The organism is Streptomyces sp. NPDC058619, assembly GCF_042717785.1.
In the GTDB taxonomy this organism is placed as follows: Bacteria; Actinomycetota; Actinomycetes; order Streptomycetales; family Streptomycetaceae; genus Streptomyces.
In genome coordinates this window covers 1-55668 of the sequence record NZ_JBHXQN010000036.1, presented here as the reverse complement: position 1 = coordinate 55668, position 55668 = coordinate 1, and the positions used below count along the sequence as shown (strand labels likewise).

The 55668-nt window shown below is 73.8% G+C and carries 53 protein-coding genes and 1 tRNA gene (1 of these 54 only partly in view); 30 read left to right on the top strand and 24 right to left on the bottom strand.

The features are described from left to right. The 9 genes from ACFWTC_RS27735 to ACFWTC_RS27695 form a co-directional block, all read left to right on the top strand. A protein-coding gene (locus ACFWTC_RS27735; RefSeq protein ID WP_383929289.1) for a right-handed parallel beta-helix repeat-containing protein crosses the window boundary here: on the top strand, positions 1–657 show its end. It extends 1770 nt beyond the left edge of the window; only the last 657 of its 2427 coding nucleotides appear in the window; its start codon lies off the left edge, out of view; the stop codon is at positions 655–657. A 205-nt stretch (positions 658–862) separates the two neighbouring features. Further along, positions 863–1696, top strand: a complete 834-nt coding sequence (locus ACFWTC_RS27730; RefSeq protein WP_384028880.1) for a hypothetical protein — start codon at positions 863–865, stop codon at positions 1694–1696. Continuing rightward, on the top strand, positions 1693–1905 hold the full coding sequence (locus ACFWTC_RS27725) for a hypothetical protein (RefSeq protein WP_383929292.1): 213 nt from the start codon (positions 1693–1695) through the stop codon (positions 1903–1905). Before ACFWTC_RS27730 ends, ACFWTC_RS27725 begins: the two co-directional genes overlap by 4 nt. Positions 1906–1967: 62 nt before the next feature. Next, the gene (locus ACFWTC_RS27720) at positions 1968–3275 is read left to right on the top strand and encodes a hypothetical protein (RefSeq protein WP_384028878.1); all 1308 of its coding nucleotides are present in this window, start codon (positions 1968–1970) and stop codon (positions 3273–3275) included. 35 nt (positions 3276–3310) lie between these two features. After that, the gene (locus ACFWTC_RS27715; RefSeq protein WP_383929314.1) at positions 3311–3931 is read left to right on the top strand and encodes a TetR/AcrR family transcriptional regulator; all 621 of its coding nucleotides are present in this window, start codon (positions 3311–3313) and stop codon (positions 3929–3931) included. Between the two features lie 290 nt (positions 3932–4221). Continuing rightward, positions 4222–6423 carry a molybdopterin oxidoreductase family protein gene (locus tag ACFWTC_RS27710; protein WP_383929295.1) on the top strand — a complete coding sequence of 734 codons (2202 nt, stop codon included), beginning with the start codon at positions 4222–4224 and terminating at the stop codon, positions 6421–6423. A gap of 73 nt (positions 6424–6496) precedes the next feature. Continuing rightward, positions 6497–8050, top strand: coding sequence for a CitMHS family transporter (locus ACFWTC_RS27705; RefSeq protein ID WP_384028872.1), 1554 nt, complete (start codon positions 6497–6499; stop codon positions 8048–8050). 100 nt (positions 8051–8150) lie between these two features. Then, on the top strand, positions 8151–9563 hold the full coding sequence (locus tag ACFWTC_RS27700; protein ID WP_383929300.1) for an aldehyde dehydrogenase family protein: 1413 nt from the start codon (positions 8151–8153) through the stop codon (positions 9561–9563). Positions 9564–9580: 17 nt separating this feature from the next. Next, the gene (locus ACFWTC_RS27695) at positions 9581–10660 is read left to right on the top strand and encodes a Zn-dependent alcohol dehydrogenase (RefSeq protein WP_383929303.1); all 1080 of its coding nucleotides are present in this window, start codon (positions 9581–9583) and stop codon (positions 10658–10660) included. Positions 10661–10799: 139 nt separating this feature from the next. Here ACFWTC_RS27695 and ACFWTC_RS27690 read toward each other — a convergent pair whose 3' ends face one another. Further along, positions 10800–11471, bottom strand: coding sequence for a TetR/AcrR family transcriptional regulator (locus ACFWTC_RS27690; protein WP_383927448.1), 672 nt, complete (start codon positions 11469–11471; stop codon positions 10800–10802). Positions 11472–11550: 79 nt separating this feature from the next. Between ACFWTC_RS27690 and ACFWTC_RS27685 the strand changes: the two genes are divergently transcribed. The 3 genes from ACFWTC_RS27685 to ACFWTC_RS27675 all read left to right on the top strand — a co-directional run bounded on the left by ACFWTC_RS27685 (position 11551) and on the right by ACFWTC_RS27675 (position 13844). Further along, positions 11551–12702, top strand: coding sequence for an acyl-CoA dehydrogenase family protein (locus ACFWTC_RS27685; protein ID WP_384028870.1), 1152 nt, complete (start codon positions 11551–11553; stop codon positions 12700–12702). A gap of 85 nt (positions 12703–12787) precedes the next feature. Next, positions 12788–13075: a YiaA/YiaB family inner membrane protein gene (locus ACFWTC_RS27680; RefSeq protein ID WP_383927443.1), complete on the top strand. Its 288-nt coding sequence runs from the start codon at positions 12788–12790 to the stop codon at positions 13073–13075. Between the two features lie 130 nt (positions 13076–13205). Then, positions 13206–13844: a TetR/AcrR family transcriptional regulator gene (locus tag ACFWTC_RS27675; RefSeq protein ID WP_383927441.1), complete on the top strand. Its 639-nt coding sequence runs from the start codon at positions 13206–13208 to the stop codon at positions 13842–13844. Here ACFWTC_RS27675 and ACFWTC_RS27670 read toward each other — a convergent pair. Next, positions 13835–14296, bottom strand: coding sequence for a MaoC family dehydratase (locus ACFWTC_RS27670; RefSeq protein ID WP_383927438.1), 462 nt, complete (start codon positions 14294–14296; stop codon positions 13835–13837). The genes ACFWTC_RS27675 and ACFWTC_RS27670 overlap by 10 nt on opposite strands. Before the next feature lie 115 nt (positions 14297–14411). Between ACFWTC_RS27670 and soxR the strand changes: the two genes are divergently transcribed. Further along, a complete protein-coding gene (gene soxR, locus ACFWTC_RS27665) occupies positions 14412–14855 on the top strand; it encodes a redox-sensitive transcriptional activator SoxR (RefSeq protein WP_383927435.1) in 444 nt (147 codons plus the stop codon). Positions 14856–14951: 96 nt separating this feature from the next. Here the strand turns inward: soxR and ACFWTC_RS27660 are convergent, their stop codons facing one another. The 4 genes from ACFWTC_RS27660 to ACFWTC_RS27645 all read right to left on the bottom strand — a co-directional run bounded on the left by ACFWTC_RS27660 (position 14952) and on the right by ACFWTC_RS27645 (position 19194). Further along, complete coding sequence (locus tag ACFWTC_RS27660) at positions 14952–15689, bottom strand: 3-keto-5-aminohexanoate cleavage protein (RefSeq protein WP_383927433.1); 738 nt, start codon at positions 15687–15689, stop codon at positions 14952–14954. Next, positions 15686–16366 (bottom strand): hypothetical protein, encoded by a 681-nt coding sequence (locus tag ACFWTC_RS27655; RefSeq protein WP_383927430.1) that lies wholly within the window; start codon positions 16364–16366, stop codon positions 15686–15688. The genes ACFWTC_RS27660 and ACFWTC_RS27655 overlap by 4 nt, the downstream gene beginning before the upstream one ends. 95 nt (positions 16367–16461) lie before the next feature. After that, on the bottom strand, positions 16462–17802 hold the full coding sequence (locus tag ACFWTC_RS27650; RefSeq protein WP_384028868.1) for a serine-threonine protein kinase: 1341 nt from the start codon (positions 17800–17802) through the stop codon (positions 16462–16464). Between the two features lie 87 nt (positions 17803–17889). Next, the gene (locus ACFWTC_RS27645) at positions 17890–19194 is read right to left on the bottom strand and encodes an exo-beta-N-acetylmuramidase NamZ domain-containing protein (protein ID WP_383927425.1); all 1305 of its coding nucleotides are present in this window, start codon (positions 19192–19194) and stop codon (positions 17890–17892) included. 139 nt (positions 19195–19333) lie between these two features. On the opposite strand from ACFWTC_RS27645, the gene ACFWTC_RS27640 reads away from it, so the two are divergent. From ACFWTC_RS27640 to ACFWTC_RS27630, 3 genes are read left to right on the top strand one after another with little or no spacing between them, the layout of a single operon-like run. Continuing rightward, positions 19334–20107, top strand: a complete 774-nt coding sequence (locus tag ACFWTC_RS27640) for an SDR family oxidoreductase (RefSeq protein ID WP_383927422.1) — start codon at positions 19334–19336, stop codon at positions 20105–20107. After that, the gene (locus tag ACFWTC_RS27635) at positions 20104–21894 is read left to right on the top strand and encodes an AMP-binding protein (protein ID WP_384028866.1); all 1791 of its coding nucleotides are present in this window, start codon (positions 20104–20106) and stop codon (positions 21892–21894) included. Before ACFWTC_RS27640 ends, ACFWTC_RS27635 begins: the two co-directional genes overlap by 4 nt. Before the next feature lie 56 nt (positions 21895–21950). Then, entirely contained in the window at positions 21951–22556 is a 606-nt protein-coding gene (locus ACFWTC_RS27630; RefSeq protein WP_383927416.1) for a TetR/AcrR family transcriptional regulator, read from the top strand. Positions 22557–22742: 186 nt separating this feature from the next. Here ACFWTC_RS27630 and ACFWTC_RS27625 read toward each other — a convergent pair whose 3' ends face one another. The 7 genes from ACFWTC_RS27625 to ACFWTC_RS27595 form a co-directional block, all read right to left on the bottom strand. Next, positions 22743–23957, bottom strand: coding sequence for an acyl-CoA dehydrogenase family protein (locus ACFWTC_RS27625; RefSeq protein WP_383927414.1), 1215 nt, complete (start codon positions 23955–23957; stop codon positions 22743–22745). A 12-nt stretch (positions 23958–23969) separates the two neighbouring features. Further along, positions 23970–25010 carry a phosphotransferase family protein gene (locus tag ACFWTC_RS27620; protein WP_383927411.1) on the bottom strand — a complete coding sequence of 347 codons (1041 nt, stop codon included), beginning with the start codon at positions 25008–25010 and terminating at the stop codon, positions 23970–23972. 228 nt (positions 25011–25238) lie between these two features. Continuing rightward, on the bottom strand, positions 25239–26150 hold the full coding sequence (locus ACFWTC_RS27615) for an MBL fold metallo-hydrolase (RefSeq protein ID WP_383927408.1): 912 nt from the start codon (positions 26148–26150) through the stop codon (positions 25239–25241). Between the two features lie 208 nt (positions 26151–26358). Further along, complete coding sequence (locus ACFWTC_RS27610) at positions 26359–26655, bottom strand: hypothetical protein (RefSeq protein ID WP_383927405.1); 297 nt, start codon at positions 26653–26655, stop codon at positions 26359–26361. Between the two features lie 82 nt (positions 26656–26737). After that, complete coding sequence (locus ACFWTC_RS27605) at positions 26738–27073, bottom strand: DUF202 domain-containing protein (protein WP_383927402.1); 336 nt, start codon at positions 27071–27073, stop codon at positions 26738–26740. Further along, positions 27070–27468, bottom strand: a complete 399-nt coding sequence (locus ACFWTC_RS27600; protein ID WP_267722598.1) for a YidH family protein — start codon at positions 27466–27468, stop codon at positions 27070–27072. The genes ACFWTC_RS27605 and ACFWTC_RS27600 overlap by 4 nt, the downstream gene beginning before the upstream one ends. Positions 27469–27477: 9 nt before the next feature. Next, positions 27478–28044, bottom strand: a complete 567-nt coding sequence (locus tag ACFWTC_RS27595) for an NUDIX domain-containing protein (protein ID WP_383927400.1) — start codon at positions 28042–28044, stop codon at positions 27478–27480. A gap of 74 nt (positions 28045–28118) precedes the next feature. On the opposite strand from ACFWTC_RS27595, the gene ACFWTC_RS27590 reads away from it, so the two are divergent. Next, positions 28119–29774 carry an FAD-binding dehydrogenase gene (locus ACFWTC_RS27590; protein ID WP_383927397.1) on the top strand — a complete coding sequence of 552 codons (1656 nt, stop codon included), beginning with the start codon at positions 28119–28121 and terminating at the stop codon, positions 29772–29774. Between the two features lie 64 nt (positions 29775–29838). Here the strand turns inward: ACFWTC_RS27590 and ACFWTC_RS27585 are convergent, their stop codons facing one another. Then, positions 29839–30264 (bottom strand): ASCH domain-containing protein, encoded by a 426-nt coding sequence (locus tag ACFWTC_RS27585; protein ID WP_384074764.1) that lies wholly within the window; start codon positions 30262–30264, stop codon positions 29839–29841. A gap of 263 nt (positions 30265–30527) precedes the next feature. Here ACFWTC_RS27585 and ACFWTC_RS27580 point away from each other — a divergent pair, with 263 nt between their 5' ends. The 3 genes from ACFWTC_RS27580 to ACFWTC_RS27570 all read left to right on the top strand — a co-directional run bounded on the left by ACFWTC_RS27580 (position 30528) and on the right by ACFWTC_RS27570 (position 34742). Next, positions 30528–31475, top strand: a complete 948-nt coding sequence (locus tag ACFWTC_RS27580; RefSeq protein ID WP_383927391.1) for a hypothetical protein — start codon at positions 30528–30530, stop codon at positions 31473–31475. A gap of 39 nt (positions 31476–31514) precedes the next feature. After that, a complete protein-coding gene (locus ACFWTC_RS27575) occupies positions 31515–33059 on the top strand; it encodes an APC family permease (RefSeq protein WP_383927388.1) in 1545 nt (514 codons plus the stop codon). 228 nt (positions 33060–33287) lie between these two features. Continuing rightward, positions 33288–34742: an amino acid permease gene (locus tag ACFWTC_RS27570; RefSeq protein ID WP_383927453.1), complete on the top strand. Its 1455-nt coding sequence runs from the start codon at positions 33288–33290 to the stop codon at positions 34740–34742. Between the two features lie 103 nt (positions 34743–34845). Here the strand turns inward: ACFWTC_RS27570 and ACFWTC_RS27565 are convergent. After that, positions 34846–34930: transfer RNA gene (locus tag ACFWTC_RS27565), tRNA-Leu, on the bottom strand. Positions 34931–35098: 168 nt separating this feature from the next. On the opposite strand from ACFWTC_RS27565, the gene ACFWTC_RS27560 reads away from it, so the two are divergent. The 3 genes from ACFWTC_RS27560 to ACFWTC_RS27550 all read left to right on the top strand — a co-directional run bounded on the left by ACFWTC_RS27560 (position 35099) and on the right by ACFWTC_RS27550 (position 37723). Beyond that, positions 35099–36424 carry a M20/M25/M40 family metallo-hydrolase gene (locus tag ACFWTC_RS27560; RefSeq protein ID WP_383927385.1) on the top strand — a complete coding sequence of 442 codons (1326 nt, stop codon included), beginning with the start codon at positions 35099–35101 and terminating at the stop codon, positions 36422–36424. Positions 36425–36553: 129 nt separating this feature from the next. Beyond that, a complete protein-coding gene (chpH, locus tag ACFWTC_RS27555; protein WP_351278814.1) occupies positions 36554–36787 on the top strand; it encodes a chaplin ChpH in 234 nt (77 codons plus the stop codon). A 159-nt stretch (positions 36788–36946) separates the two neighbouring features. Further along, the gene (locus ACFWTC_RS27550) at positions 36947–37723 is read left to right on the top strand and encodes a chaplin family protein (RefSeq protein WP_384028864.1); all 777 of its coding nucleotides are present in this window, start codon (positions 36947–36949) and stop codon (positions 37721–37723) included. Positions 37724–37771: 48 nt separating this feature from the next. Here ACFWTC_RS27550 and ACFWTC_RS27545 read toward each other — a convergent pair whose 3' ends face one another. Continuing rightward, the gene (locus ACFWTC_RS27545; RefSeq protein ID WP_031146791.1) at positions 37772–37960 is read right to left on the bottom strand and encodes a DUF5703 family protein; all 189 of its coding nucleotides are present in this window, start codon (positions 37958–37960) and stop codon (positions 37772–37774) included. 47 nt (positions 37961–38007) lie between these two features. On the opposite strand from ACFWTC_RS27545, the gene ACFWTC_RS27540 reads away from it, so the two are divergent. Further along, on the top strand, positions 38008–38685 hold the full coding sequence (locus ACFWTC_RS27540; protein ID WP_384028862.1) for a hypothetical protein: 678 nt from the start codon (positions 38008–38010) through the stop codon (positions 38683–38685). 59 nt (positions 38686–38744) lie between these two features. Here ACFWTC_RS27540 and ACFWTC_RS27535 read toward each other — a convergent pair whose 3' ends face one another. Both ACFWTC_RS27535 and ACFWTC_RS27530 read right to left on the bottom strand, forming a co-directional pair. Next, positions 38745–41000: a helix-hairpin-helix domain-containing protein gene (locus ACFWTC_RS27535; RefSeq protein ID WP_383927375.1), complete on the bottom strand. Its 2256-nt coding sequence runs from the start codon at positions 40998–41000 to the stop codon at positions 38745–38747. After that, on the bottom strand, positions 40997–41980 hold the full coding sequence (locus ACFWTC_RS27530) for an aldo/keto reductase (protein WP_383927372.1): 984 nt from the start codon (positions 41978–41980) through the stop codon (positions 40997–40999). Before ACFWTC_RS27530 ends, ACFWTC_RS27535 begins: the two co-directional genes overlap by 4 nt. Positions 41981–42085: 105 nt before the next feature. Between ACFWTC_RS27530 and ACFWTC_RS27525 the strand changes: the two genes are divergently transcribed. Further along, positions 42086–43135, top strand: a complete 1050-nt coding sequence (locus ACFWTC_RS27525; protein WP_267722614.1) for an LLM class F420-dependent oxidoreductase — start codon at positions 42086–42088, stop codon at positions 43133–43135. A gap of 234 nt (positions 43136–43369) precedes the next feature. Next, entirely contained in the window at positions 43370–44158 is a 789-nt protein-coding gene (locus ACFWTC_RS27520) for a ferritin-like domain-containing protein (RefSeq protein ID WP_383927369.1), read from the top strand. Positions 44159–44236: 78 nt separating this feature from the next. Here ACFWTC_RS27520 and ACFWTC_RS27515 read toward each other — a convergent pair whose 3' ends face one another. Then, positions 44237–45220 (bottom strand): magnesium and cobalt transport protein CorA, encoded by a 984-nt coding sequence (locus tag ACFWTC_RS27515; protein ID WP_384028860.1) that lies wholly within the window; start codon positions 45218–45220, stop codon positions 44237–44239. A 62-nt stretch (positions 45221–45282) separates the two neighbouring features. On the opposite strand from ACFWTC_RS27515, the gene ACFWTC_RS27510 reads away from it, so the two are divergent. The 4 genes from ACFWTC_RS27510 to mshC all read left to right on the top strand — a co-directional run bounded on the left by ACFWTC_RS27510 (position 45283) and on the right by mshC (position 48858). After that, positions 45283–46011: a histidine phosphatase family protein gene (locus ACFWTC_RS27510; RefSeq protein ID WP_383927366.1), complete on the top strand. Its 729-nt coding sequence runs from the start codon at positions 45283–45285 to the stop codon at positions 46009–46011. A 77-nt stretch (positions 46012–46088) separates the two neighbouring features. Beyond that, positions 46089–46679, top strand: coding sequence for a DUF3090 domain-containing protein (locus tag ACFWTC_RS27505; RefSeq protein ID WP_383927363.1), 591 nt, complete (start codon positions 46089–46091; stop codon positions 46677–46679). After that, the gene (locus ACFWTC_RS27500) at positions 46643–47518 is read left to right on the top strand and encodes an SCO1664 family protein (protein WP_384028858.1); all 876 of its coding nucleotides are present in this window, start codon (positions 46643–46645) and stop codon (positions 47516–47518) included. The genes ACFWTC_RS27505 and ACFWTC_RS27500 overlap by 37 nt, the downstream gene beginning before the upstream one ends. A gap of 110 nt (positions 47519–47628) precedes the next feature. Next, positions 47629–48858 (top strand): cysteine--1-D-myo-inosityl 2-amino-2-deoxy-alpha-D-glucopyranoside ligase, encoded by a 1230-nt coding sequence (mshC, locus tag ACFWTC_RS27495; RefSeq protein WP_383927358.1) that lies wholly within the window; start codon positions 47629–47631, stop codon positions 48856–48858. A gap of 141 nt (positions 48859–48999) precedes the next feature. Here the strand turns inward: mshC and ACFWTC_RS27490 are convergent, their stop codons facing one another. The 5 genes from ACFWTC_RS27490 to ACFWTC_RS27470 form a co-directional block, all read right to left on the bottom strand. Further along, on the bottom strand, positions 49000–49989 hold the full coding sequence (locus ACFWTC_RS27490) for a PAC2 family protein (protein WP_383927355.1): 990 nt from the start codon (positions 49987–49989) through the stop codon (positions 49000–49002). Positions 49990–50116: 127 nt separating this feature from the next. Further along, the gene (locus ACFWTC_RS27485; protein WP_383927352.1) at positions 50117–51724 is read right to left on the bottom strand and encodes an FAD-dependent oxidoreductase; all 1608 of its coding nucleotides are present in this window, start codon (positions 51722–51724) and stop codon (positions 50117–50119) included. A 44-nt stretch (positions 51725–51768) separates the two neighbouring features. Then, entirely contained in the window at positions 51769–53310 is a 1542-nt protein-coding gene (gene glpK, locus ACFWTC_RS27480; protein WP_383927349.1) for a glycerol kinase GlpK, read from the bottom strand. A 75-nt stretch (positions 53311–53385) separates the two neighbouring features. Next, on the bottom strand, positions 53386–54168 hold the full coding sequence (locus ACFWTC_RS27475) for an MIP/aquaporin family protein (RefSeq protein WP_383927346.1): 783 nt from the start codon (positions 54166–54168) through the stop codon (positions 53386–53388). Between the two features lie 326 nt (positions 54169–54494). Next, the gene (locus ACFWTC_RS27470) at positions 54495–55262 is read right to left on the bottom strand and encodes an IclR family transcriptional regulator (protein WP_383927344.1); all 768 of its coding nucleotides are present in this window, start codon (positions 55260–55262) and stop codon (positions 54495–54497) included. Positions 55263–55668 lie beyond the last annotated feature (406 nt).

The following is a 55668-nucleotide window of genomic DNA, read 5'->3' as shown; positions in this document are numbered from 1 at the left end:
GTCCCGGCGCTCGCGCTGCTCCTCCTCGGGCTGTGGTGGACGGGCGCGGGCCTGGCGCTGCGCGCCGACCGTCCCTGGCTGGCCCGGCTGACCCTGCTGCTGGCCGGGCTCACGCTGCTCGACGCCTTCGACAAGGCGGTCCTGATGATCCCCTGGACCCCCCTGAGCCCCGCCTGGGCACGGGCCCTGGTGGCCCTGGTGTGGCTGCTCTGGGCCGCCGTGGCCTCGGCCCGCCCCGCCCCCCGACCCACGGCCGGGGGGCCGGGGGGCGCCGGGGCGGTGGGCGCCCCGGTGGGTGGCCCGGCCGCCGCTGGGGCGGGAGCCACCGGGTCGGGCGACCGGGCCGCCGGCGCTGGAACGGGAGCCGTTGGGGCGGGAGCCCCGGCCGCCGCGTCGGTCGGCCCCAGCCTCGGTCCGGCCGACGGCCGCACCTCTGCCCTGACCGGCCCCGACCCGGCGGCCAACCGTGCCCCCGCTTCGTCCGGCCCGGAGGCGGCGGGCGGCCGTATCTCGGCCTCAGACGGCACCGGCCCGGCCCCGGCCGGTGGCCGCGCCTCCGCCCCGGACGGCGCCGGTCGCGAGCCGGCGGGTCCCGCCCAGGGCACCCCGGACGCCGATCCCGGGTCCGGCCGGCCGGGAACGGAGGGCACCCGGTGACCCGCACCGTGTCCGAGACCGCCCGGGGCGCGCGCCGTTCCGCCCCGGGGCGCTGCCGCGCGGCCCGGGTCACCGCCGGGGGTGGGCGGTGAGCGCGGCGGGGGCGGCGGGTGGCCTGCCCGCCGGCGCCGATCCGTACGACGCAGGCCGTACGCCGTCCCCGGTACGCGGCCGGGCACGGCGCCGAGCCGCCCGTACCGCGGCCCTGATCGCCCTCGTCCTGCTCCTCGGCGGCGGAGCGGCAGTGGGCTGCGGCGGGCGGGCCACCACCCACCACAAGCCCGGTACCAGCCACGAGGAGGCCTCCGGCAGCGCGGGCACCCTGCTCGCCGCCGACGACGGCGCCGGCCACCGGCTCCGCGAGGTCCCGGCCGAGGGCGCGCCGAAGGTCCGCCTCACCGCCCGCCCGGACTCCGAGGACGGCTGGAACCTTCAACTGGCGGTGGACAATTTCGCCTTCACCCCCGACAGCACCGGCGGCGCCGCGCTCCGGGGCGCGGGCCACGCCCACCTGGAGCTCGACGGCCGCAAACTGGCCCGGCTGTACGGCCCCTGGTTCCACCTGCCCGCCGAGCAGGTCCGCGAGGGCACGCACACCCTGACCGTCCGGCTGTACGCCGACGACCACACCGCCTGGGCGGTGTCCGGCAAGCCGGTCGAGGCGACCGTCCCGCTCACCGGCGGCGGCCAGCCCGGCGGCCACAGCCACGGCGCCACCCCGCCGGCGTCGGCACCCGCACCGACCCCCGCGCCGGGCCTGTCCGCGGAACCGGCCGCGGACCGCACCGTCACCATCACCGTCCGCGACGGCAAGGTCAGCCCGGCACCCGCGCGCACCGAGCTCAAGCGAGGCGAGCGCGTCGCCCTGCGCGTCACCAGCGACCGCGCGGACACCCTGCACGTCCACGGCTACGACAAGGAACTCGCCCTGCCCGCGGGCCAAGAGGCCGCCCTGGTCCTGACCGTCGACCGCACCGGCCTCTTCGAGGTCGAGACCCACGCGTCCGGCCTCGTCCTGACCCAGCTCCTCGTCCGATGACCCCGCACCCGGATCCGCACTCGCACCCGTACCCGTACCCGAAGTCGTACTCGCACCAGCACCCGCACCAGCACCCGTACCAGCGCCCGCACCAGCCCCGGAAGCCGGCCCCGCCCCGGCCCTCGGCGCTGGCCGACGCCTACGCCGTGGCTGCCGCCGCGGCCGCAGCGCCGCCCCGTTCCACCCGGGCCAGGGCGGAACGGCGGTGACCTCCCTCGGGCCGGGAGCCGGTCCCGGTGCCGCGGGCGGCGGTGGCGGCGCCGGCCAGGGCGTGGTCCTTCACCCGGCCGATCCCGATCCGCTCACCGCGCTCGCGCACGGGATCGGGTCCCAGCACGACCTGCCGATCTCTCCCTTCTACGCTTTCGCCGGTGCCTTCACCGCCCTGTTCGTCTCCTTCCTCGCACTCGGCCTGCTCTGGTCCACCTCCCGCTTCCGGGGCGACCGCTCCGGAAGCGCCCTGCCCGCCGCTCTCCAGCGGGCGGCCGACGCGCCGGCCACCCGTACCGTCCTGCGCGGACTCGGGCTCGCCGCCGCGGCGGCCGTCCTGCTACACCTCCTTCTCGGCCCCGACGACCCCGCCCGCAACCCCGCTCCCGGCGCCGTCTACGTCCTCTTCTGGGTCGGACTCGTCCCCGCCTCCCTCCTCCTCGGCCCCGTCTGGCGCCTGCTCAACCCGCTCCGCACCCTGCACCGCCTGTTGGCCCGCGCCTGCCGCCGCCCCGACCCCGACCGCCCCCTCCCCGCCCGGCTGGGGCAATGGCCCGCCGCCGCAGGCCTGTTCGGGTTCACCTGGCTCGAGCTCGCCGCTCCCGATCCCGCATCCACCACCACCCTCCTGATCGCCCTCACCGCCTACGCCGCCGCCCACCTGCTGCTCGCCGCCCGCTACGGCGAGCACTGGTTCGACGACGGAGACGCCTTCGAGGTGTATTCCGCGCTTCTCGCCCGTCTCTCCCCCCTCGGCCGTCGCGGCGACGGCCGCCTCGTGCTCCGCAACCCCTTCCACGGACTCGACGCGACGCCCGAGCGGCCCGGACTCGTCGCCACCGTCTGCGTCCTGCTCGGATCCACCGCCTACGACGGCTTCTCCGACCACCCCTCGTGGATCAACGTCCTGCAGACCTCCCCCCTCGGCCGCACCCCCACGGCCACCCTCGGACTTCTCGGTTCCGTCGCCCTCGTCGCCACCCTGTACTGCCTATGCGCCGCCGGCACCCGCCTGGTCAGCGGACCGCACCCCGGGCCGCTCACCGCCTTCGCGCACTCACTCGTACCGATCGCCCTCGGCTATCTGATCGCCCACTACTTCTCCCTCCTGGTAGTCGAAGGACCACGCACAGTGAGCATGGCACTCGGCACTGACAACGCCCCGGAACCCGTGCCCCCCTTGAATCCCGGCGGCCTCGCCGCCCTCCAGGTGATCACCGTCGTCACCGGTCACGTCCTCGGCGTGATCGCGGCGCACGACCGGTCCGTGCGACTCTTTCCTCCCGCGAAAGCGGTGGCCGGCCAACTGCCGCTGCTCGCGCTGATGATCACTTACACGATCGGGGGGCTGAGTCTCCTGCTGAACTGAGGGCCCGCCGAACAGATGAAGCCAGGAGCGGCATGATGGATCCCGTGCCCCCCGCCCCCTCCCTGCGCCGCACCCCCGTCCAGCAGCGCAGCGCCGACCGGCTCGCCCGGATCCTGGACGCGTGCGCCGAACTGCTGGACGAGACCGGCTACGAGAACCTCAGTACCCGCGCGGTCGCCCTGCGCGCCGGCGTCCCGATCGGCTCCGTCTACCGCTTCTTCGGCAACAAGCGGGCCCTGGCCATCGCCCTCGCCCACCGCAACCTGGACCGGTACGCCGACGGCATCATCCACCGGCTCGCGGGCCTCCCGTCCACGCACTGGCAACCGGTGGTGGACGCGGTGCTCGACGAGTACCTGGCCATGAAGCGCAGTGTGCCCGGCTTCGCGCTCGTGGACTTCGGCGTGCCCGCCCCACCCGCCGACGGGCCGGCGGCCGACCCCAACCACCTGGTCGCCGTCCGCCTGACCGAGCTGCTCAGCGCGCACCTGGGCCTCACCCCCGACGCCACTCTGGAGCGGGCGGTCCTCGTCGCCGTCGAGGCCACGGACGCGCTGATCCAGCTGGCCTTCCGCGTCGACCCCGCCGGGGACCCCGGCATCGTGGCCGAGACCCGCGCCATGATGCACGCCTACCTGGCGCGCGTCCTGGGCTGACCCGCCGCGCGGGCTCCCCGGTCCGCCGTGCGCCGCCCGCGGCCGTCGCCCCGCCTCGCGGCGTCCTGCGCCCGGATCCGCCCCCCGGATCCACCCCTGCGCCCGGATCCGCCCCTTGCGCCCGGTCCCGCCCGCCGTCGGATCCACCTGTCCGTCCATGCCGTTACGGACGCACCCCGGGCAGCCCCCTCCCCACCGTGCCTACCGGTCGGTATGCTCGGAGCGTCCGCGTGACCGCGCCCACCGTGCGCGGCCGCGACCGTGCCGCAGCCTGCCGCCCTGGAGGGCCCATGCCCCGCACCGCCCTGCGCATCTGCCCCCTCTGTGAAGCCACCTGCGGCCTCACCCTCACCCTCGACGGCGCCACCGTCACCGGCGCCCGCGGCGACCGCGAGGACGTCTTCAGCCGCGGCTTCATCTGCCCGAAGGGCGCCGCCTTCGGGCAGCTCGACGCGGACCCGGACCGGCTGCGCGGCCCCCTCGTCCGCCGCGACGGCCGGCTCCGGGAGGTTACGTGGGAGGAGGCGTACGACGCGATCGCCGCCGCCGTTCCCGCCCTGGTGGGGGAGTACGGCGCCCAGTCGGCCGGGGTCGTCCTCGGCAACCCCAACGTCCACACCATGGCGGGCGCCCTCTACCCGCCGCTCCTCCTCAAGGCCCTGGGCACCCGCAACCTGTTCACCGCCAGCACCCTCGACCAGATGCCCAAGCACGTCTCCAGCGGGCTGCTCTTCGGCGACCCGTTCGCCATTCCGGTGCCCGACCTCGACCACACGGACTTCCTGCTGGTCCTGGGCGCCAACCCGGTCGAGTCCAACGGCTCCCTGTGCACCGCGCCCGACTTCCCCGGACGCCTCAAGGCCCTGCGCGCCCGCGGCGGCACCCTGGTCGTCGTCGACCCGCGCCGTACCCGCACCGCCCGGCTGGCCGACCGCCACCTCGCCCCCCGCCCCGGCAGCGACGCCCTGTTGCTCGCGGCCCTCGCGCACACCCTCCTCGCCGAGAAGCTCGCCGCGCCCGGCGCCGCGCTGGAGGACATCACCGAGGGGCTCGGGCAACTCGCCGCCGCGCTCGGGAGTTTCACTCCTGAGGCCGTCGCACCCGCCTGCGACCTCCCGGCCGCCGAGATCCGCACCCTCGCCCGCGAACTCGCCGCCGCGCCCACGGCCGCCGTCTACGGGCGCATCGGCAGCTCCACCGTCGAGTACGGCACGCTGGCCAGCTGGCTCGTCGACGTCCTGAACATCCTCACCGGCAACCTCGACCGGCCGGGCGGCGCCCTCTTCCCGCTCTCCGCCACGGCCGGCGCGCCCCGCCCGGCCGGCCCCGGCAAGGGGTTCGCCCTCGGCCGCTGGACGAGCCGGGTCAGCGGCCACCCCGAGGCCAAGGGCGAACTCCCCCTCGCCGCCCTCGCGGAGGAGATCGAGACCCCGGGCGACGGGCGCATCAGGGTGCTGCTCGCCATCGCCGCCAACCCCGTCCTGTCCGCACCCGACGGCAACCGGCTCGACCGGGCACTGGCCGGGCTCGACTTCATGGTCTCCGTCGACCCGTACCTGAACGAGACCTCGCGCCACGCCCACGTCGTACTGCCCCCGCCGCCGCCCGCACAGAGCGCGCACTTCGACTTCGCCTTCAACGGGTTCGCCGTACGCAACCAGGCGCGCTACTCGCCCGCCGCCGCCGAGCTGGAGGAGGGGCGGCTCGACGAGTGCGAGATCCACGCACGGCTGGTCCTCGCCGTCTCGGGGCTGCACGGCGCCCCGCCCGAGGCCGTCGACGAGCGCGTCATCGCCGACGCCCTCGCGCGGGCCGTCGCCGACCCGCGCTCGCCGCTGCACGGCCGCGACCCCGACGAGCAGGCCCGGCTGCTGTCCGGCCGGACCGGCCCCGAGCGGCGGCTCGACCTGATGCTGCGCCTCGGCCCGTACGGACTCACCCTCGACGACCTCCGCCAGAGCCCGCACGGCATCGACCTGGGACCGCTGCGGCCCCGGCTCCCGGGCCTGCTGAAGACGCGCAGCGGCAGGATCGAGCTGCTGCCGGACCCGATCGCGGCCGAGCTGCCCAGGCTCCGCGCGGCGCTCGCCGACCGCCCCGCCTCCCTGGTGCTCGTGGGCCGCCGCCACCTGCGGTCCAACAACAGCTGGTTGCACAACGTCCCGGCCCTCACCGGAGGTTCCAACCGCTGCACCCTGCACGTCCACCCGCAGGACGCCGACCGGCTCGGACTCACCGACGGGGCGCGGGCCCGGATCACCGCCGACGGCGGCAGCCTGGAGGTGCCCGTCGAGGTCACCGACAGCGTCCGCACCGGCGTCGTGAGCCTCCCGCACGGCTGGGGTCACGACCGCGCCGGAACCCGGCTCTCGGTGGCCGCCGAGGAGCCCGGCGTCAACGTCAACCAGCTCCTCGACGGCAGCCGACTCGACCCGCTGTCCGGCACGGCCGTGCTCAACGGCTTCCCGGTCGAGCTGGCACCCCTGCCCTGAGCTGGGGTTTTGCTCGTATTGCTCACACGTAGACGTCTTGTTGGCGCAAGGAGGCGGCACCTACGTTCCCAGCATGCTGACCTTCCTCGGCTTCGCCATGATCGCGACCTTCCTGGTCCTGATCATGATGAAGAAAATGTCGCCCATCGCGGCGCTCGTCCTCATCCCCGCGCTCTTCTGCGTGTTCGCCGGACAGGGCGCGCAGCTCGGCGACTACGTGATCGACGGCGTCGGCAAGCTAGCGCCGACCGCCGCCATGCTGATGTTCGCCATCGTCTACTTCGGCGTGATGATCGACGTCGGCCTCTTCGACCCGATCGTGCGGGGCATCCTGCGCTTCTGCAAGGCGGACCCCATGCGGGTCGTGGTCGGCACCGCCGTCCTCGCCGCGATCGTCTCGCTGGACGGCGACGGCTCCACCACCTTCATGATCACCGTGTCGGCGATGTACCCCCTGTACAAGCGGCTGGGGATGAGCCTCGTCGTCATGACCGGCGTCGCGGCCACCGCCAACGGCGTCATGAACACCCTGCCCTGGGGCGGCCCCACGGCCCGCGCCGCCACCGCCCTCAAGCTCGACGCCGGCGACGTCTTCGTGCCGATGATCCCGGCCCTCGCGGCCGGGCTGCTCTTCGTGTTCGTCCTCGCCTACGTCCTCGGGCTGAAGGAACGCCGCCGGGTCGGCACGCTGACGCTGCCCGGCGGACGGGAGCCGGTGGACGCCGAGGCGGACCGCCTCGTACCGGCCGGCGCGACGGCGGGCCCGGTCACCGCGGCGCGCGCGGCGAAGCCGTCCGGCCCGGCGGAGTCCACGGGGTCCGCAGGAGCGGCAGGGGCCGCCACCTCCGCCGGAAAGGCCCCGGCCACCACCTCCGCCGTCCCGTCCGGGACCACCCCCTCGGCCGGGACCGCCGACTCGGACGCCGCCGCCGCCACCGCCGCCGCCCCTGCCCCCGACCTCGCCCCGACCGCCCCCGCCGACGGGTTCCAGGGCCTCGACCCGGACCGCCTCACCCTGCGCCCCCGCCTGTACTGGTTCAACGCCGGCCTCACCGTCGCCCTGCTCACCTCGATGATCATGGAGCTGCTGCCCATCCCCGTGCTGTTCCTGCTCGGCGCCGCGCTCGCCCTCACCGTCAACTTCCCGCACATGCCCGACCAGAAGGCCCGCATCGCCGCCCACGCCGACAACGTCCTGAACGTCGCCGGCATGGTCTTCGCCGCCGCCGTCTTCACCGGCGTCCTCACCGGCACCGGCATGGTCAAGGGGATGGCCGACTGGCTCGTCGGCGCCATCCCCGAGGGCATGGGCCCGCACATGGCCCTGGTCACCGGCCTGCTGAGCCTGCCGCTCACCTACTTCATGTCCAACGACGGCTTCTACTTCGGCGTCCTGCCCGTCCTGGCCGAGGCCGGCGCCGCCCACGGGGTCTCCCCGCTCGAGATCGCCCGCGCCTCCCTCGTCGGCCAGGCCCTGCACATGTCCAGCCCGCTGGTTCCGGCCGTGTACGTCCTCGTCGGGATGGCCAAGGTCGAGTTCGGCGACCACACCCGCTTCACCGTCAAATGGGCCGCTTTGACCTCCCTGGTCGTCCTCGCGGCAGGGATGCTTTTCGGCATCATCTGATCCCGGCCACCCCTGGCGCACCGAAAACTACCGGCGCTAGTTTGTAGGCTGTCCGCGAGGTCAGGTCCACGTGCTCGTGCGTGTTTCGGGAGGAAAAGCCATGAAGGCCCACGACGGGATGTACATCGGCGGGGAATGGCGGCCCGCCGCCGGACGCGAGCGGATCGAGGTCGTCAACCCCGCGGACGAGCAGGTCATCGCCGGGGTCCCGGCCGGGAGCGCCGAGGACGTGGACGCGGCCGTACGCGCGGCCCGCGCCGCCTTCCCGGCCTGGGCGGCCACCCCGCCTGCCGAGCGGGCCGCCCTCATCGGCGCCCTCCGCGACGTGCTGGCCGCGCGGAAGAAGGAGATCGCGGAGACCATCACCGCCGAGCTCGGTTCCCCGAGCGGATTCTCGGAGGCGGTGCACGTCGGCTCCCCGATCGCCGTGGCCTCCTCGTACGCGGAGCTCGCCGCCTCGTACGCCTTCGAGGAGCGGATCGGGACCTCCACCGTCCTGCTGGAGCCGATCGGCGTGGTCGGGGCCATCACGCCCTGGAACTACCCGCTGCACCAGGTCGTTGCCAAGGTGGCGCCCGCTCTCGCCGCCGGCTGCACCCTCGTCCTCAAGCCGGCCGAGGACACCCCGCTGACCGCACAGCTCTTCGCCGAGGCCGTGCACGAGGCGGGCATCCCGGCCGGAGTCTTCAACCTCGTGACCGGAACCGGTCCGGTCGCCGGTCAGGCCCTGGCCGCGCACGAGGGCGTCGACCTCGTCTCCTTCACCGGCTCGACCGCCGTCGGCCGGAAGATCGGCGCCACGGCCGGCGCCGCCGTCAAGCGGGTCGCCCTCGAACTGGGCGGAAAATCGGCCAATGTCATCCTGCCCGGGGCCGACCTGGCCAAGGCCGTCGCGACGGGCGTCGGCCACGTCATGAACAACACCGGCCAGAGCTGCAACGCGCTCACCCGCATGCTCGTCCACCGGGACCAGTACGAGGAGGCCGTCACCCTCGCGGCCGCCGCCGTCGCCAAGTACCCCACCGGCGACCCCCGCGACCCGGGCACCCGCCTGGGCCCCGTCGTCAACGCCAAGCAGCGCGACCGCGTCCGCGGATACATCGCCCAGGGCATCGAGGAGGGCGCCCGCCTCGTCGCCGGCGGCCCCGACGCGCCCCGGGAGCGCGGGTACTTCGTCGCCCCGACCGTGTTCGCCGACGTCACGCCCGACATGACCATCGCCCAGGAGGAGATCTTCGGCCCCGTCCTCTCGATCCTCGCCTACGAGGACGAGGAGGAGGCCCTGGCCATCGCCAACGGCACCGTCTACGGCCTGGGCGGCGCCGTCTGGGCCGCGGACGAGGCCACGGCCGTGGCCTTCGCCCGCCGCATGGACACCGGCCAGGTGGACATCAACGGCGGCCGCTTCAACGTGCTCGCGCCCTTCGGCGGCTACAAGCAGTCGGGCGTGGGCCGTGAGCTGGGCCCGCACGGCCTGGCCGAGTACCTCCAGACCAAGTCCCTGCAGTTCTGAACACGGAGACGACGACCATGGTCCGCGCCGCCATCCTGCCCGCCGTCGGAGCCCCGCTGGAGATACGGGAGATCGTGCTGCCCGACCCCGGCCCGGGCCAGGTCCGGGTACGGCTCACCGCCGCCGGGGTCTGCCACTCCGACCTCTCCCTCACCAACGGCACCATGCGGGTCCCCGTCCCCGCCGTTCTCGGACACGAGGGCGCGGGCACGGTCCTCGCGGTCGGGGAGGGCGTCACCCACGTCGCCCCCGGCGACGGTGTGGTGCTCAACTGGGCCCCGTCCTGCGGGGAGTGCCACCACTGCACCATCGGCGAGGTCTGGCTCTGCGCCAAGGCCCTCTCCGGGGTCGGCGCCGTCCACGCGCACGACGAGCACGGCACCGAGCTGCACCCGGGGCTGAACGTCGCCGCGTTCGCCGAGGAGACCGTCGTCGCGGCGAACTGCGTGCTGCCCGCGCCCGCCGGGATCCCGCTCGCCGAGGCCGCCCTGCTCGGCTGCGCCGTCCTCACCGGCTACGGCGCCGTCCACCACAGCGCCCAGGTGTTCCCGGGGGAGTCCGTCGCCGTCTTCGGCGTCGGCGGCGTCGGCCTGGCCGCGCTCCAGGCCGCCCGGATCGCCCAGGCGGGCCCGATCGTGGCCGTCGACGTGTCCCCGGCCAAGGAGGAGCTGGCCCGCGCGGCCGGCGCGACGGACTTCGTCCTCGCCTCCGACACCACGGCCAAGCAGATCCGTGCGCTCACCGGCGGACACGGCGTGGACGTCGCCGTCGAGTGCGTCGGCCGGGCGGAAACCATCCGCGGCGCCTGGGAGTCCACCCGGCGCGGCGGCCGCACCACGGTCGTCGGCATCGGCGGGAAGGAGCAGCAGGTCACCTTCCACGCGCTGGAGATCTTCCACTTCGCCCGCACCCTGACCGGCTGCGTCTACGGCAACAGCGACCCGGCCCGCGACCTCCCGGTGATCGCCGAGCACGTTCGCGCGGGCCGCCTCGACCTCGGCGCCCTGGTCACCGACCGCATCACCCTCGACGGCATCCCGGCCGCCTTCGACGCCATGCTGGCGGGCAAGGGCGGCCGCTCCCTGGTCGTCTTCTAGGCCCAGCCGTACGGCAGCACCGGCGCGACCGGCGGGGCGGCGCGGCGCGACCGGCGCGCCGCGCCGCGCTGCCCGGCGCCAGCTGCCCCGCCCCGGGCCATCCGTTCCGCCGGCGGCCCGCCGCGCCGCGCCGCGCGCGTCACGCCGTTCCGCGCGCCGCCTCGTACTGCAGCGCCAGCCCGTCCAGCAGCGCCGTCAGGCCCGTCTCGAAAGCGCCCTGGTCCACCTCGCGCTGCCGCTCGGCCAGCAGGTGCGCCTGCCCCAGGTGCGGGTAGTCCGCCGGGTCGTACGCCGCCTCGTCGTCCACGAAGCCCCGGGCGAAGGACGCCACCGCCGAGCCCAGGATGAAATACCGCATCAGCGCGCCGATCCGGGTCGCCTGCGCCGGGGGCCAGCCGGCCTCCGTCATCGCGCCGAACACCGCGTCCGCCAGCCGCAGGCCCGCGGGACGGCGGCCCGGTCCCCGGGCCAGTACCGGCACGATGTTCGGATGGTCGGACAGGGCGTCCCGGTACGAGTGCGCCCAGGCGTGCAGGGCCCCGCGCCAGTCCCTGCCACCCTGCGCCCCGTACGCGGGCGCCTCGAACATCGACAGGTCGACCCGCGCGCTCACCGCGTCCGCCACCGCCTCCAGGATCTCGTCCTTCGTCCGGAAGTGGTTGTACAGCGAAGGCCCGCTGACCCCGAGCGCGGCCGCCAGCCGCCGCGTCGACACCGCCTCCAGCCCCTCCGCGTCCACCAGCGCACCCGCCGCCTCGACGATGCGGGTTCTGCTGAGCAGGGGCTTGCGCGGTCTGGCCATGCGCCACATAGTAGGGCCTGCCCGCCTTAAACTACCGGTGCTAGTTAACTGGCCCGGGAGCCCGCCACGACGACCCCGGAGGTGCCCGGTGAACCTTGAGCTGAGCGAGGAGCAGGCCGCCGTGCGCCGGCTCGCCCGCGAGTTCACCGACCGCGAGGTCGTCCCGTACGCCGCCGCGTGGGACCGCGCCGAGAGCGTCGACCGGGCCATCGTGAAGAAGCTGGGCGCGCTCGGCTTCCTCGGCCTGACCGTCCCCGAGGAGTACGGCGGCTCCGGCGGCGACCACCTTGCCTACGTGCTGGTCACCGAGGAGCTCGGCCGCGGCGACTCCGCCGTGCGCGGCATCGTGTCCGTCTCCCTCGGCCTGGTCGCCAAGACCGTCGCCGCCTGGGGCACCGAGGAGCAGAAGCGCGAGTGGCTGCCCCGGCTGTGCTCCGGCGACGCGCTCGGCTGCTTCGGCCTGACCGAGCCCGGCACCGGCTCCGACGCGGGCAACCTCACCACGCGCGCCGTCCGCGAGGGCGACTCGTACCTGGTCAGCGGCAGCAAGATGTTCATCACCAACGGCACCTGGGCCGACGTGGTGCTGCTCTTCGCCCGCACCGGCGACGAGCCCGGCCACCGCGGCATCTCGGCTTTCCTGGTCCCCACCGACACCCCGGGCCTCGCCCGCCGCGAGATCCACGGCAAGCTCGGCCTGCGCGGCCAGGCCACCGCCGAACTCGTCTTCGACGGGGTCCGCGTACCGGCCTCCGCGATGCTGGGCCCCGAAGGCAAGGGCTTCTCGGTCGCCATGTCCGCGCTGGCCAAGGGGCGGATGTCGGTCGCCGCCGGCTGCGTGGGCATCGCGCAGGCGGCGCTGGAGGCGGCCGTCGCGTACGCCGCCCAGCGCGAGCAGTTCGGCCGGCCGATCGCCCACCACCAGCTGGTCCAGGAGCTGATCGCCGACATATCGGTCGACGTGGACGCGGCCCGGCTGCTGACCTGGCGGGTCGCGGACCTCATCGACCGCGGGCAGCCGTTCGCCACCGAGTCCTCCACCGCCAAGCTCTTCGCCTCCGAGGCGGCCGTGCGCGCCGCGAGCAACGCCCTCCAGGTGCACGGCGGGTACGGCTACATCGACGAGTACCCGGCCGGCAAACTGCTGCGCGACGCCCGCGTGATGACCCTGTACGAGGGCACCAGTCAGATCCAGAAGCTCCTCATCGGCCGCGCCCGCACCGGGGTTTCGGCGTTCTGAGGGCGCGCCCTCCGGTTCCGGGCTGAGTACGCGCCTGAGTACGCGTGCGGATGTGTCCGCGGCCGGTCGGCCCGATGCTCTACCCATGAACGAGACGCCGGTCAAGCAGCAGAACTCGGGGGCGTACTACGGCCAGGCCGTTGCCTCCTTCGGCATCGCCATGGGCGCCGTGTCCGTGGGGATCTACAACCTGGAGGTGGACGGCTGGGTCCGGGCCTTCCTCGGCATCGCGGTCCTGTACCTCACCACCTCGGCCTTCACCCTCGCCAAGGTGATCCGTGACCGCCAGGAGGTCACCAAGATCGTCAGTCGGGTCGACCAGGCCCGGATGGAGAAGATGATGGCGGAGTACGACCCCTTCGCACCGAAGTAACGGGCCCGGGACCGGGTCGAGACCGAGCCGGGGCCGAGCCGGGAGCGCCGGTCCGCGCGGACACGGCTAAGCGCTTGCTCACCCTCCGGTAGGGTGTCCCTTCCCAACGGGCGAAGAGGGTGAGCGGGCGATGGACAGCGTGGAGGAGACGGCCGGCGGCTACCAGCCGTGGTCGGAGGTCACCCCCGAGGCCGCACGGCGGCTGCTCGTGGCCGCCGTCGAGGCCTTCGCCGAGCGCGGGTACCACGCCACCACCACGCGGGACATCGCCGGCCGGGCCGGCATGAGCCCGGCCGCGCTCTACATCCACTACAAGACCAAGGAAGAACTGCTCCACCGGATCAGCCGGATCGGCCACGACAAGGCCCTGCAGATCCTCACGACCGCGTCCGACGGCCCCGGCAGCGCCGCCGAGCGGCTCGACGCCGCCGTACGGTCCTTCGTGCGCTGGCACGCCGCGCACCACACCACCGCGCGCGTGGTCCAGTACGAGCTGGACGCCCTGGCCCCGGAGCACCGCTCCGACATCGTGGCGCTGCGCCGCCGGAGCGACGCCGCCGTGCGCCGCATCCTCGCCGACGGGGTCGAGGCGGGGGAGTTCGACGTGCCCGACGTGCCGGGCACCACCCTGGCCGTGCTGTCGCTCTGCATCGACGTGGCCCGCTGGTTCAGCGCGGCAGGGCAGCGCACGCCCGACGAGGTCGGCGCGCTCTACGCCGACCTCGTGCTCCGCATGGTGGGCGCGCGGACGCCCGCGCCTCAGAAGTAATAGCGGGACACCGACTCCGCCACGCACACCGGCTTGTCGCCGCCCTCGCGTTCGACCGTCACGGTGGCCGTGACCTGCACCCCGCCGCCCGCGTCCACGACCTCCGTGAGCACGGCGGTGGCGCGCAGCCGCGATCCGACGGGCACCGGGGCGGGGAAGCGCACCTTGTTCGTGCCGTAGTTGATGCCCATCTTCATGCCCTCGACCCGCATGACCTGCGGCACCAGGCTCGGCAGCAGCGACAGCGTCAGGTAGCCGTGCGCGATGGTGGAGCCGAAGGGGCCGGTCGCGGCGCGCTCCGGGTCCACGTGGATCCACTGGTGGTCGCCGGTCGCGTCCGCGAAGAGGTCGATCCGCTTCTGATCGACCTCCAGCCACTCGCTGGGACCGAGCGGTTCGCCCGTTCCGGCGCGCAGTTCCTCGGCGGACGTGAAGATCCTCGGCTCGGCCATGCCCTGATCCTGCCTCTCACAGACGACGGACGTACCACGCCCAACAAATAAGCGCTTGCTCAGCATGCTGTGACCGTATGTGTATGTCAACGGACCTCCGACTACCCTCGGCCTGGTGCCGCAGATTCCCGAGAAAATCCACGAACTCACCGTCGGCCAGCTGTCCGCCCGCAGCGGCGCGGCCGTGTCCGCGCTCCACTTCTACGAGTCCAAGGGCCTGATCAGCAGCCGCCGCACCCCCGGCAACCAGCGCCGCTACACCCGCGACGCGCTGCGCCGGGTGGCCTTCGTCCGGGCGGCGCAGCGCGTGGGCATCCCGCTGGCCAGCATCCGCGAGGCACTCAGCCGGCTCCCCGAGGAGCGCACCCCCACCCGGGAGGACTGGGCCCGGCTCTCCGAGGCCTGGCGCGCCGAGCTCGACCGGCGGATCACCCAACTCGGGCGGCTGCGCGACCACCTGACGGACTGCATCGGCTGCGGCTGCCTCTCGCTGGAGAACTGCGCGCTGTCCAACCCGGACGACGTCTTCGGCGAACGGCTCACGGGCTCCCGGCTGTAGCGGCGCCACGGGCCGCCCAGCCCCCGTCACCCCGCCGGCCGCCCCCGTCACCTTGCCGGGCCGCGGGCCGCCGCGTCACCCTGCCGGCTGTACCGGTCACGCCGCCGGCCGCCCCGCCTCCGCCTGCTCCGCCCGCGCGGCCGCCACCAGCTCGGCGTTCGACCGGGCCCGCCGCCCGTCCGGCAGGTGCAGCACGTCCCCGACGCCGGTCCGCGCGCCCGTGCCGCACCGCGTGGCCAGCCGCAGCACCGGCCAGGCGGCGTCCCCCCGCCCGTACAGCAGCAGGGCCACCGGCGGCATCCCGCCCAGGCCCGCCACCAGCGCCGGTTCCGCCGCCGCCAGCTCCACCGCCAGCCGGACCCGCCCGCCGGGGTCGCGCAGCGGCCAGGCCAGGAACCGCGCCAGCGGCTCCGGTCCGGCCGGCCCGCCCAGTGGTACCACCGCGTCCACCGAGACCCCGCGGTCGAGCAGCGCCTCGGCGAGGTCCACCGCCCCGGGCTCCGCGAAGCGGACCTCCGCCCGGTCCGGCAGTACCGACCAGGACCGCACCCGCTCCAGCCGCGCCGCCGGATCCGGTTCCGCCGCGCCGCCCGCCGGCACCGACAGGGGTACGCCGACCCCCGCGTCCCGCAGCGCCTCCAGCACCGGCCCGACCACGCGGGGCGACAGGCTCTCCCGTCCGCACGGGGTCCGCGGATGGACGAGCACCTCCCCGGCCCCCGCGGCGACCGCCTCCCGCGCGGACCCGGCCAGGGCCTGCGGGGACATCGGCACGGCCGCGCCGTCCGCCGCGTCCCGGGCGCCGTTCAGCGACACCAGCAGGGGCGGCCTCACGCGGCCCCCGCCGAGGGCGTGTCCGCGAGCGCCGGTCTCGGCACCACGATCCCGCAGCCCGCGCAGACCGGGCCGCCGTCCCAGGCCCAGGCACCCTCCCAGTGCCCGGGCCCGGAGCCCGCACCAGGCCCGGCCCCCGGACCCCGTACGGCCGGACCCCCGACGCCGGGACCCCCCGCACCCGGTACCGCGCCCGGCCGCGGGCCCGGCACCGGCGCCGGCCACCGCAGCTCCTGGTCCCCGCAGACCGGGCAGCCCGTCCCCGGCTCCGTCTCCAGCGCCCGCACCAGCCGCCGCAGCACCTCGCCCAGCGTCCCCTCGGGCCGCACCCCCGGGTCCGCGCACCGCACCACCGCGTCCCCGCTGCCGCCCCACGCCCACTCCGGACGCCGCAGCCCGTGGTGCTTCTCGCGCCTGCGCCGCTCCGCGAAGTGCCGCTCGTACTCCAGCCAGACCGCCCGCGCCTCCTCCAGCTCCTCCAGCGCGGCGACCAGCCGCAGCGGATCGGCCCCCCGGTCCTCCGGGGCGATCCCGTGCCGGTCGCACAGGTGCCACCACGTGGCCCGGTGCCCGTAGGGCGCGAACCGCTCCAGGCAGCGGCGCAGGGAATGGCGCCGCAGGGCCCGGTCATTGCGCGCGTCGCGCACCTGGTGGGCCAGACTTTGGAATCCCGCCATCACAACTTCACCTCCGCCGATGTGCCCAACATGCCCGTCCTACTGCGGGCGCATGCGGGGGCGGTCGAGGCGTGTGGGTGGTACTTGGCCGGAAGTCAGCGCCCCATGCGCCCCGCGGTGACCACGAGCCGTGCCAGTTCCTCGTGGCAGATGTCGCTGTGCGCCCCCGACGGGGCGCCGCCGCGCCGGACCACGGAGCCCGTGTCCACACTGACGCAACCGGCCCCGGGGACCCCCTCGCGCAGGGCGGCGTCGAGGCTCAGGCGGGGCGCGCCGGGCACCGCACGCACCCCGTCGTGGCCGATCGCGCCCCACCGGGCGTCGAAACCGAGCAGACCGGCCGAATCACCTGCCATCCGGGAGGCCAGCGGATAGAAGAGCTTCAGCGAGGTGTCGTACGGGGAGTGGCAGGCCACCACCGGCCCGTCGACCCGGCGCTGGAGGCCGCCCAGGGCGCCGCCGCGGCTCTGGTCGTGCGGGAGCCGATCGGCGAAGGCGTAGTGCGAGAAGGCCCCCTGGAGCAGGGTCAGCGACTTCACGTACCGGGCGCCGTCCGGCACCGCGCGCAGGGAGAAGGACACCACCCGCGCTCCGAAACTGTGCCCGAGCAGGTGGATGCGCAGGGCCGGGCGGCGGGCGGCCAGCCCGGCCAGCACCGGGCCGAGTCCGCGTTCGCCGACCACTCCCGCGCGCTTCTTCATCTGGTAGTACGTGGCCTGGCGCAGCAGTTCTTTGGCGCCCTTCCACAGGGGCCGCAGCTCGTCGCCGGCCGCCGGTTCCCGTCCCGCCGCGGCGGCCGGGGCGGCGGCTCCGGGCGGGGCGCCCGCCAAGTCCAGGGCGAGGGCGAGGTCCCGGCACACCTTCAGGACGTCCTCCGTGAAGACGGCGGGCACCGGGGGAGCGGCCGCGGTGGGCACGGCGTTCACCCCCGCCAGCTCCCGTACGAGCGCGCCGAACTCGATGAAGGCGGCCGCCGACTCCTCGCGCCGCTCCAACAGCTCCGCCACGCGGTCCAGCTCCGCCCGCCGGCCCGGCCAGAACGCGTCGAGGGCCGCGCGGGTGCCGGGGTCGAGCGCGGTACGGGGGCCCGCGTCCGCCGTGGCGGCCTCCACCGCGTCCGGCTCCGCGTGCGCGAGCATCCCCGGGCCGTCGAAATCCGGTATGGGCTCGTCCGCGAACCGTATCGAGGGCCAGACCACGCCCACGTACCCCAGCCGCACCCCCGCCCTCACCAGCCCCGGGAACGGGGCGAAGAACCGGTCGTAGAGCCGGGTCGAGGTGGACCGGTCGCTATTCCAGCCGTGCGCGAAGACCAGCAGGTCGGTGGCTTCCATGCGGGCCACCGCGCTCTCCGCGGCCCGGTCCGCGTCCCCGTCGGAGTCGAAGACCAGCTCCGCGTACGGCCCGACCCCGATTCCGTCGACGCTGCCCGCCATGACATCCCCCTCGCGCCGCCCCGGGCGTCCCCCCGGGGCCGGCATCCTGCCGCCGGGCCGTCCGGCCGGCCCCCGGACGCCGCCGGTTCACCCGTACAGGAGGTACCCCGCGCGCACCGCCGCGAACCGGTCCAGCCCCGCCGCCCAGTCCGCGGCGATCTCCTCCACCCCGGCGCCCGCGTCGACCATCGTCCGGACCCGGTCCGAGCCCGTCAGCCTGTCGACCCAGTGGTCCGCGCGCCAGCCGAAGCCGCTCCACGTCCGCCGGGCCGTGACCAGCAGCCCGATCCCCGCCCGTACGGGATCGAAGGACTCCCGGTCGTGCACGATCAGCCGGACGCCGCCGCAGAGCCGGCCCGCGTGCTTGGAGAACGTCGGCGTGAAGTACGCCTCCCGGAACCACACCCCCGGCAGCCCCAGGGCGTTCGCCGCCTCCGCCCAGCGGCGGTCGACGCCCTCCGCGCCCACCACCTCGAAGGGGGTGGTCGTACCGCGCCCCTCGGACAGGTTCGTCCCCTCGAACAGGCAGGTCCCGGCGTACGCGAGGGCCGTGTCCGGCGTCGGCATGTTCGGGCTCGGCGGCACCCACGGCAGCCCGGTGGCGCCGAAGAAGGAGTCCCGCCGCCACCCGCTCATCGCCACCGTCCGCAGGGCGACGGGCCGGTCGGCCAGGAACTCCCCGTTGAAGAGCAGGGCCAGCTCGGCCGCCGTCATCCCGTGCGCCAGCGCGATCGGCTCCCGTCCCACGAAGCTCGCGTAGGGGCGCTGGAGCACCGGCCCGGCCGCCCGGCGGCCGCCCACCGGGTTGGGCCGGTCCAGCACCACCACCGCCTTGCCGGCGAGCGCGGCCGCGCGCATGCAGTCGTACAGGGTCCAGATGTAGGTGTAGAAGCGGGCCCCGACGTCCTGGATGTCGAAGGCGACGGTGTCGATCCCCGCGGCCGTGAACACGTCCGCGAGCCGCTGCCCGCTCGTGTCGTACGTGTCGTACACGGGCAGCCCGGTCGCCGGGTCGCGGGAGGCCCCCTCGGAGCCGCCGGCCTGCGCCGTTCCGCGGAAGCCGTGCTCGGGCCCGAACACCGCGACCAGGTCGACCCGTTCGTCCGCGTGCAGGACGTCGACCAGGTGGCGGGCGTCCGCGGTGATCCCCGTCGGGTTGGTGACCACCCCGACCCGCTGCCCGGCCAGTACGGCGTACCCGTCCGCGGCCATCCGCTCGAAGCCGGTCCGCACCCGCCCGTCCGCCGATGCCGCGGGAGGCGCGGGAGGCGTCGAAGCCGCGGAAGCGAAGGCGGCCCTTTCCACGGCGCCGGCCGCTCCCACCGAACCCACGCCTCCCGCCGCCCCCATGGCCCCCGCCAGTCCCAGCACTCCGCGTCGCGACAGACTCATCCGGCCACGCTAGGCGGCAGGCCCCTTCCGCCAGGACATACCGACTGGTTAGTATGCGCGCGGTCCGTTCCGCGGATCTGCGGCAGCCGACCGGTGGCGCCGGCCACCGGCACCCCGCTGCCGCACCCGGCCACGAAAGGTGATCACCGTGAGCGCGTACCAGGACCAGCGGGTCGTCGTCACCGGTGCGGGCGGCGGCATCGGCGCCGCCCTCGCCCGCCGCTTCGCCGCCGAGGGCGCCTCGGTGGTGGTCAACGACCTCGACCCCGCCAGGGCCGCGGCGGTGGCCGACGGGATCGGCGCCCGGGCCGTCGCGGTGCCGGGCGACGCCTCGGCGATCGTGGCGGAGGCCCGCGAGGCACTCGGCGGCACGGTCGACGTCTACTGCGCCAACGCCGGACTCGCCTCGGGCGGCGACGCCTTCGCCGACGAGGTGGTGTGGGAGGCCGCCTGGGACACCAACGTCATGGCCCACGTCCGCGCGGCCCGCCTGCTGCTGCCGGACTGGCTGGAACGGGGGAGCGGCCGGTTCGTGTCCACCGTCTCCGCCGCCGGGCTGCTGACCATGATCGGCGCGGCGCCGTACAGTGTCACCAAGCACGGCGCGCTCGCCTTCGCCGAATGGCTCTCGCTGACCTACCGCCACCGCGGGGTCGACGTCCACGCCATCTGCCCGCAGGGGGTGCGCACCGACATGCTGACCGCCTCGGGCTCGGCGGGCGAACTCGTCCTCGCACCGACCGCGATCGAGCCGGACGCGGTGGCGGACGCACTGTTCGACGGCATGGAGAAGGGCCGGTTCTTGATCCTCCCGCACCCCGAGGTCGCGGACTTCTACGTCGCGCGCGCCACCGAGCCGGACCGCTGGCTGGGGGGCATGAACCACCTCCAGCGCAAGTGGGAGGCCAGGTGAGCCCGCAGGCCGCCGCCCAGGAGTCCCCGTACGCGGCCCGGCCCTGGCTCGGGCTGCTCAGCCCGGCCCAGCGCGCGCCCGTCGCGCCGCCGCCCACGGTGCTGCACGCCTTCCGCGCCGCCGCGGCCCGGGCGCCCGGGCGCACCGCCCTGGCCTACTTCGACGGCCGCACCGGCTACGCCGAGGCGGACGCGCTCTCCGACTCGGTCGCCGGGCACCTCGCGCAGCGTGGCGTCCGGCGTGGCGACCGGGTCGCCGTCATGCTCCAGAACACCCCGCACTTCGTGCTCGCCGTCCTCGCCGCCTGGAAGGCGGGCGCGGTGGTCGTCCCGCTGAACCCGATGTACAAGTCCGGCGAGGTCGGACACGTCCTGCGCGACTCCGGGGCCGTCGCCCTGGTCTGCGACGTCCGGGCGTGGAGCGCGTACCTGGGCGGGGCCGTCCGGGGCAGCGCCGTACGCACCGTCCTGACCGCGAGCGACCTGGACTTCCAGACGCGGAACGACCCCCGGGTCCTGCGGACCGACCCGGCGCCGGACACCGGGGCGGCCGCCCCGGCCGGCCGCCCCGCCGACGGGATCACGGGCGGGCCCACCGCCGGGATCGCCGACCCTCCCCGCGACGACGACGACGATGGCGACGACGACGCCGCCGACCGGGGCCGGGCCGCCGACCTCACCGCCGTCGCCCGCCACGGCCACCCGGCCCCGGACGACCCGTGCCTCACCGCTGCGGACACCGCGCTGATCAGCTACACCTCCGGCACCAGCGGCACCCCCAAGGGCGCGCTGAACCCGCACGGCGCGCTCACCTACAACGCCGCCCGCCAGGTGACCGGCCACCCGCTCCCCGAGGGCGCCACCTACTTCGCCCTCGCGCCCCTCTTCCACATCACCGGCATGGTCTGCCAGCTCGCCGCCTGCTTCGCCAACGCGGGCACCCTCGCCCTCGCCCACCGCTTCGACGCCGGCGCCGTCCTCGACGCCTTCCTCGAACACCGCCCCGCCTACGCGGTCGGCCCGGCCACCGCCTTCATGGCCCTCGCCGCCCACCCGGCCGCCACCCCCGACCACTTCGCCTCGTTCCAGGTGCTCTCCTCCGGCGGAGCCCCGTTGCCGCCCGCGCTCGTCGAGCGGCTGCGCGCCGCCTTCGGCTTCTACCTCCGCAACGGCTACGGCCTCACCGAGTGCACCGCGCCCTGCGCCTCCGTCCCCGTACACCTCGAAGCGCCCGTCGACCCCGTCTCCGGCACCCTCTCGGTGGGCGTGCCCGGCGCCGACACCGTCGTGCGGATCCTCGACGAGCAGGGCGCCGAACTCCCCTTCGGCGAGGCCGGCGAGATAGCCGTCCGCGGCCCCCAGGTCGTGCCCGGATACTGGGGCCTGCCCGAGGACACCGCCCGGGCCTTCCCGGACGGCGAACTGCGCACCGGCGACGTCGGGTTCATGGACCCGGCGGGCTGGCTCTACGTCGTGGACCGCAAGAAGGACATGATCAACGCCTCCGGCTTCAAGGTTTGGCCGCGCGAGGTCGAGGACGTGCTCTACACCCACCCCGCGGTCCGGGAGGCGGCCGTGGTCGGCGTCCCGGACCCGTACCGCGGGGAGAGCGTGAAGGCGTACGTCAGCCTGCGCCCCGGAGCCTCGGTCGCGCCGGAGGAGCTGTCCGCGTACTGCGCCGCGCGCATCGCGGCGTACAAATACCCGCGCCAGGTGGAGATCCTGCCTGTCCTTCCGAAGACGACCAGTGGCAAGATCCTGCGACGGGAACTGCGCGACCGCGGCTGAAAACAGCCGGACGGCCGCCCGGGCACGACGAAGCACACGGAAGGAAGGTCAGCGCCATGGCGGCCAGGACCACGGAGCCCGAGGGCACGCACGAAGCGCCGGTACCGCAGCGCCTGCTGGCCGTCGCCACCAGGCTGTTCGCCGAGCGGGGCTACGACCGCACCTCGGTCCAGGAGATCGTCGAGGCGGCCGGCGTCACCAAGGGCGCGCTCTACCACTACTTCGGTTCCAAGGACGACCTGCTGCACGAGGTGTACGCGCGGATGCTGCGCCTGCAGCAGCAGCGGCTCGACGCGGTGGCCGGATCCGACGCCCCGGTGGAGGAGCGGCTGCGCGCGGCCGCCGCCGACGTGGTCGTCACCACCATCGAGAACCTCGACGACGCGATGATCTTCTTCCGGTCGATGCACCAGCTCAGCCCGGAGAAGTTCAAGCAGGTACGGGCGGAACGCCGGCGCTACCACGAGCGGTTCCGGGCCCTGGTCGAGGAGGGCCAGCGCACCGGGGTCTTCTCCGCGGCCACCCCCGCCGACCTGGTCGTGGACTACCACTTCGGATCCGTGCACCACCTCTCCACCTGGTACCGCGCGGACGGCCCGCTCACGCCGCAGCAGGTCGCCGACCACCTCGCGGACCTGCTGCTGCGCGCCCTGCGGCCCTGACGGCTCACCCGCGGGGGCGGAGTGGCCGGTGTACCCCTCCGGCCCCTGCCGCCCGAGCCGAGCCGGGTCCGAGCCCGGGTCCGAGCCCGGGTCCGGGTCCGAGCCCGGGTCCGGGTCCGGGTCCGAGCCCGGGCCCGGGTACGAGCCGGGTCCGAGCCCGGGTCCCGGCCCGGCGACCGGCGGAGGCTACTGGTACCGCTTCAGCTCCCGCCGGGCCAACGACCGCTGGTGCACCTCGTCCGGGCCGTCGGCCAGCCGCAGCGTCCGCGCCGCCGCCCACAGCTCGGCCAGCGGGAAGTCCTGGCTCACCCCGCCCGCGCCGTGCAGCTGCACCGCCTGGTCCAGGATCGCCACCACCGCCCGCGGCGTCGCGATCTTGATGGCCTGGATCTCGGTGTGCGCGCCCCGGTTGCCGACCGTGTCCATCAGCCAAGCCGTCTTCAGCACCAGCAGCCGCGCCTGCTCCACCGACACCCGCGCGTCCGCGATCCAGTTCTGCACGACCCCCTGCGCCGCCAGCGGCTTGCCGAAGGCCGTGCGCTCCACCGCCCGTCGGCACATCAGCTCGATGGCGCGCTCCGCCATGCCGATGAGCCGCATGCAGTGGTGGATGCGGCCCGGACCGAGCCGGGCCTGGGCGATGGCGAAGCCGGTGCCCTCCTCGCCGATCAGGTTCGCCGCCGGGACCCGCGCCCCGTCGAAGACGACCTCGGCGTGGCCGCCGTGGTCGTGGTCCTCGTACCCGTACACCGTCATGGCCCGGCGGACCTCGACGCCCGGAGTGTCGCGCGGGACCAGGATCATCGACTGCTGGCGCCGCGGGTCGGAGCCGTCCGGATCGGTCTTGCCCATCACGATGAAGACCGCGCAGTCCGGGTTCATCGCCCCGGAGATGAACCACTTGCGCCCCGTGACCACGTACGTGTCACCCGAGCGCTCGATCCGGGTCTCGACGTTGGTCGCGTCCGAGGACGCCACGTCGGGCTCGGTCATCGCGAACGCGGACCGGATCTCCCCGGCCAGCAGGGGCTCCAGCCACTGCTTCTTCTGCGCCTCGTTCCCGAACTGGGAGAGCAGCTCCATGTTCCCCGTGTCCGGGGCGGCGCAGTTGGTCGCCGTCGGCGCCAGGTGCGGGCTGCGGCCGGTGATCTCGGCGAGCGGGGCGTACTGGAGGTTCGTCAGCCCGGCGCCGTGCTCGGCGTCGGGCAGGAAGAGGTTCCACAGGCCCTGGCGGCGCGCCTCGGCCTTCAGTTCACCGAAGACGGCCGGGGTGTCCCAGGGCGAGGCCAGCCGCGCGCGCTGCTCGGCGGCGACGGGCTCCGCCGGGTAGACGTACTCCTCCATGAACGCGAGGAGCCGCTCGCGGAGTTCCTCGGTCCGGGCGTCGAATGCGAAGTCCATGGGATGAGTGCCTCAGCCTTTCCGGAGGTCCTGCAACGTGGTCAGTCCGTGCTCGATGAAGACCGGGACCAGCTCGCCGATCCGGTCGAAGCCGGCTCCGACGGTCTGCCCCAGCGTGTAGCGGTAGTGGATGCCTTCGAGGATCACCGCGAGCTTGAACCAGGCGAAGGCCGTGTACCAGGCGATCGACCCGGTGTCGCGGCCGGAGCGGGCGGCGTACCGCTCGATCAGCTCGGCGGGCCGCGGATGGCCCGGCGCCCCGCTCGTCGTGCTGACCGGGGACTCGGTCAGGCCGAGATCGGAGCTGTACATCACCAGCAGCCCCAGGTCGGTCAGCGGATCGCCGAGCGTGGACATCTCCCAGTCCAGCACCGCCCGGATGGTGTCGTCGGGCCCGCCGATCAGGACGTTGTCGAGCCGGAAGTCCCCGTGCACCACCGTCGGAACGGGGGAGTCGGGCAGCGCCCGGCCGAGCGCGGCGTGCAGCTCGTCGATCCCGGCGAGCTCCCGGCCCCGGGAGGCCGCCAGCTGCTTGCCCCACCGGCGCAGCTGCCGGTCGAGGAAGCCCTCGGGGCGGCCGAAGTCGCCCAGCCCCACCGCCTCCGGATCCACCGCGTGCAGCTCGACCAGGGTGTCGACCAGTCCGAGCACCGCCCGCCGGGTCCGCTCCGGGCCGAGCGCGGCCAGCTCGCCGGCCGTCCGGTACGGCACCCCGTCCACGTACTCCATGACGTAGAACGGCGCCCCGAGCACGGACTCGTCCTCGCACAGCAGCACCGTCCCCGGCACCGGCACGGCCGTGCCCCGCAGTGCGGCGATGACCCGGTGCTCGCGCCGCATGTCGTGCGCGGTGGCCAGGACGTGCCCCAGCGGGGGCCGTCGCACCACCCAGCGGGAGGTGCCGTCGGTGACCTCGTACGTGAGGTTGGACCGGCCGCCTTCGATGAGCCGGCCGCGCAGCGGACCGGCGACGAGTCCCGGCCGCGCGGCGTCGAGGTGGACGCGCAGCCGCTCCGGATCGAGGCCCCGGGGGCCGGCTGGGGCTGAGGGCATGGTGCGCGCCTCCGTACGGAGTCGGGGGATGGTGCCGGACGGAACGATGCCATCATGCCGACCAGTCGGTATGCCGTCCAGAGGGCGGACCGAAAGAACACCTTTCGCCCGACCGTGTCCCACCCCCGTCGCGCGCCCGCCGCCCCGGCCGGTCGGTGCCCCCGCCGGTCCGCCGCCCCGGCCGGTCGGCCGCGCCGCCGGTCTGCCGCCCCGGCCGCTCCCGCCGCGTCACGCGTGGCAGGGGATCGGCGTCCCGCCGTTCAGCACCGTCATGTCCCCCAGGACCGCCGGCACGTCCAGCGGGACGCCCTCGGGCTCGCCGGCCAGTTCCGCGTAGGCCCGGTGCAGGTTCGCCACCAGCCGCTCGCTCTCCCGCCAGGCCGCGAACTCGCCGAGGTCGGCGCCCCGCGCGGTCTCCAGCGGGGTCAGCCCCTTCGCCCGCCCCTCCCCGGCCAGCTCGGCCACGTACCGCAGGTAGCGCTCGGTGGCCTCGTACGCCGACGGATCGGTGAGCGGCCCGTGCCCGGGTACGACGGTCTCCGCGTCCAGCGAGCGCAGCAGCTCCATGGCGCGCAGCGACCCGGCCAGGGAGCCCATCGCCAGGAACGGGGTCCCCCCGGCGAAGACCAGGTCCCCGGTGAACACGATCCGCCGGTCCGGCAGCCACACGACCGAGTCGCCGGTGGTGTGGGCGACGCCGGGGTGGATGACCCGCACCTCCGTCCCGCCGACGTGCAGGGTGATCCGGTCGCTGTAGGTGAGGTCGGGGACGGTGATCTCCACCGCGCCGAAGTCCGTCGCGGGCCAGATCATCTCCAGCTGGTGCCCGGCGGCGAGCTGCTCGGCCCGCGCGTTGTCGTGCCCGAGGATCAGCGCCGCGGGGGTGAACACGCCGTTGCCGTAGGTGTGGTCGCCGTGGTGGTGGGTGTTCACCACCGTGCGCGGGAGCGGAGCCCCGGCGGCCGTGACCGCGTCGCGCAGCGCGTGGGCCCGGCGCTCGGTGGCGGCGGTGTCGACGAGCAGGGTCCGGCCGCCGTCGGTCACGAAACCGGCGTTGTTCAGGCACCAGCCCCCGTCCGGCTGGACGTAGGCGTACACCCCGGCCGCGGGCTGGACGAGGTACGGCTCCGCGACGGTCATCCGTGCTCTCCCCGGGTCGCTCTGACAGGAGCTCAGCATCCTGCCAGGCGTCGCGGCGCCGGGGGAGGGCGCTGTCCCGCCGGCTTTCCCGGTCGGTGTCCCGGCCGCCTTCCCGACGGGCCTGGGGCCGGTCCTCCGGGCCGGCCCCCGGTCGCCGTCCCGGCCGTGTCACCGGCCGTGTCACGGCCGGGACGCCGCCGGTCCGGGGTCAGTGGTCGTCGTAGTGGCCGTCGTGCTCGGCGTGCCGGTGTCCGTCGTGCGCGTAGTCGACGTGGTCCCCGTGCGGGACCGCCTCGTGCCCGCAGTCCGAGCCGTGCGCGTGCGGGTGGCCCTCGTGGGCGGTGTGTCCGGCCGGCTCGCACTCGTCCCAGTGCCCGGAGTGCTCCCGGTGCAGGTGGCCGTCGTGCGCGTAGTCGACGTGGTCTCCGTGCGGTACCGCCCGGTGGCCGCAGTCGGCGCCGTGGGTGTGTGCGTGCGTGGGGTGCTCGTGGTGCAGGGTCGTCATGCCGCCGAGGCTAGTGGGGATCGCCCCGAATTGCCCGTTATGGGAAGATGGCGCGGAGAAGCCCGATCATCGGACGGAAGGATCAGCCGATCAGCGCCGGCAGGACGAGCAGCGCCATCGCGAAGACCGCCAGCGCCACCGTGCACGCCACCGCCGCCAGGGCCGACCCGGGCGTCAGCCCCCGCGGCCGCGCCGCCGCCAGCTCCCGCATCCGCAGGTGCGCCACCCACAGGAACGCCAGCCAGAGCAGTACGATCACGCCCGCCCCGGCCGCGTCCGCAGGCGTACCGGGCCCGCTCATCGCCTGGCGCAGCCCCAGCACCGCCGCGACCGAGCAGGCCAGCGTCGTACGCCGCCACGCGAGCCGGGTCCGCTCCGGCTGCAGCCCGGCGTCGCGGGCCGCCGCGGGGGCGCTCACCGCCCCTTCGTCCAGCCCAGAAGCACGACCGCCATCATCGTCACGGCGACCAGCGCCACACCCGCCGTCAGCAGCACCGGGAACCGCGACAGCGGCAGGTCCTCGCCCCGCCGCATCGCCCGCTCGCACCGCACCCAGTGGTTCAGCGCCCGCACCGCGCAGGCCGCACCGACCGCGAGCAGAGCCAGCGCCATCCCGACCCGCACCGCCCACCGCAGGTCCGGCAGGAACTGGTCCACCGCGAACCCGCCGCCCACCAGCGCCAAGGCGGTCCGGATCCAGGCGAGGAAGGTCCGCTCGTTGGCCAGCGAGAACCGGTAGTCGGGGGTCTCGCCCTCGTCCTTCAGCCGCGCGGGCGCGAACCAGAGGCGGACGTCCTTGACGAAGTCGATCACCCGGTCAATCTACTGGCCGTGCTCCCGGAACCCCGGCAGCCCCCGGAACCCCGGCAGCCCCCGGAACCCCCGCAGCCGCCGGTACGCCTCCAGCCCGTCCGGTACCCAGGGCCAGCCGCCCTCCGCCACCCGCCGCTCCAGCTCCGCCTCCGGCAGCCAGGCGTGCCAGTCCACCTCCGAGGCCTGCGGGTCGACCGGCAGCTCGCAGCGCACCTCGTGCACGTACGACCACCAGGACCCGCCCGGCCCGTCGTACAGGAACTTGAACAGCGGTACGGGCTGCGGCAGCCCGCGCACCCCCAGCTCCTCCTCCGCCTCCCGCAGCGCGGCCTCCGGGTAGTCCTCGCCGGCGCCGACCACCCCGCCCACGAACATGTCGTAGTACGCGGGGAAGACCAGCTTCGACGCCGTCCGGCGGTGCACGAAGACCCGCCCCGCCGCGTCCCGGGCCCGTACGAACACGCAGCGGTGGATCAGTCCGCGGGCGTACACCTCGCCGCGCGGGGCGCGCCCCGTCACCCGGTCGTCCCGGTCCACCACGTCCAGCACTTCGTCAGCGGCACTCACACGGTTCATCCAACCACCCCTGTTGACGGGTTACCGGTCCGTAGCCAAGGATCGCCCCACCACCGACGGAGGACGGGTTCCGCATGACGTACGACGCAGACGTGATCGTGATCGGGGCCGGGCTCGCGGGCCTGGCGGCCACCGCAGAGCTCGTCGACGCCGGCCGCAAGGTGATCCTGCTCGACCAGGAGCCGGAGCAGTCGATCGGCGGCCAGGCGCACTGGTCCTTCGGCGGCCTGTTCTTCGTGGACTCGCCCGAGCAGCGCCGGATGCGGATCAAGGACACCCGGGACCTCGCCCTCCAGGACTGGACGGGCACCGCCGGGTTCGACCGCGAGGAGGACGCCTGGCCGCGCCGCTGGGCCGAGGCGTACATCGACTTCGCGGCCGGCGAGAAGCGCTCCTGGCTGCACCGGCAGGGCGTGCGCTTCTTCCCCGTCGTCGGCTGGGCGGAGCGCGGCGGCTACGACGCCAACGGCCACGGGAACTCCGTCCCCCGCTTCCACATCACCTGGGGCACCGGCCCCGGACTGGTCGAACCCTTCGAGCGCCGGGTCCGGGCCGGGGTCGCCCGCGGCCTGGTCCGGCTGAAGTTCCGCCACCGCGTCACCGGCCTCTCCCGTACGGCGGGCGCCGTGGACACCGTCACCGGCGAGGTCCTGGAGCCCTCCGACGCCGTACGGGGCGCCGCGAGCGGCCGCGGGGCAACCGGCTCCTTCTCGCTGCGGGCCCAGGCCGTGATCGTGACCAGCGGCGGCATCGGCGGCAACCACGACCTGGTCCGCGCCCAGTGGCCGGCCCGCCTCGGCACCCCGCCGCAGCGGATGCTCTCCGGCGTCCCGGCGCACGTGGACGGCCTGATGCTGGGCATCGCCGAGGCGGCGGGCGCCAGCCACATCAACAAGGACCGGATGTGGCACTACACCGAGGGCATCGAGAACTGGAACCCGATCTGGAACCGGCACGGCATCCGCATCCTGCCCGGCCCCTCCTCGCTCTGGCTTGACGCCACCGGCCGCCGGCTGCCCGTACCGCTCTTCCCGGGCTTCGACACCCTCGGCACCCTCGACCACATCATGAAGACCGGCCACGACCACACCTGGTTCGTGCTGAACCAGCGCATCATCGGCAAGGAGTTCGGGCTCTCCGGCTCCGAGCAGAACCCCGACCTCACCGGCCGGTCCGTCCGGCAGGTCATCGACCGGGCGCGCCAGGCCGTACCGGGACCGGTCAAGGCGTTCATGGACAACGGCGCCGACTTCGTCGTCGAGCGGGACCTGTCCGCCCTGGTCCGCGGTATGAACGCGGTCACCAAGGAGGACCTGCTCGACGAGGCGACCGTCCGCGACCAGATCGTGGCCCGGGACCGGGAGATCGCCAACCCCTTCACCAAGGACCTCCAGGTGATGTCGATCCACGGCGCCCGCAGGTACCTCGGCGACAAGCTGATCCGTACGGCGGCCCCGCACCGGATCCTCGACCCCGCGGCCGGCCCGCTGATCGCCGTCCGGCTCTCGATCCTGACCCGCAAGTCGCTCGGCGGCCTGGAGACCGACCTCTCCTCGCGGGTCCTCACCGCGGTGGGCGAACCGCTGCCCGGCGTCTACGCGGCGGGCGAGGCGGCCGGGTTCGGCGGCGGCGGCGTCCACGGGTACCGGGCCCTGGAGGGCACCTTCCTCGGCGGCTGCGTCTTCTCGGGCCGGGCGGCGGGCCGCGCCGCCGCCCGGGCGGTCGGCTGACCCCCGCCGCCCCGGGCCGCCGGGCGGACCCACCCCGCCCGGAGGCCCCGCCGCGGGGTGGGTTTCAAGCCAGCCGCTCCACGACCCGGAACCGCTCCGCCACCACCTGCGTGTCGTCGTCGACCGTGTAGGCCGGACCCCCGAGGGCCTCCCGCATCGGCGCGCTGTGCCAGAACCGCTCGTGCGCGGCGCGCCATTCGGCCACCGATCCGTACCCCTCGCCCTCGTCCAGCGCGTGCCGCAGGTCCACGTCCGCCAGCCGCACCACCCGGACCCCGGTGACCTCCACGACGGCCACCGGCCGTTCGCCGGAGTCCACCAGCACCGCCCGCTGCCCGGCCTCCGGCAGCGGCTCGCCCTCCGCCTCGTACTCGGGCAGCAGCCCGGTGGTCGAGGTCTTCGCGCCGCTCAGTACGGCCGCCACCAGCTGGTCGCGCAGGGGCCCGGGGAAGCCCAGCAGGTACGGGGGCAGATCGTCGTATGTGCTCATGATCCGACCCTATGACAGGTCCGGCGGCGTCCCCGAACCGATGCGGGAGCCCCAACTCTCATCGCGTTCCATGCAGTTGAAACCCGCCACCCAGTGGACTGGACCTTGACTCGGAGCTGTGCGTACCGCTTTGCTGTCGGTGATCACCGGTTCGCTCACCGGTACGAAACCCCGACCACCCGGCCGTACCACTCACGTGCAGCATGCACGCGTTTCGGCCGGAGTTCGTCCCGTCCGCCCGCGCCCTGGAGGGAAAACCGCGGATGTCCCCGCCTCCGCCGCCCCTCGGCCGTGCCCGCAAGCGCGACGCCCAGCTCTTCGACCCCGCCCTGTGCGACGCCGAACTCGTCGACGTGCGAACGCAGTTCAGCCAAGGCCGCTGGGCCAAGGTCCGCTCCCTCCTCGTCGGCACCGGCGACGACTGGGACCGCAGGGGCCACCGCATCGTCGTCCTCGCCGAAACCCCGACGGCCGGGGCCTGGGCCCGCGAATGGCTGCTCGCCGAACCCGGCAGCGCCGACGCCTCCACCCTCCTGGCATGCGCCGCCGTCTTCACCGCGCTGCGGGGCAAGGGCTCGCCGGCCGCCGCCGAGGAGGCCTGCCGCCGCGCCGCCGCCCTGCAGCCCGCGGACCCCACCCCCTGGCTGGGCCTGCTCCTCCTCTCGCGCGCCTTCGGCACCGAGGAGGAGTTCAGCCGTCACTTCGACCAGGTCCGGGCCCGGCACCGCGAGCACCACCACGCCCACCACGTGATGGTCGCCCGGCTCGCCGAGCGCGTCTGCGCCACCGGCCAGGACCCGCTCCACGAGGTGTACGACTTCGCCGCCTGGGCCGCCGAGGAGTCCCCGGCCGACTCGCCGCTCGCCGTGCTCCCCGTCATCGCGCACGCCGAGCGCTACCGCGTGCTCGCCGCCGCACACGGCCACGGACCCGAGCGCGCCGCCGACCACTGGTCCGGCCGCCGCGCACGCCAGGTGCTGCGCTCCGCCTTCGACTGGTGGCTGGAGTGGGAGCGCGAGGACCACCCGCGCAACCGGGTCGACCTCAACTTCCTCGCCCACGCGAAGCTCTGCGAGGGCCGCCCCGCCGAGGCCGCCGCCCTCTTCCACCGGATCGGCAGCCACGCCACCAGCGCCCCCTGGTCCTATCCGGACCTCGACCCGCACAAGGCATTCCTCGCCGCGCGCAGTGCCGCGCTCGGCACCGCCTGACCCCCTCCGGACCACCCGTACTCCCGAAAGGACGCCGCCATGCCGACGGGCAGATCCACCACGCTCCAAGACCCGCCCGAGATACGCACGTACAAGGGCCAGGACCGCGCCCTGCGCGCCGACCGCCTGGGCACCGCCGGACTGCTGCTGTCCGTGCTCGCCGCCAGCGCGCCCCTGATGGTCGTCGCCGGCGTCATGCCCACGACCTTCGGCGTCATGGGCATCGTCGGCCAGCCCCTGCTGTTCGTCATCCTCGGCATCGTCCTCGCGCTCTTCAGCATCGGCTACGCCGAGATGAGCCGCCACGTCCACAACGCCGGCGCGTTCTACGCGTACATCGCCCGCGGCCTCGGCCCCACCGCCGGCGCGGGCGCCTCGCTCGTCGCCCTCGTCGCCTACAGCTCCATGCAGGTCGGCGTCTACGGCATCCTCGGCTTCGAGATCTCGGGCCTGTTCGCCACCTACCTGGACATCGAACTGGCCTGGTGGATCCCGGCCCTGCTCGCCGTCGCCGCCACCGGCGCCCTCGGCTGGCTGAAGATCGACCTCAACGCCAAGGTGCTCGGCGTCCTCCTCCTCATCGAGTGCGCCCTCGTCGTCATCTTCGACGTCGCCGCCCTCGGCAAGCCCGGCCCCGAAGGCCTCTCGCTCCACGCCTTCAACCCCGAGACCCTCGCCGGCGCCGGCCTCGGCACCGCCCTGTGCTTCTGCATCGCCGCCTTCGTCGGCTTCGAGCAGTCCCCGGTGTACGCCGAGGAGACCAGCAAGCCGCACATCGTCGTCTCCCGGGTGATGTTCCTCGCCGTCGGCTTCGTCGCCCTCTTCTTCGCGTTCAGCGCCTGGGCCCTGACCGTCGCCACCGGCCCCGCGGAGGTCGTCAGGACCTCCGCCGAAGCCGGCCCCGGCCTGCTCTTCCAGCTCACCCAGGACCGCCTCGGCGGCGCCTTCACCGACGTCCTGCACGTCCTGTTCGTGACCGGCATGTTCGCGGCCGTCCTCAGCTTCCACAACGTGGTCGCCCGCTACGCCTTCGCCATGGGCCGCGAGGGCCTGCTCCCGGCCGCCTTCGGCCGGACCAACCCCGGCACCGGGGCCCCCGGCACCGGCTCCCTGCTCCAGAGCTGCATCGCAGCCGTCGTCGTGATCGCCTTCGCCGTCACCGACGACCTGCCCGCCGGCGACCCGACCGCCCCCGTGCTGCACCTCTTCACGTGGATGGGCAGCGTAGGCGCCCTCGGCATCACCCTGCTGATGGCCGCCGCCTCCTTCGCCGTCATCGCCTTCTTCGTCCGCCGCGGCACCGCCGGCGCCCAGGTCTGGCGGCTCGTCGCGGCCGGCGCCGCCGGCCTCGCGCTCCTCGGCATCGCCGTCTACACCGTCAAGGACTTCGGCGTCCTCGTCGGCGCCGAGAAGGACTCCGCCCTCAGCTGGGCCCTGCCCGGCATCATCGGCGCGGCCATCGTGATCGGCCTGCTGTACGGAGCGGTGCTGCGCCGCCGCCGCCCCGAGGTGCACGCCCGCATCGGCCTGGGCAACGAGGCCTTCCGTCTCGACCAGGCGGCAGAGGCCAACACCGCCGCCTAGCCTCGCTTTCCAGCTCCACCGAGGCCCCCGACACCCCATTCCAAGGTCGTCGGGGGCTTCTGTGCGCAGGGGGCGTTTTTGGCGGGTGGCGGAGACCCATGGTCTCCTGGGGCGATCAAAACGGCCGGACCACCGCACAGGGGACATCACCCAGCTCCCCGCACGGCAGCCCGGGCCCTGCCTGTCCCACCCACGAAGGCGAAGCCGTACATGAGTGACCTGAGTGACCTGAGTGACCGCACCCCGGCCGAGGCGCCCGCCCCGCCGTCGGCCCCGGCGGCGCCCGCCCGCCACGTCGACGCCGGCGACGAGGGCTACAGCAAGGACCTCAAGTCCCGCCACATCAACATGATCGCGATCGGCGGGGCGATCGGCACCGGCCTGTTCCTCGGCGCAGGCGGCCGCCTCGCCGGGGCCGGCCCGTCCCTCGCGATCGCCTACGCGGTCTGCGGCGTCTTCGCCTTCTTCGTCGTCCGCGCCCTCGGCGAGCTCGTGCTCTACCGCCCCTCCTCCGGAGCCTTCGTCTCCTACGCCCGCGAGTTCATGGGGGAGAAGGGCGCCTACACGGCCGGCTGGCTGTACTTCCTCAACTGGTCCACGACCACCGTCGCCGACATCACGGCCGCCGCCACCTACGCCCACTTCTGGTCACTGTTCACCGACGTCCCCCAGTGGGTCCTCGCCTTCGTCGCCCTCGCCATCGTCCTCACCGCGAACCTGATCTCGGTGAAGTACTTCGGCGAGATGGAGTTCTGGTTCTCCCTGGTCAAGGTCGCGGCCCTGACGGTCTTCCTGCTCGTCGGCATCTACCTCGTCGCCACCAGCCACCCCATCGACGGCCACACCCCGGGCCTGTCCACCCTCTCCGACAGCGGCGGGCTCTTCCCCGTCGGCATGCTCCCGATGCTCCTGGTCATCCAGGGCGTGGTCTTCGCGTACGCCTCCGTCGAGCTCTGCGGCGTCGCCGCCGGCGAGACCGAGAACCCCGAGAAGATCATGCCGAAGGCGATCAACTCGATCATGTGGCGCGTCGGCATCTTCTACGTCGGCTCGGTCGTCCTCCTCGCCCTGCTGCTCCCGTACACCGCGTACTCCTCCGACCAGAGCCCCTTCGTCACCGTCTTCGACAAGCTGGGCGTCCCGGGCGCCGCGGGCATCATGAACCTGGTCGTCCTGACCGCCGCCCTCTCCAGCCTGAACTCCGGCCTCTACTCCACGGGCCGCATCCTGCGCTCGATGGCCATGTCCGGCTCCGCCCCCAGGTTCACCGGCGTCATGAACAAGGGCAAGGTCCCCTACGGCGGCGTCCTCTTCACCGCCGCCTTCGGCGTCGCCGGCGTCGGCCTCAACTACTTCATGCCGGCCGACGCCTTCGAGATCGTCCTGAACTTCGCCTCGCTCGGCATCCTGGGCACCTGGGCCATGGTCATGCTCTGCTCGCTCCACTTCTGGCGCCGCGCCCGCCAGGGCCTCCTGGAGCGCCCCTCCTACCGGCTGCCCTGGGCCCCGTACACCCAGCTCGTGACCCTGCTCTTCCTCGTCACGGTCCTGGTCCTGATGTGGTCGGACGGCGGCGTGGGCCGCACCACGGTCCTGTTCGTCCCGCTCATCGGCGCGGCCCTGGTGGGCGGCTGGTTCCTGGTCCGCCGCCGCGTGGCGGAGATAGCCGCCGCCCGCGACTGACCCCGCCCCGGGTGCGGGACCCCCACCGCGGGGCCCGTACCCGGGCATTCCCACGACGCGGGGACAACGAAAAGGACCCCGCCGAAGCGGGGTCCTTCTTTTGTGTCCGAGGGGGGACTTGAACCCCCACGCCCGATAAAGGGCACTAGCACCTCAAGCTAGCGCGTCTGCCATTCCGCCACCCGGACAAGGTGTCTGTCTCGCGTCCCTCGCGGGCCGTTCCGACGTGGAAAACATTACCAAACATTCCGGGGCCCTCGATCACACCCCCCGGCGGCCGGGGATCGCCCTTGGGGAGAACGGTCCGGGGGGCGAGGATGGGAGGCAGTCCGGTACCGATCAGTGGGAGGAACAGCGTGAGCGAGTCGAGCGCGGGCAGGACCGTCTCCGGCGAGGACGAGGTAGTGGACCTCTGCCGGGACCTCATCCGGATCGACACCAGCAACTACGGAGACCACTCGGGTCCCGGCGAGCGCAAGGCGGCCGAGTGGGTCGCCGAGCAGCTCGCGGAGGTCGGGCTGGAGCCGCAGATCTTCGAGTCGCACAAGGGGCGCGCCTCGACGGTGGCGCGGATCGAGGGCGAGGACCCGTCGCGGCCGGCGCTGCTGATCCACGGGCACACCGACGTGGTCCCGGCCAACGCCGCCGACTGGACCTACGACCCCTTCGCGGGCGAGATCGCCGACGGCTGCCTGTGGGGCCGCGGCGCCGTCGACATGAAGGACATGGACGCGATGACGCTGGCCGTCGTGCGCGACCGGATGCGCAGCGGGCGCAAGCCCCCGCGCGACATCGTCCTGGCCTTCCTCGCCGACGAGGAGGCCGGCGGGATCTACGGGGCCCGGCACCTCGTCGACAAGCACCCGGGGCTGTTCGAAGGCGTCACCGAGGCGATCGGCGAGGTCGGCGGCTTCTCCTTCACCGTCAACGAGAACCTGCGCCTCTACCTGGTGGAGACCGCCCAGAAGGGCATGCACTGGATGCGCCTGACGGTGGAGGGCACCGCCGGCCACGGATCCATGACCAACAACGACAACGCCGTCACGGAGCTGTGCGAGGCCGTGGGCCGGCTCGGCCGCCACCAGTGGCCGGTGCGGGTGACCAAGACCGTACGGTCGTTCCTCGACGAGCTCTCCGACGCGCTCGGCACCCCGCTGGACCCCGACAACATGGACGCCACGCTCGCCAAGCTGGGCGGCATCGCCAAGATGGTCGGCGCCACGCTGCGCAACTCGGCCGCCCCGACGATGCTCGGCGCCGGCTACAAGGTCAACGTGATCCCCGGCCAGGCCACGGCCCACGTGGACGGCCGCTTCCTGCCCGGGTACGAGGACGAGTTCTTCGCCGACCTCGACCGCATCCTGGGGCCGCGGGTGAAGCGGGAGGACGTGCACGGGGACAAGGCGCTGGAGACCGACTTCGACGGCCGGCTCGTCGACGCCATGCAGGGCGCGCTGCGGGCCGAGGACCCCATCGCGCGGGCGGTCCCGTACATGCTGTCGGGCGGTACGGACGCGAAGTCCTTCGACGACCTCGGCATCCGCTGCTTCGGCTTCGCGCCGCTGCAGCTCCCGCCGGAACTGGACTTCGCCGGGATGTTCCACGGTGTGGACGAGCGGGTGCCGGTCGACGGGCTGAAGTTCGGCGTGCGGGTGCTCGACCGATTCATCGACAACGCCTGAGATTCGCAGAGGTGTGCGCATTCCACTGAGAAGAGTGAATGCGCTCATACGCTCGTAGCCCTGGTGATCCCTCCTCGTTACAGGTGGTGCGGTCCGCGGCTGGGACCGCATTGCCTACTAGGAGGAACAATGATCAAGAAGGTTGTAGCCGCTGCGGCTGCCACTGGTGGCCTCGTTCTCGCAGGTGCGGGTCTGGCTGTCGCCGACGCGGGTGCCCAGGGTGCGGCCATCGGGTCCCCCGGTGTCCTGTCCGGCAACGTCGTCCAGGTTCCGGTTCACATTCCCGTGAACGTCTGCGGCAACACGATCTCCGTGATCGGCCTGCTGAACCCGGCCTTCGGCAACACCTGCGTCAACGCCTGACGCGTCTGAACCACCGGGCCCCGGAACGCATTCCAGCGTTCCGGGGCCGCCGGGCTTTCCGGCCCGGTTCTACGGTCGTCGGCGGGTCGGCGGGGGAACCTGTACGGCAGGGCCGCCGGGACCACGCCCGAACACGTACACACCAGGGGACGAGTACAGATGCGACGACCGGCACAGGTCACCAGGAAGACCCTGATCACCATGGCGGCCGCGGGGGGTGTCCTCGCCTTGGGCGGGGGATACGCGCACGCGGACGCCGGGGCCTCGGGGAAGGCGGCGAACTCGCCGGGACTGCTGTCCGGCAACCAGCTGCAGGCGCCCGTGGACGCGCCGGTGAACGCCTGCGGCAACACGGTGACGGTGGTGGGGGGCCTCAACCCGGCCTTCGGGAACCGCTGCGCCAACGACGCGGGCAAGCCGACCCGTCCGGACCACCCGGACCACCCGGACCACCCGGACCACCCCGGGCACCCCGGCAACCCGGGTCATCCCGGTCACCCGGGCGGCGGGGACGACGAGCCCTGCGACGACCACCCGGAGCACCCGGGCAACCCCGGTACGCCGGGCAACCCGGGTACTCCCGGTACCCCCGGAAACCCGGGTACGCCGGGCAACCCGGGAACGCCTGGCAACCCGGGTACGCCTGGGACCCCCGACAACCCGGGTACTCCGGGTAACCCCGGCACTCCGGGCACGCCCGGTAACCCCGGTACCGGCACCCCGGGCACCCCCGGCACCGGTACGCCCGGCACCCCCGGTCCCGGCTCGGTCACCCCCGTCACGCACCCCGGTCCGGGGACGGGCACCGGTACCGGTGAGGTGCCCGGGCTCGCCGCGACCGGCGCGGGCAGCGCCCTCACCGCCGGCCTCCCGCTCGCGGGCGGTCTGCTGCTCGCCGGTTCCGTGCTCTACCGGCGCTCGCGCAACGCGGCGTGAAGGCCGTCGGTGACGCGGGCCCCGCCCCCGGGGCCCGCGTCATCGGCGTCACCAGGTCGCGCGGACCTGGCGGATGATCCGGCGGCGCAGTCGCACGCGGCGGCTGCCGTCCCGGTGCAGGGTCAGACGGTCGAGTTCCCAGTTCCCGTACTCGGCATGATCGGTCAACAGGCGGGTCGCCTCCTTGCGAGGGACGCCGCGGGGTACGTACACGTCGACGAATTCGTATTCCGGCATCGCATCTATTGTGCGGGCAGAGCCCTGCTACGGATAGCGTCTACTCCATGTCTGATGCCGCTCTGCCCACTGTTGCCGAGGTACGCGCCGCCGCCGAAGCGGTCAAGGCCGCACTCGACCGCCACCTCGCCGCGGTCGAGCGCAGGACCGGGGACGAGGACCCGGACGTCTACGCCGCGTTCAACGAACTCGCCGCCGCCGCCGAGGAGTACGACGAACTCCTCTACGACCGCTACGACGAGGTCACCCCCTTCGAGATCCCCACGCCCGAGGACGGCGTCCCGTACGCCGGCCCCGCCGATCCGGCCGCCTTCAGCGTGCTCATCCGCCGGGACTACGCCGTGGTCGAGCCGCCGCGGCTGATCGCCCAGGCCGAGCGTGTCGCCGCGCACGACCGCGACGCCGAGCTCGTGCACGACGGCGGTACCGCGGGCGCGCTGGGCGTGCTCTTCGGGGAGTACGAGCCCGACGAGATCGCCTCCCGCTACAAGGAGTTCGGTCTGGAGGAGGGCGACTCCACCCTCTGGATCGCGGCCTCGGAGGAGGTGGCCGAACCGGGGGAGTGGCTGAACTCGCCGTTCGAGCACACCGGCCCGGAGGACGTCCTGCACCGGTTCGACGTCAGCTCCGTGTTCGACGAGGAGACCGACGAGTTCGACGACGAGGACGGGCCTGAGGACGACCGCGAGGACGAAGCTGCCGAGCCGGGGCTGGCCCCGGCCTGACCCGGCCGCCGTGGCCCCCGCCCCGCGGCGGGGGCCACGGCGTGCCAGCCGCAGTCCGGCTATTGCGGCTGCTCCCGCGCCGACACCGCCAGCGCGGTCAGCAGGCCCGTCAGCCGGGTCGTACGCGGCTTCGGCAGGACCTCCGCCACCGCCCGCGGCAGCGCCTGGTCGACGCCGTGCACCACCGACAGGTGCCGCTCGGCACGTCCGAACGCCGTGTACACCCAGTCCCGCGACAGGGACTCCGCCGCGTCGCCGGGCAGCACGACGACCGCCGCCGGCCAGCGCGTCCCGACGGCCTGGTGCGCCGTCACCGCCCAGCCGTGCCGCACCTGCGCCTCCACCAGCTCCTTCGGTACGACCACCCGCGCGCCCGCGCGGTCCAGGTGCAGCCCCTCCGCGTCGGCCGACACCACCCGCGCCGGCAGGGCCCGCCCGGGCGAGGGCACGTGGACGACGCGGTCGCCGGGGTCGAAGCCGCCGAAGCGGCCGGGGCCGGGGTTCAGCCGCTCCTTCAGCGCCGCGTTCAGCGCGCGGGTCCCCGCCGCACCGCCGTGGCCCGGGGTGATCACCTGCACGCCGTCCGCCGGGATGCCGAACGCCCGCGGCACCGACTCGGCCACGAGCTGCACCGTGCGGTGCACGGCCTCGCCGGCGTCGCGCACCGGGACGATGACGACCTCCTTGCCGGGGGCTTCGACCTGGTGGAGCTCCCCGATCCCGATCCCCGAGACCAGCTCGCCGACCGGGCCCGGGTCGGGGGTCCGGGAGACCAGCACGGGGCAGGTACGGGCCGCCAGCACATCGGCGAAGACCCGACCGGCCCCGGCGGACCCGAGGACCCCGGTGTCGCCGGACAGCACCAGCCGGGCCCCGTCCGGGACGGACTCCACCAGCGCGGCCGCCGTCTCGACGTCCAGCTGCGGCGCGTCCAGCACCACGAGCAGGTCCAGTGCGAACTGCCCGTCGGCGTCCCGCCCGGGCCCCTCCGCGCCGGCCAGCAGCCCCGCCACGGTCACGGAGTCCGGGCCGCCGGGGGCGTGCGCGGCCAGGCAGGCGCGCAGCCCCCGTTCCCGGGCGGCCGCCAGCAGCGCGAGCGGTTCGGCGCGGGCCGCCCAGCCGCCCGTGTGGGCGACCAGGCCGTGGGCCGCGACCGCGCGGATCAGCTCGGCGCCCGGTCCGGTGGCGGCGCCCTCCCAGTCCGCCGGGCCGTCGAGGGCGCTGGCGATGCGGGCCAGGCCGTCGGCCAGGCTCTCCTCGGCCATCGCGGCCCCCTCCAGACCCACGAGGACGCGTACCGGCTGCTCCGCGTCCTCCTCCGCCGGCGGAGGGCCCAGCGGCTCGTGGAACACCAGCACCGAGCCGTCGGCGACCGCCTCCGCGAGGGCCTCGGCGGGCTCCGGGACGCCGTACTGGGACAGGGCCTTCTCCAGGACCGGGGCCTCCAGCGCGGTGTGCCCCTTGAGCCCCGCCTGTACCAGCAGCCAGCCCAGCAGTGCCGCGGTGCGGCGCTCGTCCCCGGGACCGGCCCCTGCGCCCAGCAGGGCCCGGGCGAAGCCGTCCGCCTGGCTCGGGCGCACCGCGGGGACGGACAGGAGCCGCCAGGGGTCCTCGGCCAGCTCCTGCGCCGCGCCGTCGCCCAGGGCCGCGGCGACCGGGGCCGCGAGGTCCTCCGGGGCGCCGCCGCGGGCCAGGACCGCCCGTACGGCGTCCACGGTCCCGGCGGACGCCTGCGGCGCCGGCGCGGGGGCGGCCGCGGGCACCGGCGTGCGCGGCGCCGGGGGAGCGGGAGCCGCCTTCCGCGGCGCGGCGGGGGCCTCGTCGAAGTACACGGCGGGCGCCTCGGCCCCGCTCTCCACGGCCCGTACGGCCGCCAGCAGGTCGGCGGCCCGGCCGCTGAGCTTCGCCCCGGCCTCGACCGGAGCCTCCCGTTCGGCCTTGCGGCGGGCGATGCGCTCCCGCTCGACCTTCTGCGCGGCCAGCTCGGCCTGCGCCTCGCTCAGCCCGGGAGGCGCGGCAGCGTCCGCCGAAGCCGGGTCCGCCGCGGGTTCCGCCGCCGCGGCGTCGGCACCGGTGGAGCCCTCACCGTCCGCGGCGTCCTCCGCGGCAGCCGGTTCGGCGCCCTGCTCCGCCCCCGCGGCCGCATCCTCGGGGTCGCCGTCGGCGGCGTCCTCCGCCGCCGCCCGGTCCTCCCCGGCGGAATCGCCGGCTCCGTCGGGGTCCGGCGGGGCGGGCTCGGATGCCGTGGGACCCTCCGGGCCGACGGTGCCGTCGGCGGGCTCCTCGGGGGTTTCCGTGGCGGGGTCCGTGCTCACAGCGTGCTCCAGTCCTGGTCGGGATAGCGGTGCACGGGCGCCGAAACGTCGTCCAGCGCCCGGCAGATCTCCTCCGGAAGACTAAGGGCCTCCACCGACAGCGCCGCCGCGAGCTGCTCCGAAGTCCGCGCGCCGACGATCGGCGCGACCACCCCGGGCCGGTCCCGGAGCCACGCCAGCGCGACCTGGAGCGGTGTCACCCCGAGCCCCTGGGCGGCGGTGACCACCGCGTCCACGATCCGGCCCGCCGCGTCGTCCAGGTACGGATCCACCAGTGCGGCCAGGGCCTCCGACGCGCCCCGGGAGTCCGCCGGGGTGCCGGCGCGGTACTTGCCCGTCAGGACTCCGCGCCCCAGCGGGGAGGAGGGCAGCAGGCCGATGCCCAGGTCGAGCGCGGCCGGCAGCACCTCCCGCTCCACGCCGCGCTGGAGCAGGGAGTACTCCATCTGGGCCGAGGCGAGCCGCGTCCGGGTGCCCGGGGCCGCGAGCTGCCAGGTCGCCGCCTTCGCGAGCTGCCAGCCGCAGAATCCCGCCACGCCCGCGTACCGGGCCCGGCCGCTGCTCACGGCCAGGTCCAGGGCCTGCAGGGTCTCCTCCAGCGGGGTCGCCGGGTCGAAGGCGTGGATCTGCCAGAGGTCCACGTACTCGGTGCCGAGCCGCTCCAGGGAGGCGTCGAGGGCGGCCAGTAGGTGCCCGCGCGAGCCGTCGAACCGCCGGTCCGGATGCGGCACGCTGCCGGCCTTCGTGGCGATCACCAGGTCCCGGCGGGGGACGAGCCCCCCGACGAGCTGCCCGAGGAGGTGCTCCGCCTCCCCGTCCCCGTACACGTCGGCGGTGTCGACGAGGGTGCCGCCCGCGTCCCAGAAGGTCTTCACCTGCTCGGCGGCGGCGTCCCCGCCGGTGTCGCGGCCCCAGGTCAGGGTGCCGAGGCCGATCCGGGAAACGCGCAGTCCGGTGCGGCCGAGATGCCTCTGCTCCATGAGCGCTGAGACTACTGGGGCACTGCCGCGGCGGAGCCGGGCGCGCTACAGTCCCCGCAGACCCACGTTACTCATGGGTACACCGGTACTGCGTAAGGGGACGACATGCGGCTCGGCATCAATCTCGGCTACTGGGGTGCGGGCATGGACGCCGACAACCTCGCCGTCGCCCAGGAGGCCGACCGGCTCGGCTACGACGTCTGCTGGGCCGCGGAGGCCTACGGCTCCGACGCCCCGACCGTGCTCGCCTGGGTCGCCGCCCAGACCGAGCGCATCGACGTCGGCTCGGCGATCCTCCAGATCCCGGCCCGCCAGCCCGCGATGACGGCCATGACGGCGGCCACCCTCGACTCCCTCACCGGGGGCCGCTTCCGCCTCGGCCTCGGCGTCTCCGGCCCGCAGGTCTCCGAGGGGTGGTACGGCGTCAAGTTCGACAAGCCCCTCGCCCGGACCCGGGAGTACGTGGAGATCGTCCGCAAGGCGATGACCCGCGAGCGCCTCTCCTACGAGGGCGAGCACTGGACCCTGCCGCTGCCCGGGGGCCCGGGCAAGCCGCTCAAGCTCACCGTGCACCCCGAGCGCGAGCACATCCCGCTCTACATCGCCGCCATCGGGCCGAAGAACCTGGAGCAGACCGGCGAGATCGCCGACGGCGCGCTGCTGATCTTCCCGGCCGCCGAGCACCTGGAGTCCACCGCGCTCACCCACATCCGGGCGGGCCGCGAGAAGGCCGGGCTCACCATGGACGGCTTCGACGTGTGCCCGACCGTGCCGCTCGCCCTCGGCGACGACGTGCACGCCCTCGCCGACGTGTTCCGCCCGTACACCGCCCTGTACGTCGGCGGCATGGGCAGCCGGAAGCAGAACTTCTACAACCAGCTGGCCCAGCGCATGGGCTACGAGAAAGAAGCCGCGGAGATCCAGGACAAGTACCTGGCCGGCGACAAGACGGGCGCGGCCGCGGCCGTCCCGCACTCGCTGATCGACTCGACCGCCCTGCTCGGTCCGGTGGAGCGGATCGCTGACGGGATGCGGGCCTACGCGGAGGCCGGGGTCACCACGCTCACGCTCGCGCCGGCAGGCTTCACCCGCGAGGAGCGCCTGGCCGCCCTGCGCGCCGGCACCGAGGCGATGGAGCTCGCCGGACTGGCGTAGGACCCGGGGAGCGGCCTCCGAGCCCGCCGGGCGGACGGGGGCGGCGTCCGCGAGGAGAGGTCTGCGGCCGTGGTGGGGGCTCGGGGGGTCTTCCCCGCCACGGCCGACACCGCCAACAACGCGCCGGGAGCCCGCGGGGTTACGCGTCGGGGCCCGACGACCCGGTTCGTTCATTCGGACGAGTAGTGCGCCCCATCGGTTGCCCGTCCCGGGCAGCGGCGTTTGACTCTGTGCATGCTCTCTGCCCGCAGCCTGTTCCAGGAGATCGTCGACCACGACGACGCCTTCCAGCTGTTCTGCTCCATCGCCGCCAGCGGGGAGTCCCAGGGCGGCTGGGAGAACGCCCGCATCGCCGCCCTGGTACCCGACGGCATGCGCGACCTCGCGCCCAAGATCACCCGGCACGGCGCCGACGAGGACAAGCACGGGCGGATCTTCAACGCCCTGCTCCGCAATCGCGGCCTGCCGCCGGTCCCCGTACCGCCCGAGACCGACTACACGATGCTGCTGGAACGGCGCGGCATCGGCCTGGCCCACGACAAGCTCCGCCGCGAGGAGCCGCTGACCGAGGAGGACATCCTCGTCTACCTCGCGCACAGCCGCGTCACCGAACAGCGCGCCGCCGACCAGATGGTCATGCTCGTGCGGTACTTCGGCGACGACCCCGAGGTCGGCAAGGCCATCCGCATGATCAGCAACGACGAGGACAACCACCTCGCCTACTGCCACGAGGAACTGCTGCGCCTGGCCCGCGCGGGCCACGGCCGGACCATCCACCGGGTGCTCCGCGAGAGCGCGCTCGCCGAGATCGGCGTCTACCGGGACGTGAGCCTGGCCGTCATGGACCACATGGGACGGCTGCTGGGCTGGTCCGCGCCCAAGGCGGCCGCCCTCGCCGCCGGGATCCGGGGGGTTCACGCGTACGAGCGGTTCAGCGGCTGGCACCGCATGGTGCGCCTGCGCCTGCCCGAGCGGCGCGACGCCCTGGGCGGCGCCCCGACCTCGGCGCCCGAGTTCGCGTAGCGGCGGGGCGTACCCGCCGCGCCCCGCAACCCGTACCCGCCGCGCCGGTACCGCGGCGGACCGGCGCGAGGGGGAGGGCTACAGCCAGCCGCGGCGCTTGAACGTGCGGTGCAGACCCAGGCACAGGCCCGCCATCAGCACGAGCACCGCCGGATAACCCCAGGTGTGCCTCAGCTCCGGCATGTGGTCGAAGTTCATGCCGTAGATCCCCGCCACCATCGTCGGCACCGCCGCCATCGCCGCCCAGGCCGAGATCTTGCGCATGTCGTCGTTCTGCCGGACGCCCATCTGCGCCAGGTGCGCCGCGAGCGCGTCCGACAGCAGCCGGTCCAGGCCCTCGATGTACTCGTTCGCCTTGGTCAGGTGGTCGGCCACGTCCCGGAAGAACGGCTGCGCGTGCTCGTGGACGAACGGCACGCCCCCGAAGGCGAGCCGGTCCATCGGCTGGAGCAGCGGGCTCGTCGCCCGGCGGAACTCCAGCACCTGCCGCTTGAACCCGTAGATCCGGGCGGCGGTGTTCTTGGTGTCCGAGGCGTTCGGGGCGAACACCTCCGCCTCCAGCTCCTCCAGGTCCGCCTGGAGTTCGGCGGCCACCTCGATGTAGTGGTCCACCACGGCGTCGGACACCGCGTACAGCACCGCCGTCGGGCCGTGCCGCAGGACCTGCGGCTCATGCTCCAGCCGCTGGCGCACGGCGGCCAGCGGGGCGCCCTCGCCGTGCCGGACCGTGACGACGAAGCAGTCGCCGATGAACACCATCAGCTCGCCTGCGGTGACCGTGTCGGTGGCGTCGTCGTACCGCACCGGCTTGAGGACCACGAACAGCGAGTCGTCGTACACCTCCAGCTTCGGCCGCTGGTGCGCGGTCAGCGCGTCCTCCACCGCGAGCGGGTGCAGCCCGAACTCCCTGCGGACGTGGTCGAACTCCTTCTCCGACGGCTCGTGCATCCCGACCCAGAGGAAGGAGTTGCCGGTCGCCCGCGCCTCGTCGAGGGCGTCGGAGAAGTCTTCGGGAGCCTCGGACCGACGGCCGTTCCGGTACATCGCGCAGTCCACAATCACCCGGGCATTGTTCCCTGCCGGCGGCCTGCCCGCACACCGGCGCCGCCGCTTACCCTTGCGCCATGGCCACGCTGATCCTCGTACGACACGGGCGGTCCACCGCCAACACCGCTGGACTGCTCGCCGGGTGGACCCCGGGAGTGGCCCTCGACGAGCGCGGCGCCGAGCAGGCCGCCGCGCTGCCCGGGCGGCTGGAGGGGGTGCCGCTCGCCGCCGTCGTCACCAGCCCGCTGCAACGCTGCCGGGAGACCCTCGCCCCGCTGCTGGCTGCCCGGCCCGGGCTGGAGCCGCACACCGACGAGCGGATCGGCGAGTGCCACTACGGCGACTGGTCCGGCCGCAAGCTCTCCGAACTGTCCGACGAACCGCTGATGAAGATCGTCCAGCAGCACCCCTCGGCCGTCTCCTTCCCCGGAGGGGAGTCCATGCGCGCCATGCAGGCCCGCGCGGTGGACGCCGTACGGGAGTGGAACGCGCGGATCGAGGAGGAGCACGGGAGCGACGCCGTCTTCCTGATGTGCTCGCACGGCGACATCATCAAGTCCCTCGTGGCCGACGCCCTGGGCATGCACCTGGACCTCTTCCAGCGCATCCACGTCGACCCCTGCTCGGTCACCGCGATCCGGTACACCCCGATCCGGCCGTACGTGTTCCGGCTCGGGGACACCGGGGACCTCGGCCCGCTCGTGCCGCGCCCGGCCTCCGACGAGGCCGAGGAACCCGGGGCCGCGGACCGGCGCACCGCGGACGGCGACGACGCCGTCGTGGGGGGCGGTGCGGGCGCCGTGTGATCGAACGGCGCAGTAGGGTGGTCGGGCCCACACTGGGGCGCAGGACTGCCCCCGCCGCCGAGACTTGGAGACTGGACGTGCCCCGTCAGGTGTTCCTCTACGACCCCCCGGACCGCTTCGTGGCCGGCACGGTCGGCCTTCCGGGACGCCGTACGTTCTTCCTGCAGGCCTCCTCCGGCCCCCGCGTCACCAGCGTCTCCCTGGAGAAGACCCAGGTCGCGGCGCTGGCCGAGCGGATGGACGAGCTGCTGGACGAGGTCGTGCGGCGCACCGGGGGCAACGCCCCGGTCCCGGCCGTGGCCCCCGCCGAGGTGTCCGACACCGCGCCCCTGGACGCCCCCGTCGACGAGGAGTTCCGCGTCGGCACCATGGCCCTGGCCTGGGACGGCGAGGAACAGCGGATGATCGTCGAGGCGCAGGCCCTGGTGGAGGTGGAGGCCGACTCCGACGAGGACCTCGCCGAGGCCGAGGAGCGGCTGCTCCAGGACGAGGAGAACGGCCCGCCGATGCTGCGGGTCCGCCTCAGCGGCGCCCAGGCCCGGGCCTTCGCCAAGCGGGCCCTGGACGTGGTCAACGCCGGCCGCCCGCCCTGCCCGCTGTGCAGCCTGCCGCTGGACCCGGAGGGGCACGTGTGCCCGCGCCAGAACGGCTACCGGCGCCAGGCGTGAGCACCGCGGGGGAACACGAGGACCTGCTCGCCCTGGGCGAGCTGACCGTCGTCGGGCGCATCCGGGAGGCGTCCAACGCCGTCCTGCTGTGCACGGTCGCGTACGGGGGCGCCGCCGCCGACTGCGTGTACAAACCGGTCAAAGGCGAGCGGCCGCTCTGGGACTTCCCCGACGGGAACCTCGCCCGGCGCGAGGTCGCCGCCTATCTGGTCTCCGAGGCCACCGGATGGGGCCTCGTACCGGAGACCGTCCTGCGCGACGGACCGTACGGCGAGGGCATGGTCCAGCGCTGGATCGAATCGGCCGACCCGGACGAGGACGGCGACGGTGGCGGGGCCGCGGACGGCGGCCCGGGCAGCGGGCTCCTCGCGCTCGTCGAGGGCGAGGAGGCGGCGGAGGGCTGGAAGCCCGTCGCCCTGGCCGAGGTGGGCGAGGGCCGCACCGCCCTGCTCGTGCACGCCGACGACCCGCGGCTGCGCCGCATGGCCGTCCTCGACGCCGTGATCAACAACGGCGACCGCAAGGGCGGCCACCTCCTGCCCACGTCCGACGGACGCCTCTACGGCATCGACCACGGCGTGACCTTCCACACCGAGGACAAGCTGCGCACCCTCCTGTGGGGGTGGGCGGGGGAGCCGCTCACGGACGAGGCCCGCGAGGTCCTAGGCTCGCTCGGCGGGCAACTGGCCGACGGGGCGCCGCTGGCCACCCGGCTGGCGGAACTCGTCACGGCGGCCGAGCTGGCCGCCGTACGGGACCGGGTGGAGCAGCTGCTGCGCACCGGCATACATCCGAAACCGTCGGGGCAGTGGCCGGCGATTCCCTGGCCACCGGTCTGATCCAGCCAGTCTCGACACGCACAGAATCGGCCAGACCGCAAGAGAGTCGATCAAGACAACAGTGCTGGTCCGGTTCGTTTCCGGAACATCCGTCCGGTTACGCTCGTGCCATGCATGCCTGGCCCGCTTCTGAGGTCCCCGCCCTGCCTGGCAAGGGCCGCGACCTCCAGATCCACGACACCGCGACCCAGGGGACGATCACCCTCGCCCCCGGTCCCGTCGCCCGAATCTACGTCTGCGGCATCACGCCGTACGACGCGACCCACATCGGTCACGCGGCGACCTACAACGCGTTCGACCTCGTGCAGCGCGTGTGGCTCGACACCAAGAGGCAGGTCCATTACGTCCAGAACGTCACGGACGTGGACGACCCGCTCCTGGAGCGGGCCCAGCGCGACGGGCACGACTGGACCGAGCTGGCCGAGCGCGAGACCGCGCTCTTCCGCGAGGACATGACCGCCCTGCGGATGCTGCCGCCGCAGCACTACATCGGAGCCGTCGAGGCCATACCCGGCATCGTGCCGCTGGTCGAGCGGCTGCGCGACGCGGGCGCCGCGTACGACCTGGACGGCGACGTCTACTTCTCCGTGGAGTCCGACCCCCACTTCGGCGGGGTCTCGCACCTCGACGCCGAGGCGATGCGGCTGCTGTCCGCCGAACGCGGCGGCGACCCGGAGCGGCCGGGCAAGAAGAACCCGCTCGACCCGATGCTGTGGATGGCCGCCCGCCCGGGCGAGCCCAGCTGGGACGGCGGCTCGCTGGGCCGCGGCCGCCCGGGCTGGCACATCGAGTGCGTCGCCATCGCCCTGGACCACCTGGGCATGGGCTTCGACATCCAGGGCGGCGGCTCCGACCTGGTGTTCCCCCACCACGAGATGGGCGCCTCGCACGCGCAGGTGCTGACGGGCGAGTTCCCGATGGCCAAGGCGTACGTCCACGCCGGCATGGTGGCCCTGCACGGCGAGAAGATGTCGAAGTCCCGGGGCAACCTGGTCTTCGTCTCCGCCCTGCGGCGGGCCGGCGTCGACCCGGCGGCGATCCGCCTCGCGCTCCTGTCGCACCACTACCGGGCCGACTGGGAGTGGACGGACGCGGTGCTCGCCGAGGCGGTGGCCCGCCTGGAGCGCTGGCGCGCGGCCGTGTCCCGGCCGGACGGGCTCCCCGCGGACGCCCTGGTGGACGAGGTCCGCGCGGCCCTCGCCGCCGATCTGGACGCCCCGGCGGCGCTGGCCGCCGTGGACCGCTGGGTGGAGCTCCAGCTGGCCGGCGGCGGCGACGACGAGTCCGCCCCGGGCCTGGTCTCCCGTACCGTCGACGCCCTGCTGGGCGTGGCCCTGTAACCGTCCGGGCTGCACCCGGGGGCCCCGCCCCCGGGCCCCGCGCCCCACACGCCGGCGGGGCCGGACCGCGCACCGCGCGCGGTCCGGCCCCGCCGGCGTTCTCCGTCCTGCTGTGCGGTGCCGCACCCGGCCGCAGCCGGCCTAAGCCTCCGAGGGCGGATCCTCCTCCGGGGCGGCCGCGGGCGGCGGGGGTTCCTCCCCGGCCACCTCCGGCTTGCGCTTCGGCGCCCGGGGGAGCCCGCTGGACGGGTCCCGCAGGTACGTCGCGTCCCCCGGCTCCGCGGCGGCGGACGGGTCCCGCCGCCTCAGGTACCGCTCGAACTCCCGGGCGATGGCGTCACCGGACGCCTCGGGCAGGTCGGCGGTGTCCCGCGCCTCCTCCAGCGTCTGGACGTACTCCGCCACCTCGCTGTCCTCGGCCGCCAGTTGGTCCACGCCCAGCTGCCACGCCCGGGCGTCCTCCGGCAGTTCGCCCAGCGGGATCCGGAGGTCGATCAGGTCCTCCAGCCGGTTCAGCAGGGCCAGCGTCGCCTTCGGGTTGGGCGGCTGCGACACGTAGTGCGGCACCGCCGCCCACAGCGACACCGCCGGGACCCCCGCGTGCGTGCACGCCTCCTGGAGGATGCCCACGATGCCCGTCGGGCCCTCGTACTTCGTCTCCTCCAGGTCCATGGTCCGGGCCAGGTCCGCGTCCGAGGTGACCCCGCTCACCGGCACCGGCCGCGTGTGCGGCGTGTCCCCGAGCAGCGCCCCCAGGATGACCACCATCTCCACGCCCAGCTCGTGGGCGAAGCCGAGGATCTCGTTGCAGAACGACCGCCACCGCATGGACGGTTCGATGCCCCGTACGAGCACCAGGTCGCGCGGCTTCGCGCCGCCGATCCGGACCACCGACAGCCGTGTCGTCGGCCAGGTGATCTTCCGTACCCCGTTGTCCAGCCAGACCGTCGGCCGGTTGACCTGGAAATCGTAGTAGTCCTCGGCGTCGAGCGCCGCGAACACCTCGCCCTTCCACTCCCGGTCCAGGTGTGCGACCGCGCCGGAGGCGGCGTCACCCGCGTCGTTCCAGCCCTCGAACGCGGCCACCATGACCGGGTCGATCAGCTCGGGCACGCCCTCAAGCTCGATCACCCAGGTCTCCTTCCGAAGTTCCCTTGCGTACGGGGGTCAGCCTAAGCCTTGAAGGGACATCGGCCACAGCCCACGACAGAGGGGCGGTTCCCCTCGGAACCGCCCCTCTTCCCCACCTGAACGAGAGCTATGCCTTGTGGCCCAGCATCTCCTCGACCCGGGCGCGCACGGAGGCGTCGTCCAGACCGCGGACCGTCACCGTCGTGCGCCGGCGCAGCACGTCGTCGACCGTCTGGGCCCACTCGTTGTCGCGGGCGTAGGCGACCTGGGCCCAGATCTCCGGGCCGTCCGGGTGGATGCGCTCGGCCAGCGCCGGGTCCTCGTTGGCGATGCGCGCGATGTCGAACGCCAGCGAGCCGTAGTGCGAGGCCAGGTGGCGCGCGGTCAGCGGGTCCATCCGGGAGCCGGGCTCGCGGTCCACCAGCAGCCGGTGCGCGACCGCGTTCGGGTTGGCGACACCGGGCAGCGGGATCCGGCGCACCAGCGACTTCGCCGGCTCCATGTCCTCGCTCAGCGGGCTGCCCGGGAGCTTCGCCAGCTTGTCCATGACCACGCGGCCGATGTGGCGGTACGTGGTCCACTTGCCGCCGGCCACCGACAGCATGCCGCCGGCGCCCTCGGAGACGACCGTCTCGCGCTTGGCCTTCTCGACGCCGCCGGGGCCGCCGGGCAGCACCCGCAGGCCCGCGAAGGCGTACGTCATCAGCGAGCGGTCCAGGTCCGCGTCCTTCACCGAGAAGGCCGCCTCGTCCAGGATCTGCTGGATGTCGGACTCGGTGGCGCGCACGTCGCCCGGGTCGCCCTCGTACACCTCGTCGGTGGTGCCGAGCAGCAGCTGGTCCTCCCAGGGGAGGGCGAAGGTGATGCGGTACTTGTCGATCGGGGTGGCCATGGCGGCCTTCCACGGCGACTTGCGCTTCATGACGATGTGCGCGCCCTTGGAGAGGCGGATCGACGGCATGGAGTGCTTGTCCTCCATGCGCCGCAGGTGGTCCACCCACGGGCCGGTGGCGTTGAGCACGACCCGCGCGTCGACCCCGAACTCGGTGCCGTCCAGACGGTCCTTGAGCTCGGCGCCGGAGACCCGGCCCCGCGTGGTGCGCAGCCCGGTGACCTCGGCGTGGTTGAGGACGACGGCACCCGACTCGACGGCCGCGCGGACCGTCATGACGGCGACGCGGGAGTCGTTCATCTGGTGGTCGTAGTAGACCGCGACGGCCTTGAGGTTGTCCGTCTTCAGACCCGGGTTGTCGGCGACGGCGCGGGCCGGCGAGATGACCTTGCCGATGCCGTCGCCGAAGGCCGAGAGGGCGGAGTAGGCGAAGACGCCCGCACCCAGCTTGGCCGCGCCCACCGGACCGCCCTTGTACACGGGGAGGTAGAAGGTGAGCGGGTTGACCAGGTGCGGGGCCACGTCCTTCGCCAGGACCCGGCGCTCGTGGTGGTTCTCGGCCACCAGCTTGACCGCGCCGGTCTGGAGGTAGCGCAGACCGCCGTGGACGAGCTTGGAAGAGGCGGAGGAAGTGGCGCCGGCGAAGTCGCCGGCGTCCACCATGGCGACCCGCAGACCCGACTGCGCGGCGTGCCAGGCCACCGAGGTGCCCAGGATCCCACCGCCGATGACCAGCAGGTCGTACGTGGCCTTGGCCAACTGCTCACGGGTCTCGGCGCGGCTCGGGTTCGAGCCGGCGGTCGGGTGCGTGCCCAGGGTGGGAACGCTCTGCAGGGTGCTCATATCCGTTGACTCCTACTTACTCGTCGATTGCGCCGGCCGGACGGTCAGCTGGCGTCTTCGTCGTCGACCCAGCCCATGGACCGCTCGACGGCCTTGAGCCAGCTCTTGTACTCGCGGTCCCGCTGCTCGGCGGGCATGCGCGGGGTCCACTCGGCCGCGCGGCGCCAGTTGGCGCGCAGGGCGTCGGTGTCGGGCCAGAAGCCGACGGCCAGGCCGGCGGCGTAGGCGGCGCCGAGGCAGGTGGTCTCGGCGACCATCGGGCGCACCACGGGGGCGTCCAGGAAGTCCGAGAGCGTCTGCATCAGCAGGTTGTTGGAGGTCATGCCGCCGTCGACCTTGAGGGCGGCGAGCTCGACGCCCGAGTCCTTGGTCATGGCGTCGGTGATCTCGCGGGTCTGCCAGGCGGTGGCCTCCAGGACGGCACGGGCGATGTGCGCCTTGGTGACGTACCGGGTGAGGCCGGTGATCACGCCGCGGGCGTCGGAGCGCCAGTACGGGGCGAACAGGCCGGAGAAGGCCGGCACGAAGTACGCGCCGCCGTTGTCCTCGACGGAGGAGGCCAGGGTCTCGATCTCGGCCGCGGACTTGATCAGGCCCATCTGGTCGCGCATCCACTGGACGAGCGAGCCGGTGACGGCGATGGAGCCCTCCAGCGCGTAGACCGGCTTCTCGTCGCCGATCTGGTAGCCGACCGTGGTCAGCAGGCCGCTGTAGGAGTTGATGATCTTGTCGCCGGTGTTCATCAGCATGAACGTGCCGGTGCCGTACGTGGACTTGGCCTCGCCCTCGGCGAAACAGGTCTGACCGAACAGGGCGGCCTGCTGGTCACCGAGCGCCGAGGCGACGGGGACGCCCGCCAGGACGCCCTCCTTGACCTCGCCGTAGACCTCGGCGGAGGACCGGATCTCCGGGAGGACGTTGAGCGGCACGCCCATGGACTCGGCGATGCGCTCGTCCCAGGTCAGGTTGTGCAGGTTCATCAGCATGGTGCGCGAGGCGTTGGTGACGTCGGTGACGTGCACGCCGCCCTGGGCGCCGCCGGTCAGGTTCCAGATGACCCACGAGTCCATGGTGCCGAAGAGGATGTCCCCCGCCTCGGCGCGCTCGCGCAGGCCCTCGACGTTGTCGAGCAGCCAGCGGGCCTTCGGGCCGGCGAAGTAACTCGCCAGCGGGAGGCCGGTCTCGCGGCGGAAGCGGTCCTGGCCGACGTTGCGGCCGAGCTCCTTGCACAGCGCGTCGGTGCGGGTGTCCTGCCAGACGAGCGCGTTGTGCACGGGCTCGCCGGTGTGGCGGTCCCACATGAGCGTGGTCTCGCGCTGGTTGGTGATGCCGACGGCCTTGACGTCGGCGGCGGTGAAGCCGGGGACGTCCTGGGCGGCCTTGGCGATGGCCCCGGCGACGACCTCCTGGACGTTGGTCCAGATCTCGTTGGCGTCGTGCTCGACCCAGCCCGGCTTCGGGAAGATCTGCTCGTGCTCCTTCTGGTCGACGGCGACGATGCGGCCGTCGCGGTCGAACACGATGCAGCGGGAGGAGGTGGTGCCCTGGTCGATCGCGGCGATGAAGGGGCCGGTGCTGCTGGTCATGTGGCTGCTCCTGGCAGGTCGTGAGTAGGCGGAATCAGGGTGCGGTGCGGATCTTGCGATCGCTGCCGATGCTGATCAGGCGAACGCGATGTTGTACAGACCACCGGCTATGACGGCACCGACGAGCGGGCCGACCACCGGGATCCAGGAGTATCCCCAGTCGGAGCCGCCCTTGTGGGGAAGCGGCAGCAGGGCGTGGACGATGCGCGGACCGAGGTCGCGGACCGGGTTGATCGCGTAGCCGGTCGGACCGCCGAGCGAGAGGCCTATGCCGACGACCACGAACGAGGTGATCAGGACGCCGATGACGCCGAGGCCCTTGCCGTCGTCCTGGAGGCCCTGGGTCAGGATGGCCAGGATCAGGACGACGGTGCCGATGATCTCGGTGGCGAGGTTCTGGACGGTGTTGCGGATCTCGGGGCCCGTGGAGAAGACGCCGAGCACCGGACCGGCCTGGTCGTGCGGGTGCGGGTCCTCGGGGCCGAGCTTCGCGTCGCGGATGTGCTCCGGGTCCGCCAGGTGGGCGCGGAACTGGCCGTAGTAGGTGATCCACATCAGGACCGCGCCGATCATCGCGCCGAGGAGCTGGCCGGCGAGGTAGACCGGAACGTCGCCCCAGGCGCCGTCCTTGACGGCGATGCCGACGGTGACCGCCGGGTTGAGGTGCGCGCCGGAGAGCGGTGCGGAGACGTATGCCGCGATCAGAACGGCGAAACCCCAGCCGAACGTGATGGCCAGCCAGCCCGCGTTGCGGGCCTTGGAGCTCTTGAGGGTGACGGCGGCGCAGACGCCGCCACCGAGCAGAGTGAGCAGGGCGGTACCGATGGTCTCGCCGATGAAGATGTCGGAGCTGGACACCCGCGACTCCTTTGTCATACGTCCAGGGGTGGGCGGACACCGGGTCCCACCGGTGGTTCCGCGCACTCGGTGAGTGCTGCACCGGCCCTTGGCCTGTCTCACCCTAACGCGTATTGCCGTTAGGTGTTCGACAATGCCGACCGGTGAACGGCAGTTTTCCGCCCAGATGAAGATTGCGTCAAGGGTCGGCCAGGCCAAAGTGTCGGATCGTTACCGCTCGGTGGGATCAGCCAAATCCGGCCATCGAATGGTCGGGATATGGCGAAAAGAGGGCATGGGGGAGCCGGGGTCTGGCCGAGAACGACGCTGGAGGGGCTGTGGGGGCCCTAGAACCGGCCTGCGCCGAGATCGCGTGAAACAGCGCGCGCACAGTCCCGGACGGACGCGATGAGGGCCGCACGGGGCTCCCCGGCCTCCCCGCAGACCCGCTCCACGGCCCCCGCGACCGCCACCGCGCCCACCGGCATGCGGCGCCGGTTGTGGATGGGAGCCGCGATGGAGGCGATGCCGTCCCAGGTCTCCTCGACGTCCGCGGCCCAGCCGCGGGCCCGGGTCAGGTCCAGGATCTCCTCGAAGCCGGCGCCGTCCGTGACGGTCCGGGGGGTGAACGCCTCGCGCTCCATCTCCACGGCCTGCGTGTGCGCGACCGGGTCGTGCGCCGACAGCACCTTGCCCAGCGCGGTCGAGTGCAGCGGCTGCATCGCCCCGACCTCCAGCACCTGGCGGCTGTCGTCGGGCCGGAACACGTGGTGCATGATCAGCACCCCGCTCTTGTGCAGCACGCCCACATACACGCTCTCGCCGCTCGCCCGGGCCAGGTCATCGGTCCAGACCAGGGCGCGGGCGCGGAGTTCGTGCACGTCGAGGTAGCTGTTGCCCAGGCGCAGCAGCTCCGCGCCCAGCTGGTACCGGCCGGAGGCCTCGTCCTGCTCCACGAAGCCCTCGGCCTGCAGGGTGCGCAGGATGCCGTGCGCCGTCCCCTTGGCGAGGCCGAGGGACGAGGCCACGTCCGAGAGCCCCAGCCGGCGCTCGCCTCCGGCCAGCAGCCGCAGCATCGCAGCGGCTCGTTCGAGCGACTGGATGTTCCGTGCCATCGCGCTGCCTCCTGCTGACGTTCCTGCTGGCTACTGACTATGGTGATGCGGTTCGACAATGCTGAACAGTATCGGTCGATGTCGACCTCGCGCAGGGGCGGCCGGTACATCGCGACGCCGCACACCCGTGCGCGCCCGTCCGCCCCCGCCACAGAATGCAGTCCGCCACGTGGGACAACCTCACCGGGGCCGGGAGGGCACGGTTACCCTGACCGCGTGCACCCTGGACGCAGAGGGGGTGCAAAGCCGACAGCCGTCGCATCCCAGGGAGCTCAGCCATGGCCTCGTTGCCGAACCCGCCCGCCGACACCCAGACCCGGGCCGACGCCCTCCGTGAGGCCCTCGCCACCCGTGTGGTCGTCGCGGATGGTGCGATGGGGACGATGCTCCAGGAGCAGGACCCCTC

Excerpts from the sequence above, each read along its gene's own strand:
- ACFWTC_RS27485 (WP_383927352.1), bottom strand. The coding sequence starts at position 51,724 with ATGAGCACCCTGCAGAGCGTTCCCACCCTGGGCACGCACCCGACCGCC.
- ACFWTC_RS27540 (WP_384028862.1), top strand. The coding sequence starts at position 38,008 with ATGTCTGATGCCGCTCTGCCCACTGTTGCCGAGGTACGCGCCGCCGCC.
- ACFWTC_RS27680 (WP_383927443.1), top strand. The coding sequence starts at position 12,788 with ATGAACGAGACGCCGGTCAAGCAGCAGAACTCGGGGGCGTACTACGGC.
- ACFWTC_RS27590 (WP_383927397.1), top strand. The coding sequence starts at position 28,119 with ATGACGTACGACGCAGACGTGATCGTGATCGGGGCCGGGCTCGCGGGC.
- ACFWTC_RS27610 (WP_383927405.1), bottom strand. The coding sequence starts at position 26,655 with ATGACGACCCTGCACCACGAGCACCCCACGCACGCACACACCCACGGC.
- ACFWTC_RS27520 (WP_383927369.1), top strand. The coding sequence starts at position 43,370 with ATGCTCTCTGCCCGCAGCCTGTTCCAGGAGATCGTCGACCACGACGAC.
- ACFWTC_RS27715 (WP_383929314.1), top strand. The coding sequence starts at position 3,311 with ATGGATCCCGTGCCCCCCGCCCCCTCCCTGCGCCGCACCCCCGTCCAG.
- ACFWTC_RS27655 (WP_383927430.1), bottom strand. The coding sequence starts at position 16,366 with ATGGCGGGATTCCAAAGTCTGGCCCACCAGGTGCGCGACGCGCGCAAT.
- chpH (WP_351278814.1), top strand. The coding sequence starts at position 36,554 with ATGATCAAGAAGGTTGTAGCCGCTGCGGCTGCCACTGGTGGCCTCGTT.
- ACFWTC_RS27725 (WP_383929292.1), top strand. The coding sequence starts at position 1,693 with ATGACCCCGCACCCGGATCCGCACTCGCACCCGTACCCGTACCCGAAG.
- ACFWTC_RS27690 (WP_383927448.1), bottom strand. The coding sequence starts at position 11,471 with ATGTGGCGCATGGCCAGACCGCGCAAGCCCCTGCTCAGCAGAACCCGC.
- ACFWTC_RS27575 (WP_383927388.1), top strand. The coding sequence starts at position 31,515 with ATGCCGACGGGCAGATCCACCACGCTCCAAGACCCGCCCGAGATACGC.
- glpK (WP_383927349.1), bottom strand. The coding sequence starts at position 53,310 with ATGACCAGCAGCACCGGCCCCTTCATCGCCGCGATCGACCAGGGCACC.
- ACFWTC_RS27630 (WP_383927416.1), top strand. The coding sequence starts at position 21,951 with ATGGCGGCCAGGACCACGGAGCCCGAGGGCACGCACGAAGCGCCGGTA.
- ACFWTC_RS27585 (WP_384074764.1), bottom strand. The coding sequence starts at position 30,264 with ATGAGCACATACGACGATCTGCCCCCGTACCTGCTGGGCTTCCCCGGG.
- ACFWTC_RS27645 (WP_383927425.1), bottom strand. The coding sequence starts at position 19,194 with ATGAGTCTGTCGCGACGCGGAGTGCTGGGACTGGCGGGGGCCATGGGG.
- ACFWTC_RS27530 (WP_383927372.1), bottom strand. The coding sequence starts at position 41,980 with ATGGAGCAGAGGCATCTCGGCCGCACCGGACTGCGCGTTTCCCGGATC.
- ACFWTC_RS27525 (WP_267722614.1), top strand. The coding sequence starts at position 42,086 with ATGCGGCTCGGCATCAATCTCGGCTACTGGGGTGCGGGCATGGACGCC.
- ACFWTC_RS27700 (WP_383929300.1), top strand. The coding sequence starts at position 8,151 with ATGAAGGCCCACGACGGGATGTACATCGGCGGGGAATGGCGGCCCGCC.
- ACFWTC_RS27675 (WP_383927441.1), top strand. The coding sequence starts at position 13,206 with ATGGACAGCGTGGAGGAGACGGCCGGCGGCTACCAGCCGTGGTCGGAG.
- ACFWTC_RS27580 (WP_383927391.1), top strand. The coding sequence starts at position 30,528 with ATGTCCCCGCCTCCGCCGCCCCTCGGCCGTGCCCGCAAGCGCGACGCC.
- ACFWTC_RS27510 (WP_383927366.1), top strand. The coding sequence starts at position 45,283 with ATGGCCACGCTGATCCTCGTACGACACGGGCGGTCCACCGCCAACACC.
- ACFWTC_RS27595 (WP_383927400.1), bottom strand. The coding sequence starts at position 28,044 with ATGAACCGTGTGAGTGCCGCTGACGAAGTGCTGGACGTGGTGGACCGG.
- ACFWTC_RS27705 (WP_384028872.1), top strand. The coding sequence starts at position 6,497 with ATGCTGACCTTCCTCGGCTTCGCCATGATCGCGACCTTCCTGGTCCTG.
- ACFWTC_RS27550 (WP_384028864.1), top strand. The coding sequence starts at position 36,947 with ATGCGACGACCGGCACAGGTCACCAGGAAGACCCTGATCACCATGGCG.
- mshC (WP_383927358.1), top strand. The coding sequence starts at position 47,629 with ATGCATGCCTGGCCCGCTTCTGAGGTCCCCGCCCTGCCTGGCAAGGGC.
- ACFWTC_RS27545 (WP_031146791.1), bottom strand. The coding sequence starts at position 37,960 with ATGCCGGAATACGAATTCGTCGACGTGTACGTACCCCGCGGCGTCCCT.
- ACFWTC_RS27670 (WP_383927438.1), bottom strand. The coding sequence starts at position 14,296 with ATGGCCGAGCCGAGGATCTTCACGTCCGCCGAGGAACTGCGCGCCGGA.
- ACFWTC_RS27625 (WP_383927414.1), bottom strand. The coding sequence starts at position 23,957 with ATGGACTTCGCATTCGACGCCCGGACCGAGGAACTCCGCGAGCGGCTC.
- ACFWTC_RS27650 (WP_384028868.1), bottom strand. The coding sequence starts at position 17,802 with ATGGCGGGCAGCGTCGACGGAATCGGGGTCGGGCCGTACGCGGAGCTG.
- ACFWTC_RS27695 (WP_383929303.1), top strand. The coding sequence starts at position 9,581 with ATGGTCCGCGCCGCCATCCTGCCCGCCGTCGGAGCCCCGCTGGAGATA.
- ACFWTC_RS27470 (WP_383927344.1), bottom strand. The coding sequence starts at position 55,262 with ATGGCACGGAACATCCAGTCGCTCGAACGAGCCGCTGCGATGCTGCGG.
- ACFWTC_RS27620 (WP_383927411.1), bottom strand. The coding sequence starts at position 25,010 with ATGCCCTCAGCCCCAGCCGGCCCCCGGGGCCTCGATCCGGAGCGGCTG.
- ACFWTC_RS27710 (WP_383929295.1), top strand. The coding sequence starts at position 4,222 with ATGCCCCGCACCGCCCTGCGCATCTGCCCCCTCTGTGAAGCCACCTGC.
- ACFWTC_RS27615 (WP_383927408.1), bottom strand. The coding sequence starts at position 26,150 with ATGACCGTCGCGGAGCCGTACCTCGTCCAGCCCGCGGCCGGGGTGTAC.